Source organism: Methylophaga sp. F7 (assembly GCF_056863975.1).
In genome coordinates this window covers 2,776,274-2,832,960 of sequence record NZ_CM166511.1, presented here as the reverse complement: position 1 = coordinate 2,832,960, position 56,687 = coordinate 2,776,274, and the positions used below count along the sequence as shown (strand labels likewise).

At 46.1% G+C, this 56,687-nt stretch carries 58 protein-coding genes, 1 tRNA gene and 2 pseudogenes (2 of these 61 running past the window's edge); 31 read left to right on the top strand and 30 right to left on the bottom strand.

Annotated elements, in window-relative coordinates; all coding sequences use genetic code 11:
* From AC08OG_RS14240 to AC08OG_RS14230, 3 genes and pseudogenes are all read left to right on the top strand, one after another.
* Positions 1–822 carry the 3' portion of an HAD-IIA family hydrolase gene (locus AC08OG_RS14240; protein WP_300495760.1) on the top strand. The gene continues 12 nt to the left of window position 1, outside the view, so 822 of the gene's 834 nt are visible here — the last part of the coding sequence; its start codon lies off the left edge, out of view; it ends in the stop codon at positions 820–822.
* An 18-nt stretch (positions 823–840) separates the two neighbouring features.
* On the top strand, positions 841–1,830 hold the full coding sequence (gene dhaK, locus AC08OG_RS14235; protein WP_482929785.1) for a dihydroxyacetone kinase subunit DhaK: 990 nt from the start codon (positions 841–843) through the stop codon (positions 1,828–1,830).
* A gap of 19 nt (positions 1,831–1,849) precedes the next feature.
* Positions 1,850–2,292 (top strand): annotated as a pseudogene (locus tag AC08OG_RS14230) (GxxExxY protein).
* Between the two features lie 33 nt (positions 2,293–2,325).
* Here the strand turns inward: AC08OG_RS14230 and dhaL are convergent.
* From dhaL to AC08OG_RS14215, 3 genes are all read right to left on the bottom strand, one after another.
* On the bottom strand, positions 2,326–2,961 hold the full coding sequence (dhaL, locus tag AC08OG_RS14225; RefSeq protein ID WP_482929784.1) for a dihydroxyacetone kinase subunit DhaL: 636 nt from the start codon (positions 2,959–2,961) through the stop codon (positions 2,326–2,328).
* 159 nt (positions 2,962–3,120) lie between these two features.
* A complete protein-coding gene (locus tag AC08OG_RS14220; RefSeq protein WP_482929783.1) occupies positions 3,121–4,314 on the bottom strand; it encodes a porin in 1,194 nt (397 codons plus the stop codon).
* Positions 4,315–4,993: 679 nt separating this feature from the next.
* Positions 4,994–5,069: transfer RNA gene (locus AC08OG_RS14215), tRNA-Phe, on the bottom strand.
* Between the two features lie 73 nt (positions 5,070–5,142).
* On the opposite strand from AC08OG_RS14215, the gene AC08OG_RS14210 reads away from it, so the two are divergent.
* Both AC08OG_RS14210 and AC08OG_RS14205 read left to right on the top strand, forming a co-directional pair.
* Positions 5,143–6,276, top strand: a complete 1,134-nt coding sequence (locus AC08OG_RS14210; RefSeq protein WP_482929782.1) for an efflux RND transporter periplasmic adaptor subunit — start codon at positions 5,143–5,145, stop codon at positions 6,274–6,276.
* 45 nt (positions 6,277–6,321) lie between these two features.
* Positions 6,322–9,444: an efflux RND transporter permease subunit gene (locus tag AC08OG_RS14205; RefSeq protein WP_439503990.1), complete on the top strand. Its 3,123-nt coding sequence runs from the start codon at positions 6,322–6,324 to the stop codon at positions 9,442–9,444.
* Between the two features lie 39 nt (positions 9,445–9,483).
* Here the strand turns inward: AC08OG_RS14205 and AC08OG_RS14200 are convergent, their stop codons facing one another.
* The 5 genes from AC08OG_RS14200 to AC08OG_RS14180 form a co-directional block, all read right to left on the bottom strand.
* Entirely contained in the window at positions 9,484–10,599 is a 1,116-nt protein-coding gene (locus tag AC08OG_RS14200) for a hypothetical protein (protein WP_439503991.1), read from the bottom strand.
* A 27-nt stretch (positions 10,600–10,626) separates the two neighbouring features.
* On the bottom strand, positions 10,627–12,303 hold the full coding sequence (gene mutL / locus AC08OG_RS14195; RefSeq protein ID WP_482929781.1) for a DNA mismatch repair endonuclease MutL: 1,677 nt from the start codon (positions 12,301–12,303) through the stop codon (positions 10,627–10,629).
* A 47-nt stretch (positions 12,304–12,350) separates the two neighbouring features.
* A complete protein-coding gene (locus AC08OG_RS14190) occupies positions 12,351–13,736 on the bottom strand; it encodes an N-acetylmuramoyl-L-alanine amidase (protein ID WP_292356615.1) in 1,386 nt (461 codons plus the stop codon).
* Positions 13,737–13,836: 100 nt separating this feature from the next.
* On the bottom strand, positions 13,837–14,289 hold the full coding sequence (tsaE, locus tag AC08OG_RS14185; protein ID WP_482929780.1) for a tRNA (adenosine(37)-N6)-threonylcarbamoyltransferase complex ATPase subunit type 1 TsaE: 453 nt from the start codon (positions 14,287–14,289) through the stop codon (positions 13,837–13,839).
* On the bottom strand, positions 14,289–15,779 hold the full coding sequence (locus AC08OG_RS14180; RefSeq protein ID WP_292356612.1) for an NAD(P)H-hydrate dehydratase: 1,491 nt from the start codon (positions 15,777–15,779) through the stop codon (positions 14,289–14,291). Before AC08OG_RS14180 ends, tsaE begins: the two co-directional genes overlap by 1 nt.
* A 46-nt stretch (positions 15,780–15,825) precedes the next feature.
* Here AC08OG_RS14180 and queG point away from each other — a divergent pair, with 46 nt between their 5' ends.
* From queG to AC08OG_RS14140, 8 genes are all read left to right on the top strand, one after another.
* Positions 15,826–16,899 (top strand): tRNA epoxyqueuosine(34) reductase QueG, encoded by a 1,074-nt coding sequence (gene queG / locus AC08OG_RS14175; RefSeq protein ID WP_482929779.1) that lies wholly within the window; start codon positions 15,826–15,828, stop codon positions 16,897–16,899.
* A 36-nt stretch (positions 16,900–16,935) separates the two neighbouring features.
* Positions 16,936–18,897, top strand: a complete 1,962-nt coding sequence (locus AC08OG_RS14170) for a methyl-accepting chemotaxis protein (protein WP_482929778.1) — start codon at positions 16,936–16,938, stop codon at positions 18,895–18,897.
* A gap of 30 nt (positions 18,898–18,927) precedes the next feature.
* Positions 18,928–20,808 carry a PhoX family protein gene (locus tag AC08OG_RS14165; protein WP_482929777.1) on the top strand — a complete coding sequence of 627 codons (1,881 nt, stop codon included), beginning with the start codon at positions 18,928–18,930 and terminating at the stop codon, positions 20,806–20,808.
* 431 nt (positions 20,809–21,239) lie between these two features.
* On the top strand, positions 21,240–21,956 hold the full coding sequence (locus AC08OG_RS14160) for a sodium:calcium antiporter (protein ID WP_482929776.1): 717 nt from the start codon (positions 21,240–21,242) through the stop codon (positions 21,954–21,956).
* Positions 21,953–22,258 carry a hypothetical protein gene (locus AC08OG_RS14155; RefSeq protein WP_482929775.1) on the top strand — a complete coding sequence of 102 codons (306 nt, stop codon included), beginning with the start codon at positions 21,953–21,955 and terminating at the stop codon, positions 22,256–22,258. Before AC08OG_RS14160 ends, AC08OG_RS14155 begins: the two co-directional genes overlap by 4 nt.
* 475 nt (positions 22,259–22,733) lie before the next feature.
* A complete protein-coding gene (locus AC08OG_RS14150) occupies positions 22,734–24,233 on the top strand; it encodes an alkaline phosphatase D family protein (RefSeq protein ID WP_439503998.1) in 1,500 nt (499 codons plus the stop codon).
* A 145-nt stretch (positions 24,234–24,378) separates the two neighbouring features.
* Positions 24,379–24,621, top strand: coding sequence for a type II toxin-antitoxin system Phd/YefM family antitoxin (locus AC08OG_RS14145; RefSeq protein ID WP_439503999.1), 243 nt, complete (start codon positions 24,379–24,381; stop codon positions 24,619–24,621).
* Positions 24,618–24,881, top strand: coding sequence for a Txe/YoeB family addiction module toxin (locus AC08OG_RS14140; RefSeq protein WP_292401292.1), 264 nt, complete (start codon positions 24,618–24,620; stop codon positions 24,879–24,881). The genes AC08OG_RS14145 and AC08OG_RS14140 overlap by 4 nt, the downstream gene beginning before the upstream one ends.
* A gap of 22 nt (positions 24,882–24,903) precedes the next feature.
* Here the strand turns inward: AC08OG_RS14140 and AC08OG_RS14135 are convergent, their stop codons facing one another.
* The 7 genes from AC08OG_RS14135 to orn form a co-directional block, all read right to left on the bottom strand.
* Positions 24,904–26,301: a cryptochrome/photolyase family protein gene (locus AC08OG_RS14135; protein ID WP_292401289.1), complete on the bottom strand. Its 1,398-nt coding sequence runs from the start codon at positions 26,299–26,301 to the stop codon at positions 24,904–24,906.
* A 9-nt stretch (positions 26,302–26,310) separates the two neighbouring features.
* Positions 26,311–27,843 (bottom strand): cryptochrome/photolyase family protein, encoded by a 1,533-nt coding sequence (locus AC08OG_RS14130; RefSeq protein WP_482929774.1) that lies wholly within the window; start codon positions 27,841–27,843, stop codon positions 26,311–26,313.
* Positions 27,836–28,249, bottom strand: coding sequence for a DUF3429 domain-containing protein (locus AC08OG_RS14125; RefSeq protein WP_292356589.1), 414 nt, complete (start codon positions 28,247–28,249; stop codon positions 27,836–27,838). The genes AC08OG_RS14130 and AC08OG_RS14125 overlap by 8 nt, the downstream gene beginning before the upstream one ends.
* Entirely contained in the window at positions 28,246–28,644 is a 399-nt protein-coding gene (locus AC08OG_RS14120) for a hypothetical protein (protein ID WP_482929773.1), read from the bottom strand. The genes AC08OG_RS14125 and AC08OG_RS14120 overlap by 4 nt, the downstream gene beginning before the upstream one ends.
* A gap of 35 nt (positions 28,645–28,679) precedes the next feature.
* Positions 28,680–29,693 (bottom strand): exonuclease domain-containing protein, encoded by a 1,014-nt coding sequence (locus AC08OG_RS14115; RefSeq protein ID WP_482929772.1) that lies wholly within the window; start codon positions 29,691–29,693, stop codon positions 28,680–28,682.
* Complete coding sequence (locus AC08OG_RS14110) at positions 29,690–29,842, bottom strand: DUF2256 domain-containing protein (RefSeq protein ID WP_292356585.1); 153 nt, start codon at positions 29,840–29,842, stop codon at positions 29,690–29,692. Before AC08OG_RS14110 ends, AC08OG_RS14115 begins: the two co-directional genes overlap by 4 nt.
* A gap of 85 nt (positions 29,843–29,927) precedes the next feature.
* Positions 29,928–30,479, bottom strand: coding sequence for an oligoribonuclease (gene orn, locus AC08OG_RS14105; protein WP_292356583.1), 552 nt, complete (start codon positions 30,477–30,479; stop codon positions 29,928–29,930).
* A gap of 109 nt (positions 30,480–30,588) precedes the next feature.
* Between orn and AC08OG_RS14100 the strand changes: the two genes are divergently transcribed.
* Together AC08OG_RS14100 and AC08OG_RS14095 are read left to right on the top strand one after the other, a co-directional pair.
* Complete coding sequence (locus AC08OG_RS14100) at positions 30,589–31,836, top strand: M48 family metallopeptidase (RefSeq protein WP_439504002.1); 1,248 nt, start codon at positions 30,589–30,591, stop codon at positions 31,834–31,836.
* Positions 31,837–31,839: 3 nt separating this feature from the next.
* Complete coding sequence (locus AC08OG_RS14095; protein WP_439504003.1) at positions 31,840–32,115, top strand: hypothetical protein; 276 nt, start codon at positions 31,840–31,842, stop codon at positions 32,113–32,115.
* On the opposite strand, the gene AC08OG_RS14090 is transcribed toward AC08OG_RS14095, so the two are convergent.
* Genes AC08OG_RS14090 through trxB form a run of 4 tightly spaced genes read right to left on the bottom strand, consistent with a single transcriptional unit; the run spans position 32,116 to position 35,878 of the window.
* A complete protein-coding gene (locus AC08OG_RS14090; protein WP_482929771.1) occupies positions 32,116–33,153 on the bottom strand; it encodes a GGDEF domain-containing protein in 1,038 nt (345 codons plus the stop codon).
* A 26-nt stretch (positions 33,154–33,179) separates the two neighbouring features.
* A complete protein-coding gene (locus AC08OG_RS14085; protein ID WP_482929770.1) occupies positions 33,180–34,433 on the bottom strand; it encodes an MFS transporter in 1,254 nt (417 codons plus the stop codon).
* 7 nt (positions 34,434–34,440) lie between these two features.
* Complete coding sequence (locus AC08OG_RS14080; protein ID WP_292356574.1) at positions 34,441–34,887, bottom strand: universal stress protein; 447 nt, start codon at positions 34,885–34,887, stop codon at positions 34,441–34,443.
* 52 nt (positions 34,888–34,939) lie between these two features.
* Positions 34,940–35,878, bottom strand: coding sequence for a thioredoxin-disulfide reductase (gene trxB, locus AC08OG_RS14075; RefSeq protein WP_292356572.1), 939 nt, complete (start codon positions 35,876–35,878; stop codon positions 34,940–34,942).
* 134 nt (positions 35,879–36,012) lie between these two features.
* On the opposite strand from trxB, the gene AC08OG_RS14070 reads away from it, so the two are divergent.
* The 3 genes from AC08OG_RS14070 to AC08OG_RS14060 are packed head-to-tail and all read left to right on the top strand — an operon-like array spanning position 36,013 to position 40,331.
* Positions 36,013–38,316: a DNA translocase FtsK gene (locus AC08OG_RS14070; RefSeq protein WP_482929769.1), complete on the top strand. Its 2,304-nt coding sequence runs from the start codon at positions 36,013–36,015 to the stop codon at positions 38,314–38,316.
* 60 nt (positions 38,317–38,376) lie between these two features.
* Positions 38,377–39,009, top strand: a complete 633-nt coding sequence (lolA, locus tag AC08OG_RS14065) for an outer membrane lipoprotein periplasmic chaperone LolA (protein WP_482929768.1) — start codon at positions 38,377–38,379, stop codon at positions 39,007–39,009.
* Complete coding sequence (locus tag AC08OG_RS14060; protein ID WP_292401264.1) at positions 39,009–40,331, top strand: replication-associated recombination protein A; 1,323 nt, start codon at positions 39,009–39,011, stop codon at positions 40,329–40,331. Before lolA ends, AC08OG_RS14060 begins: the two co-directional genes overlap by 1 nt.
* A 6-nt stretch (positions 40,332–40,337) precedes the next feature.
* Here AC08OG_RS14060 and AC08OG_RS14055 read toward each other — a convergent pair whose 3' ends face one another.
* From AC08OG_RS14055 to AC08OG_RS14040, 4 genes are read right to left on the bottom strand one after another with little or no spacing between them, the layout of a single operon-like run.
* Entirely contained in the window at positions 40,338–40,916 is a 579-nt protein-coding gene (locus tag AC08OG_RS14055) for a class I SAM-dependent methyltransferase (protein ID WP_482930557.1), read from the bottom strand.
* The gene (locus AC08OG_RS14050) at positions 40,838–41,092 is read right to left on the bottom strand and encodes a hypothetical protein (RefSeq protein ID WP_482929767.1); all 255 of its coding nucleotides are present in this window, start codon (positions 41,090–41,092) and stop codon (positions 40,838–40,840) included. Before AC08OG_RS14050 ends, AC08OG_RS14055 begins: the two co-directional genes overlap by 79 nt.
* 6 nt (positions 41,093–41,098) lie before the next feature.
* The gene (locus AC08OG_RS14045) at positions 41,099–42,091 is read right to left on the bottom strand and encodes a YVTN family beta-propeller repeat protein (protein WP_482929766.1); all 993 of its coding nucleotides are present in this window, start codon (positions 42,089–42,091) and stop codon (positions 41,099–41,101) included.
* The gene (locus AC08OG_RS14040; protein ID WP_292356559.1) at positions 42,091–42,654 is read right to left on the bottom strand and encodes an SRPBCC family protein; all 564 of its coding nucleotides are present in this window, start codon (positions 42,652–42,654) and stop codon (positions 42,091–42,093) included. Before AC08OG_RS14040 ends, AC08OG_RS14045 begins: the two co-directional genes overlap by 1 nt.
* Before the next feature lie 202 nt (positions 42,655–42,856).
* Here AC08OG_RS14040 and AC08OG_RS14035 point away from each other — a divergent pair, with 202 nt between their 5' ends.
* Genes AC08OG_RS14035 through hisC form a run of 11 tightly spaced genes read left to right on the top strand, consistent with a single transcriptional unit; the run spans position 42,857 to position 50,381 of the window.
* Positions 42,857–43,663 (top strand): ABC transporter ATP-binding protein, encoded by an 807-nt coding sequence (locus AC08OG_RS14035; RefSeq protein ID WP_014705893.1) that lies wholly within the window; start codon positions 42,857–42,859, stop codon positions 43,661–43,663.
* Positions 43,660–44,442, top strand: coding sequence for a lipid asymmetry maintenance ABC transporter permease subunit MlaE (gene mlaE / locus AC08OG_RS14030; protein WP_292356556.1), 783 nt, complete (start codon positions 43,660–43,662; stop codon positions 44,440–44,442). The genes AC08OG_RS14035 and mlaE overlap by 4 nt, the downstream gene beginning before the upstream one ends.
* The gene (gene mlaD / locus AC08OG_RS14025) at positions 44,443–44,907 is read left to right on the top strand and encodes an outer membrane lipid asymmetry maintenance protein MlaD (protein ID WP_292356554.1); all 465 of its coding nucleotides are present in this window, start codon (positions 44,443–44,445) and stop codon (positions 44,905–44,907) included.
* A gap of 1 nt (position 44,908) precedes the next feature.
* Positions 44,909–45,175, top strand: coding sequence for an ABC transporter substrate-binding protein (locus AC08OG_RS14020; RefSeq protein ID WP_482929765.1), 267 nt, complete (start codon positions 44,909–44,911; stop codon positions 45,173–45,175).
* A gap of 43 nt (positions 45,176–45,218) precedes the next feature.
* Complete coding sequence (locus AC08OG_RS14015; RefSeq protein WP_482929764.1) at positions 45,219–45,536, top strand: MlaC/ttg2D family ABC transporter substrate-binding protein; 318 nt, start codon at positions 45,219–45,221, stop codon at positions 45,534–45,536.
* Positions 45,533–45,829, top strand: a complete 297-nt coding sequence (locus AC08OG_RS14010; RefSeq protein WP_292401258.1) for an STAS domain-containing protein — start codon at positions 45,533–45,535, stop codon at positions 45,827–45,829. The genes AC08OG_RS14015 and AC08OG_RS14010 overlap by 4 nt, the downstream gene beginning before the upstream one ends.
* Before the next feature lie 21 nt (positions 45,830–45,850).
* On the top strand, positions 45,851–46,075 hold the full coding sequence (locus AC08OG_RS14005) for a BolA family protein (protein ID WP_226071530.1): 225 nt from the start codon (positions 45,851–45,853) through the stop codon (positions 46,073–46,075).
* Between the two features lie 30 nt (positions 46,076–46,105).
* Entirely contained in the window at positions 46,106–47,392 is a 1,287-nt protein-coding gene (gene murA, locus AC08OG_RS14000; protein WP_292356545.1) for a UDP-N-acetylglucosamine 1-carboxyvinyltransferase, read from the top strand.
* On the top strand, positions 47,385–48,029 hold the full coding sequence (gene hisG, locus AC08OG_RS13995; RefSeq protein ID WP_292356543.1) for an ATP phosphoribosyltransferase: 645 nt from the start codon (positions 47,385–47,387) through the stop codon (positions 48,027–48,029). Before murA ends, hisG begins: the two co-directional genes overlap by 8 nt.
* On the top strand, positions 48,022–49,326 hold the full coding sequence (hisD, locus tag AC08OG_RS13990) for a histidinol dehydrogenase (RefSeq protein ID WP_482929763.1): 1,305 nt from the start codon (positions 48,022–48,024) through the stop codon (positions 49,324–49,326). The genes hisG and hisD overlap by 8 nt, the downstream gene beginning before the upstream one ends.
* Positions 49,326–50,381: a histidinol-phosphate transaminase gene (hisC, locus tag AC08OG_RS13985; protein WP_292356539.1), complete on the top strand. Its 1,056-nt coding sequence runs from the start codon at positions 49,326–49,328 to the stop codon at positions 50,379–50,381. Before hisD ends, hisC begins: the two co-directional genes overlap by 1 nt.
* Here the strand turns inward: hisC and AC08OG_RS13980 are convergent.
* A complete protein-coding gene (locus tag AC08OG_RS13980) occupies positions 50,378–51,046 on the bottom strand; it encodes a DUF4124 domain-containing protein (protein ID WP_482929762.1) in 669 nt (222 codons plus the stop codon). The two genes, hisC and AC08OG_RS13980, sit on opposite strands and share 4 nt — an antisense overlap.
* Before the next feature lie 27 nt (positions 51,047–51,073).
* On the opposite strand from AC08OG_RS13980, the gene AC08OG_RS13975 reads away from it, so the two are divergent.
* On the top strand, positions 51,074–51,832 hold the full coding sequence (locus tag AC08OG_RS13975) for a sulfite exporter TauE/SafE family protein (RefSeq protein WP_292356535.1): 759 nt from the start codon (positions 51,074–51,076) through the stop codon (positions 51,830–51,832).
* A 55-nt stretch (positions 51,833–51,887) separates the two neighbouring features.
* On the opposite strand, the gene pyrE is transcribed toward AC08OG_RS13975, so the two are convergent.
* From pyrE to AC08OG_RS13945, 6 genes are read right to left on the bottom strand one after another with little or no spacing between them, the layout of a single operon-like run.
* Complete coding sequence (gene pyrE / locus AC08OG_RS13970) at positions 51,888–52,529, bottom strand: orotate phosphoribosyltransferase (RefSeq protein WP_439504012.1); 642 nt, start codon at positions 52,527–52,529, stop codon at positions 51,888–51,890.
* Positions 52,526–53,128 carry a methionine biosynthesis protein MetW gene (gene metW / locus AC08OG_RS13965; protein WP_292356531.1) on the bottom strand — a complete coding sequence of 201 codons (603 nt, stop codon included), beginning with the start codon at positions 53,126–53,128 and terminating at the stop codon, positions 52,526–52,528. Before metW ends, pyrE begins: the two co-directional genes overlap by 4 nt.
* Positions 53,128–54,276, bottom strand: a complete 1,149-nt coding sequence (gene metX / locus AC08OG_RS13960) for a homoserine O-succinyltransferase MetX (protein ID WP_292356529.1) — start codon at positions 54,274–54,276, stop codon at positions 53,128–53,130. Before metX ends, metW begins: the two co-directional genes overlap by 1 nt.
* A 21-nt stretch (positions 54,277–54,297) precedes the next feature.
* Positions 54,298–54,873 (bottom strand): YggT family protein, encoded by a 576-nt coding sequence (locus AC08OG_RS13955; protein WP_292356527.1) that lies wholly within the window; start codon positions 54,871–54,873, stop codon positions 54,298–54,300.
* Positions 54,866–55,699: a pyrroline-5-carboxylate reductase gene (gene proC, locus AC08OG_RS13950; RefSeq protein ID WP_292356525.1), complete on the bottom strand. Its 834-nt coding sequence runs from the start codon at positions 55,697–55,699 to the stop codon at positions 54,866–54,868. The genes AC08OG_RS13955 and proC overlap by 8 nt, the downstream gene beginning before the upstream one ends.
* 48 nt (positions 55,700–55,747) lie before the next feature.
* Positions 55,748–56,446 carry a YggS family pyridoxal phosphate-dependent enzyme gene (locus AC08OG_RS13945; RefSeq protein ID WP_292356523.1) on the bottom strand — a complete coding sequence of 233 codons (699 nt, stop codon included), beginning with the start codon at positions 56,444–56,446 and terminating at the stop codon, positions 55,748–55,750.
* 91 nt (positions 56,447–56,537) lie between these two features.
* Here AC08OG_RS13945 and AC08OG_RS13940 point away from each other — a divergent pair.
* A pseudogene (locus tag AC08OG_RS13940) lies at positions 56,538–56,687 on the top strand (type IV pilus twitching motility protein PilT) (it continues 887 nt past the right edge of the window).

Here is a 56,687-nt window from a genome sequence, read left to right as displayed (position 1 = left end):
AACGACCTGGGTGCATTCATCATCGATATGGATGGTGTCTTATGGCAGGGTAGTAAACCGTTGCCAGGATTAACAGAGTTTTTTTCTACATTGCGCGCCAAAAAAATTCCATTTGTACTTGCGACAAATAATGCCAGTTTGACGCAACAGCAATATCTAAAAAAACTCGCGGACATGGGGGTTGAGGTATCAGCCAACGAGATTCTCACCTCCAGTATGGCGACTGCCCGCTATCTGGTGGATACATTGCCTGCAGCGAAACGGAGAGTATTTGTCATTGGTGAGTCCGGTCTTATCGAACCTTTGCAACAGCAGGGGTTTACCGTGACCTCAACCTATTATCCTGCTGATCCTGATGCAGAAACAGATGATATCTGGGCGGATATTGTGGTTTCTGGTCTGGATAGACAACTTAACTGGAACAAATTGGCCACAGCAACCTTAAATCTCCGGGCTGGTGCAGAATTCTATGCGACTAATGCCGATACGACCTTACCCACTGAATTGGGTGAAGTGATGGGGAATGGTGGTGTGCTGGCTGCATTAACCGCTGTGACGGGGATTGAGCCCATTGTCATTGGTAAACCTGAACCTATTTTGTATCAACAGGCTTTTGAGATTCTGGGTACTGATAAACATAATACAATCGCCATCGGTGACAGGTTGAACACAGATATTTTAGGGGCCGTAAATGCCGGTATGCGCAGCATTATGGTGTTAACTGGCGTGTCATCTGAAGCTGATCTGGCGGAGATTGATTACAAACCTGATTGGATTTTCCAGGATATTCAGGAAATAACAGCGTTATTAAAACAGCTCTAAAGAAAGGGGAGTGAGAGAATGAAAAAAATAATTAATCACGTTGATAATCTGCTTGATGAGAGTCTGAATGGCTTCGTCAAGGCTCATCAAGATATTGTTTCACTGCAACAGCAACCTGCCTTTGTGCGGCGTGCAAGCATTTCAACAGAACCAAAAGTTGCACTTATCTCTGGTGGTGGTTCGGGGCATGAGCCACTGCATACCGGACTGGTAGGTAAAGGCATGCTGGATGCCGCCTGCCCCGGACAAATCTTTACCTCGCCGACACCGGATCAAATGTTAGCAGCGGCAGAATCAGTTGAAAATGGCGCTGGCGTGTTGTTTATCGTTAAAAATTACGCTGGCGATGTGATGAACTTTGAAATTGCTGCTGAAATGCTGGAATGTCAGCACGAAACAATATTAGTTAAAGATGATGTTTCGTTACCTGAAGCACATAGCACGGGTCGTCGCGGGGTCGCAGGAACATTGATTGTTGAGAAAATGGTCGGTGCTGCGGCTGAGCAAGGTAAAGATCTAAACCAGTGTAAAAATCTTGGCGATCGTGTCGCCAGTAACACCGCATCAATGGGCTTTGCTTTAACCAGCTGTACCGTTCCTGCCGCGGGCCGTCCGACATTTGAACTCAGTGAAAACGAAATTGAAATGGGCGTGGGTATTCACGGCGAAAGAGGGCGCGAACCGATGACCATGAGCTCCGCCGAAGAGTTGGTGCAACATGTTACTGCGGCTATTGATAAAGAATTAAATCCTCAATCAGGACAGCAGGTTCTTCTGCACGTAAATGGGTTTGGTGCGACGCCATTGATGGAGCTTTATCTGGTGTTCGATCTGGCCGCTAAATTCTGGGAAGAAAAGGGTGTTGAAATCAAACGCTCGTTAGTGGGTAACTACACAACCTCACTCGATATGGCTGGTTGCTCAGTGACATTGACCTTACTGGATGAAGAAATGACTGCCTTATGGGATGCCCCCGTGCATACCGCAGCACTTCGTTGGGGCTGTTAGTTTTTATTAATCGACATGGATGTCGCTGTGGTTTGAGCTTTTATTCTTGATCCGCAGATTACGCAGATGGACGCAGATTATGCAAAAGGATATGCAAACATACGAAATTATTGGTGCGGCAATGAGAGTACATAAGTCACTTGGCCCAGGTTTTCTCGAACCTGTATATCAAGAAGCACTGGAGATTGAGTTTCAGGGAAGAAGCATTCCCTATGAACGAGAAAAATGTCTACCAATAATCTACAACGAGAGACCACTTAAAACATTTTATAAAGCTGATTTTGTATGTTTGGGGCTATTATCGTTGAATTAAAAGCATTGCAAAAATTATCAGGGCATGAAGAAGCTCAAGTCATCAACTATCTAAAAGCCTCGCAATTAAACAAGGCATTACTATTGAATTTTGGTGCAAGAAGTTTGCAGTACCAAAGGTTGGTCTTGAATCTGCGCTCATCTGCGTAATCTGCGGATAAATATCTACTAATTGACTCGAGGTTAATGATTTTCAATAATCACATCAGCAATAGCACACAACATTAGCTGACTGGTACGAGCTCCGGCATCGATATGTCCTCGGGCACGTTCACCGAGAAATGAGGCTCGTCCTTTGGTGGCAAGCAGATCCTTAGTCGATTCCATTCCTTGAACCGCAGCTTTTTTCATATTTTCTAATACATTTTTTAGCTCAGCATCTTGGTCACTGTTTTGTTGCAGAATGGTTGAGGCAGGAATTAATGCATCCAGCATGGTTTTTTCACCAATGTCTGCTTTACCCCGAGCTTTGATGGATTCAACCCCAGCGGTAAATATTTCAGCCATACTCGTTAAATCTAAGGTTTTATCTTTCGCCGTTTTGCCCATCGTCACAAACATTGAGCCAAATAAAGACCCCGATGCGCCGCCCATAGTAGACATTAAGGTCATACCAATCTTGCTCAACGCGGCCGAAAACTCGAGTTGCTCCAACTCTTCACTGTTTTTTAACAGAGCCTCAATTCCACGCTGCAGATTAATCAGATGATCTCCATCGCCAATCGCCTGATCCAATTGAGCAATTTCGTCAGCATGTGCATCTATGGTGTTTTTGCTAGCATGGATGAAGGGTAAAAGAGAAATATTGCCGTGGGACATAAATACCTCAAAACGTAATTACAACAGCCCTCTACTTTAGCGTAAATAATCTGCAGTTTTTCAGGAAAACGTGAAATTGAATGCAAAAAAAGCCCCAACCCGAAGGTTGAGGCTTTTTATCAGTTTTAAACTAAACCCGTGGGTTTAGAAAATAACTTTTTACCAGCTGATGAAACCACCGATAGCCAAAACATCAACTTCATCTTCATCAGATTGAATGTGATATTCAGTTTCCATGCGTGAGTATTCAGCAACCAGTTTCAGGTTAGCTGTAACGTCATGGTAGATACCGATTGTAGCCATTTTGTTGGCATCTAAATCTGCGAAACCACCGGTAGCAGCATTGCTGCTGTCACGGTCAAGAGTAGATTCACCGTAAGAACCAGCTACAAATGTTTGGCCACCAAAACGGTAACCTAACTGTGCATAGTAACCATCGCCATCGCGTTCGTCACCATCAACACCAAATGCACCCAGACCCAGACCACCAATACCTTGGCCTTTACCATCATACCAAGCAGCAACAGCTTCAAAACCACCCAGGATTAACTGACCACCAACGGTATAAGCATTAGTTTTAGCGCTATCGATATTGTTATAGCTAACTTTTTGAGTCATGCCATCTAACCACAATTTAGCTGAACCGCCATCAAATGCAGTACCGTAGCTTAAAGAAGCTTCATAACGTGCATCTTTCTCATAACCAGTCGCATCACGAGCTTCTAAAAAGTCATCGCCATCAGCAACAGCTAAAGCAAGTTTGAAACCAGCCATATCGACTGAAGTCCAGCGAATTTGTGAACGCCAGTTAGCATATTCATAACCCCAACCAATACGACCTAAAGAGGTAGTACCTGTGTTTTGGTCACCAGAAGAAATAACGCTGGTTGCACCAACACCGTATAAGGTTTGATCTAACAAGATGTTGTTAGCTGCATAAAGACCTAAGCCTTTACCAATCATGATTTGACCAAAAGCACCGTCTACTGTCGCAAACGCTTCACGTTGCTCCATGCTGCCTGCGCTGCCGCCATCGACGCTAGTGAAATAGCTGCCGTTATTTGTAGATGGAGAGATAGAGACGCGAGCTGCTACTGTCAAACCATTAATTTCAGGGGCTTTAACGTTAAAGCCAAAGAACGTTGGTAATAAGCCGTTCGCTACGCCTTGGTTGTTTTGGTCGTAACCGCCGTTAGCGCTGTCTTGATCTGAAGCGATAAAGAATTGGTTGATGTTACCGTCAACGCTGAATTCATATCCGTTTTCGCCGCCAACAACGATTGTCGCGTTAGCTGCGCCGGCTGCTGCGAATGCCGCTGCGCCGATTAATGTAGCAAGTGTAGTTTTTTTCATGTCTGTTCACCTTCTAGTTGTTAACAGATTACTTTAAGTTTCTCTCGTAACCGGAATGTTTCGCGGTTAAGAGTGTATTTTCCACATCTACAAAACCTTTGCAACACTTTTACAACAAAAAAATGTGAATTTGGTCATTTAGATACGAATGTGTGTGTTTTTTACAACAACTTAGGTTTTTCTATCTATATATGTAGGGCAAAATTAAATTAACCACAGAGGCACAGAGGACACAGAAATTAAGTTTTTATGGATAAAGCCGCTGGACCTTGGAATAGCCGTGGGAAAAATGTCATCCGCAGATTTCGCAGATGAACGCAGATTAAACTTTGAAAACTTAATTGATATGCACTTTGGCCTATCAACAGACTATAGCTCGATTTTGATTAATTTAGCGCTGTAGAAAATATTTATACTGCGCCAATTATTTAACTAGAGCTTCGTGGTTTCTGTTTGTCCATGGTTAATATTCATGTCCAAACATAGAAGCTGCATAACAACTTCCATGAAAGCATCTTTAAATACCATCTGCGAAAATCTGCGTAATCTGCGGATAAATTTCTATTAAAACTCCGTGCCCTCTGTGTCTCTGTGGTTAATCATCAAAGAAGATATAGATGTCAGAATTAAAGGCAATAAAAAAGCCCGGGTTGCAATGCAAACCGGGCTTTGAATTCGATGGTGGCTCGACCTGGAATCGAACCAGGGACACAGGGATTTTCAATCCCTTGCTCTACCAACTGAGCTATCGAGCCAACAAGGTGCGGTATTAAACCTGCACGCGTGCTTGCTGTCAAGTCATGTTCAGTATCCTGGGAAGTTCTCCTTGTGGCATTTAGACAGCCATGCTGTAATGGCGGGCAGTTTTGCATCGGGGCAGCAAATAAAAATGAATTCCAGTCAGCGTGTTTTATTGTGGATCGTCAGTGTTTTAGCGATAGTTGCAGCACTTTATTTTTTTCGCCATTATTGGATTCACTTGCCCCAGCAGATAAACATCTTGTAGACGCTGATGATGACGATGACGGTGATGACGAGAAGCAGAATCATCAGTTTGCGCTGTCAGTTGAGTTAACCGAAGCTGCACAAAAAATGGCGTCCATTGAAAGTCAGACATTGATGGAAAGTTTCTATACCCCCGAAATACGAGCTATGGCAGTGGTTATACCGACTCGGGAGCTGCAATTAGCCCACTCGCGCTGTTCTGAGGCAAAAATGAACCTTCGTATGGCTAAGGTTAATGAACAGGGGATGAGCAAAGAGTTATCGCGTTTAAAAACACTTCAGCAAGCGACCGGTAGTGTGGCATCAAAAGAGGTGGACTTTGCGCAAACCAATTTATCGATTGCTCAGGCGCAAGCTGAGTTAAAACAGCAATTAGTAGAAAACTGTCACGCTGAAGTACGCCAACAATGGCCTCAACCCGTTGCCGACTGGGTTATTAACGGTGGGGAACAATTCGAACTGCTGATGTCGCGGGAACAGTCGATTCTTAAAGTCACTTTGCCTCCCAAACAAAGCCTGAATCCAAACGTTGATACTGTGCGGTGGCAACAACCCCATCAACAAAATGATGTTGGTGAGGCGCAACGGCTTGCCGCTGCCATCAGTGTCGATCCGGTGTTAAGTGGCGAGACCTGGTTTTTTCTGAACAAATCATCCTCTTTGCAGGAAGGTGCAAAGTTACATGTGTGGGTGCCTACTGAGCAGGGTGCATTTTCAGCGGTGCTGATTCCGTATCAGTCAGTGGTCTGGTACGCGGGCCAGCCATGGGCCTATTTGCGCATGGATGAGCAGCGTTTTCAGCGTATTTCGTTGCTTAATGGTCATGACTCGGTGGAAGGTATTTATCTGCAACAGGGATTCCATCCGGGCGATGCCGTTGTGACCTCAGGTGCTCAGACATTGTTATCAGAAGAGTTCAAATGGCAAATTCATGATGAAGACGATGATGATGACTAGCCAAATCATCAGCACCCCCTCATTCGATAATTAACAGGAACACGGATGCTTTCTCATTTGGTTGCTTTTTCGGTTCGTGCCCGCGGTGTGGTACTGGCATTAGCGTTATTAATGTTGGGCTATGGTTCCTATCAGCTCTACAAAGCCAGTCTGGATGTGTTTCCAGAGTTTGCTCCAAAGCAGGTCATTATTCAGACCGAAGCGTCTGGATTTACTGCCGAGCAGGTGGAAACCCTGGTGACCCAACCAATTGAAAACGCACTGGGTGGTCTTCCGGATGTCATGTTTGTACGTTCAGCTTCGACGCCCGGATTGTCCGTTGTAATCATTACCTTTGAAGATCGAAGCGATATTTATCTTAATCGCCAGTTGGTCTCTGAACGGTTGATGCCTGCACAGGGACAATTACCGCAGGGCGTTGGTCCCGCTTTAATGGTGCCCCTGGAATCTTCTTCCGGCACCATCATGACCATCGGGTTGACCTCTGATCAGCAGAGCCTGATGAGACTGCGGGAAATGGTGGACTGGACATTAACGCCCAGATTGCTTGCCGTTGATGGTGTAGCTGATATCAATGTGTTCGGTGGTGCAGAGAAACAAATGCAAATCCAGCTCGATCCTCAAAAACTGGCTTTATACCAGTTGTCCCCCATGGATATCGTTACAGCCGCTCGTGAAGCTACGGTATTGCAAGGCAGCGGATTTATTGAAAACAGCAATCAGCGCATGATGCTGCAAGTGGTCGGTTTTCCGGTGAGCGCTGACACAATGGCGAAAGTAGTGATTCGCCAGCAGGGTCAGTCTGTGCTGCATCTCGGTGATGTGGCAACCATAGAATATGGTCCTGCACCCGCTATCGGTGGCGCCGCAATCAGTGGTGAGCCTGGCATAGTATTGATGGTGATCGGTCAATATAAAGCCAATACTCTGGCAGTAACCCAAGGCATTGAAACTGCGTTGAATGAGTTTCGTGATGGGTTTGAAGTTGATGGTATTGAGTTACACGCCGATTTATTCCGCCCGGCCAATTATATTCAAACCTCGCTGGCGAACATCCAACATCATCTGCTGGTTGGTGGTGGTCTAGTGCTTTTAGTGCTGTTTTTATTCCTGTTCAATTTACGCACGGCGATTATTTCGATGACCGCCATACCACTATCATTATTTGCCGCGTTGATAGTGCTGCTGGAGTTCGGGGTTAACATCAATATTATGGTGCTGGGCGGTTTGGCTATCGCGCTAGGTGAGGTGGTTGATGATGCGATTATTGATACCGAGAATATTTTCCGTCGTTTACGTGAAAATGCCGCATTAAAAGAACCCCGTCCGGTTATTCAGATTGTTTATGAAGCATCGATGGAAGTTCGTGGTTCGGTTGTTTATGCCAGCTTAATTGTGATGCTGGTGTTTGTGCCTTTATTAACTCTGGGCGGAGTGGCTGGAAGAATGTTTGAGCCATTAGGTGAGGCTTATATTCTGGCGATTCTGGCTTCGTTGTTTGTGGCGTTGACGGTCACACCGGCGTTATGTCATACGTTACTCAGTCGGATTGGGGTTACCCGAACCTCTGAGCCACCACTGATCCACTGGCTGCAAATCCTCTATGGGCGCGTTTTAAAAGTAACCTGTCAATTCCCCAAACTGATGATAATCAGCGTATTGGTGTTGTGTATCGCTGGAGCCAGTCTGCTGCCATATTTCGGTGGACGTTTCCTGCCAGAGCTGCGTGAGGGGCATTACATTATTCACACGGCTAGTGTGCCCGGTACCTCGCTGGAGGAATCCTTGCGAATTGGAGGGTTGATTGAACAGCAGGTAGCGGCAATACCTGGGGTGCGAGCCACATCACAATGGGCCGGTCGTGCAGAGCGTGGCGCTGATACATTTGGCACCCATTACAGTGAATATGAGGTGGACCTGGAGCCACTTTCGGGCCCTGAGCAACAAGTTGTTCTGGATGAAATTCGTGAAATTCTGGAAGCGTTCCCGGGCATCAGTTCTGAGGTGAACACGTTCCTGACCGAGCGGATTGATGAAACCATTTCAGGTTATACCTCGCCGGTCGTAGTCAATATCTATGGTTATGATTTGGATGCACTTGATTATAAAGCGCGCGAAGTGGCTGAGGTGATGGCCGATATCGAGGGAGCCACAGATATACAGCTACGCGCTCCGCCGGGTGAACCCCAACTGCAATTACGCATTAAACTCGAAGAATTACCCCAATGGGGCCTGCAGCCGGCGACGGTGATGCAGAATATCAAAGCGGCATTTGATGGTATTCAGGTTGGACAGATATCCGAGGGGAACCGTTTGTTTGATATTCGTGTGGTGTTGCCACCCGACCTGCGTGAACAACCGCATCAAATTCTGAGTATGCCATTACGTACTCTAGATAACAGGATGTTGACACTGGGAGATGTCGTTGAGTTACAGCAGGTTTCCGGCAGACATGCGATTCTGCATCACGGTGCTCAGCGATTGCAAACTATTACCTGTAATGTCACCGGACGCGATTTGCGTTCATTTTTTCAGGAACTGCAACAACGGATCCATGAGGATGTGCAGTTCGATGCTGATACTTACCCCGAGTTTACCGGCACTGCTGTGGCTGAAGCCGAGTCACGTAAGGATCTGATGATTCATTCCATTCTGGTTGGACTTATCGTGCTCATTTTATTGTATATGGCACTGCGCAGCGTGCGTAACACGTGGCTTGTGTTACTGAATTTACCCTTCTCGTTATTGGGTGGTGTGGTGGCAGCGTGGTTAACCGGAGGCGTGCTATCTATTGGTTCGCTGGTGGGGTTTGTCACGCTGTTTGGTATTACCCTGCGAAATGCCATTATGCTGGTCTCACATTATCAGCATCTGATTGAACATGAGGGTAAGGCCTGGGTGATGGAAACGGCTATTCAGGGAGCGCTGGAGCGTCTGCCATCGATTTTAATTACTGCATTGGTCACTGCGTTGGCGATGTTGCCAATAGCAATTAACGCTGACAGCCCGGGTCGTGAAATTATGGGGCCAATGGCGGCCATTATTATCGGCGGGCTGATTTCGTCGACATTGCTGACTTTACTGGTATTACCCAGTGTGATGTTGCGTTATGGCGAGTTTAACAAGCAACGACTCACTCAAACGGAAACCACCATGCAAAGGCAATGATGCCAAGAACAATCAGGATCAAAATAATTTCAACAATCATCAGCGACCGATAGCGAAAGTTTCTGTTGTATTGTTGCGTTGCTCAGCAAAGAATTGGTAAATCTGTTTTATTTCATCACTGGAAAAGCGGATTAAAATCAGTTCCTGTCCGGGACGGATCAGGTCGGGATCATAGCCCATGGTGTGAGTATTGAAGTTATAAACGTAACTGGTCGATACTTTATCATGCAGAATCTTGCCTAAAAATGAACTTAGCCCGGTGGGTAATGGTTCATCTGCATCCGCTGGAATCAGCACACTGACTTTTTGCTCTGAGCCATCTCGTTGCAGGCGGATTCCCTGTCGAAAATTGCGAATCAAACCAGTCTGAATAATGCCCCAGAGACCTTGAATATCCTCTTCCGTTACCCGGTGCAGATAAAACAGGCTGTCCTGCATTTCTTCTGAATCACTATCAATTAACTCGGCGATATCCAGTTTTTGTACACCCCGACTGATGGTGACAGAAATTTCCTGATTCTCTGGAATACCTGACTCGGCCAGCTCGCCTGCTTTAAGCTGTTTGACCTGTTTCTGCTTGCGGATTTGAGTCACAGGCGCCTGTTGATCAATATCTTCACGTTTTAACAACTCCACCAATGGGGCGGTAATTGTCTCGCCTTGTTCAGTCACAATGGTAATCGGCGCGATATGATCCTCTTCCTGAGTTTCCAATTCCTGCAAGGTGGTCTTTTCACGGGTTTCTTCGGTATAGCGAATGGTCACCGGAGTATCATCGCTAAGCGATGTGTCATCCATCAGACTTTTTAATGTGGTGACGCGTTGTTCAAGTTCTGGCAAGGCAATAATGCTGTCCGGGCGGACAAACATATCGTTATATTCATTAATAATAATCGTATCTGTATCAGAATTCGCCAGATTATCCACAAACGCTTCTGCTTCCTGTTCACGAATGGTTTCACTATCCGGCACTTCATCAGCGGAGCGAATAATTTCCAGCGGTAATTCTGGTTCGATTACTTCTATCGGCGGGTCGACTGTTAATTCACTGCGGTTTGGCGGCGCGTCACTCCATAACAAATAGCCAAACAGTAATAACACGATAACAGCGAGTATCGCCGCGATGATTGTGGAACCTGTACGGGCTCGATCCATTTGAAAACCGCCTCAGTGCATGTTTAATCAGTCCGAGAATAAGCTACCAAGTGTCGCCAGATCAAGTTCTCGACACCATGGCTTTTCAATACATTCCGACAGAGTGACCGATTTCAGCCATTCCTCTGCCTGCTGGGGCAGAATCGTATCTGAGGTTTGCAATAACTCAGAAAGATAAAGACCAAGACTCTCTGCATCAATATTATCTTTAGTGACAGCTGTGATGACTGCATACACCACTGACTTCAGATCCAGCTGTGCCAGTGCAATGGGGATTTTTTTGATGATTACAGCATTTTCCATCGGTTGTAACTCAAAGCCGAATGAGTTTAGTAATGTCTGTTGTTTTTCAACACTGTTTAACTGGGCGTCACTGCACGGCTGGCTGAGCGGCACCAGAATCGGCCGGCTTTTCAAGGGCAACTGTTTTAGAAGCTTGCCGAATTGTTGCCGGCGCGAACTGGAGAGGGCTTTTGGAAGATCAATCAGATAATGCTGTTGCTGAAAATGTATCCAGACATATCGTTGGTGCAAAATCTGCATTAACTGAATAGCATTATTTGAGTCAGTCTGGTTAATGGATAGCGGCCTATGGACAGCATACTCTGGAGGAGCTGTGGCAAGGTCATGTCTTTGATAGAGCGAAGCCTTTTCTGCAATTCGTGGCATATTTGTCGTAGAGGGACTTTGAACAGGGCCAGTAATTATTTGTTGCTGTAACTGATCTTTTACCGCTCGATGGATCAATCCATGAATCAGCCGGGTTTCCCGAAAGCGAACCTCATGTTTGGTTGGATGTACATTCACATCCACCCGATCCAGTGGAATGGTCATATAAAGAACATAGGCTGGATGACGGCCAGCCGGAATCAAATCGGCATAGGCCTGACGCACTATCTGACTGATCAGACGATCCCGTATTACCCGGCCATTAATAAAAAAGTATTGTTGATCAGCCTGAGGACGATGCGCCTCCACATGCCCCAACCAGCCTTTTATCGTAATGATATCAAACGCTTGATCAATCGCTATGGCCTGCTTTACAAATGCTTGACCACAGATTTTGCCAATTCTTGCCAATTGCTGAGACTCAGACTGGGCAATGGGCAGGTTGAGCTTTTGCTGGCCATTTAATTGACACTGAAAGCGCACATCGAAGCGGCTTAATGCCAGTCGCTGCATGGTGGTAAGGATTTGTTGCTGTTCGGTACGCGCACTGCGCAGAAACCGGCGGCGGGCTGGCAGATTAAAAAACAAATCTCGCACGGCCACAGTGGTGCCTTCTGGGTGGACAACGGGCTCTGGTTCATCTTCCTCATGATGAATCTGCCAGCCACATTCACTGTTCTGCTGCCGGGAAATCAAACTCAAATTGGAGACCGAGCTGATACTGGGTAAGGCTTCACCACGGAATCCCAGACTGGATATCTGGCTCAGCTGATCACTGGAGGAAATTTTGCTGGTGGCATGCCGGCTTAGCGCCAGACAGAGATCTTCAGGATGAATACCTGAACCATTATCCCGAACCTGAATCAGCTGACTGCCTGAACCTTCAATGGTCACATCAATTTCTGTTGCTGATGCATCCAGACTGTTTTCCACTAGTTCCTTGATGACAGATGCCGGGCGTTCGATAACTTCGCCAGCCGCAATTTGGTTGGCAAGTTGTAGGGGCAGTGCAAGGATACGTTTCGGCGTCAGCATCGATACAGTTTAACAGCTGCGAACAGCAAATCCGCAGTCAAAATCACTCAAGGAATTTTTAAAACGTCACCGACCATCAGTTTGCTGGTTTGCAGATTATTGGTGGATTTCAATTCAGACATATTGACCCGATAGCGTTGTGCAATGGTGCTTAAGGTATCCCCGCTGCTAACAATATGTTGTTGCGGTTTAACCTGCTGGGTTATCGGGTTTCTCTGGAAATAACTACGAATACCAGCCAGCATTGCCTGCGCCAGTTTGTTCTGATGATTGACATCATTAAGCTTGCGCTCTTCTTCCGGGTTGGAAATAAACGCTGTTTCTACCAGTACCGAGGGAATGTCTGGTGATTTGAGTACTACGAAAGCGGCTGATTCAACCTGTTTTTTATGTACCGGGCCAACGCGTTTCAATCCCCCCAGAACACTGTTACCCACTTCAAGACTGGCTTCAAGACTGGCGGTCTGTGATAAATCGAGTAATACCGAGGCCAGCAGGTCGTCTTTATCCTCCAGACTAATACCACCAGCCAGATCAGCAGCATTCTCACGGTCTGCCAGAATCTGAGCCGCCTCACTACTCGCTCCGCGTTGCGATAGCACATAGACCGAAGAGCCTTTGGCGCTGCTACGTTGGAAGGCATCAGCATGGATGGAAATAAACATATCCGCACCATTTTGTTTGGCTCGCTGAATACGTTGTCTCAGGGTAATGAACTCATCGCGTTCACGTGTCATAAAGGCACGCATTCCCGGTTCGTTATCCACCAGCTTTGCCAGCCGACGGGAAATAGCGAGTACCACATCTTTTTCACGTGTACCTTTTCTGCCAATCGCCCCCGGATCACGGCCCCCATGTCCCGGATCGATTGCTATCACGATATCGCGACGGGGTAGCATCGGTCTATTGCGTACCGTGGTCGTAGTGGCTGTTTGCTGCGGTGGTGGGGTGTAATCAACTTTTGTAATTTGAGTGGAAGCTTTTTCTTCCTCTTTAACAGCCGCTTTTTCTGGTGATTTTGATGATTTGTTAGTGGCCAGAGCCGTGGCTGGTCCATGTTTTAAATCGACCAGAAGACGATGCGAGTATTCACCTTCAGGCGCCAGAGTCTGAATCTCATAGTCCGTTTGCTGTTTAAGATCGAAAACCAGGCGATATGTTTCTTGATCATGCTGGGCATGACGGATTTTTTCGACTACTGCACTGTTAAATGTCGGGGCAATTAATTTTTTGTTTACCTTTGCGGCTTTAAGATCAACAACTAACCGATGCGGATTTGTCAGTGTAAAGCTGGAATATTCCAGTGCTGTATCAAGATCCAGTACCACCCGGGTCAGGTTGGTATTTTGGGATATACGGATATTCTCAACCGAGGCGGCAAGCGCATCGACTGTAAACATCAATAATATCAATCCCAATAACAAACGAGACATAGCAAGTTCCAACAAATTACACAGTGCTAGTTTGTGATTGAAGTAATAAAAAATCAAGACTTTTTTCTATATTTTTAATGAGATAGCGAATAAAGCTGAATTAGTTGTGAAGTTTGTCGCAGATATCAGAAGCAACTTCGGAATAAGCCCTAAAAATAACTTCACGGCCGGAAGTCTGATATTTCAAAGAGATAAGCAGGTCGGGCTCAGGTAAAACGCCTGTGCCTTGTTCCGGCCATTCGATTAACGAGAGGGCGTTGGCAGAAAAATAATCTTCTATACCCAGATAGAGCAGTTCTTCCGGATCAGCGAGACGGTATAAGTCAAAATGGTAAATATCCCGCGCATTGAGCTGATAATGCTCGACCAGAGTGTAAGTCGGGCTTTTAACTTTACCTGAATGGCCAAGAGCTTTGAGCAATCCCCGAACAAAAGTCGTTTTCCCCGCTCCAAGGTCACCTTTGAGGTGGATGCAGAATGCTGAATCAGGCAGCAAGGCCGCCAGTTTAGCCGCTAATTCCAGAGTAGCATGTTCGTCTTTGAGCCAGAACATTAATAGATAAGATTTGCTAGTCGACGCAGATGTGGCATCAAATCCATGGCCAGTGTGCCGCGTTCACCATCAAGTTCGGCTGCTTTATCCGCCGCCATGCCGTGAAGCGTGACGCCCACACAGGCGGCATCCATGATTGGAAAATGCTGCGCCAGCAGTCCCCCAATGACCCCGGCCAGTACATCACCCATACCACCACTGCCCATTCCGGGATTACCCCATGTGGAAAGACGGGTCGGTGCTTCACCGTTGGAAATCAGTGTTCCTGATCCTTTCAGAACTACCACGCCACCATAACGTCTTTGCAGTTCATAAACTGCAGCAAAACGATCTGCCTGGATTTCTTCTGAGCTACAACCCAATAAACGGGCTGCTTCACCAGGATGCGGGGTGAGCACCCAGTTATCATGATGTTGTGGGTTTTTACTCAGCAGATTTAGCGCATCTGCATCAACGACCATCGGCAGGTTGGTTTCAATGGCTTTCTGGAATAACGCAATGGCCCATTCACTCTGGCCAAGACCAGGGCCAACTGAAAGTGCATTTGCAGGACGCAGCAATTCCTCAAGCTCACTGGCACTTTCAACGCCATAACACATCAATTCAGGTCGGGCCAGATTCAGGATGGGACCGTGTGCACTTCGGGTTGCAATACTGGTTAAACCGGAACCTACGCGCGCTCCTGCCTCAGCTGCAACGCGTGCTGCGCCAGGCATACCATGATCGCCGCCAATGATAAACAAATGGCCATATAAACCTTTATGACCTGTACGCTCGCGAGGGGCTAGTCCTGCCGCATCGTTTTCCAGACTGACCCGACGCGCAATGGGGGTAAAAGCTTTATAGATGGCAGAAGGGACTTTTAATGAATCAAAGCAGACCTGGCCACAGTAATTGGGGCCTTCGCCGGTAAATAACCCTTTGTTCAAACCTAGAAAGCTTAATGTGATTGTGGCATGGACGGCGGTTCCTAATGCGCGGCCGGTGTTAGCATGAAGACCGGAAGGAATGTCCAGCGCTAAAACCGGTATTCGTTTTGTATGTTCATTGATAGCGTTAACCGCTAAGGCATGGTAACCACTTACTTCACGACTGAGCCCTATACCCAGAAGCGCATCAACAATAACGTCTGTGGTGGGTAATTTATCTTCAAACCGATGAATTTCAACACCGCTGGCAAGAATTGCTTCACGGGCTGCAAAGGTTTCCTCGCTCATTTCTTTTTCATCGCCCACCTGAAAAATGCTGACGCGATACTCTTCCGCGATTGCCTGTCTGGCCAGTTCGAAGCCATCCCCACCATTATTTCCAGTACCGCAAACCACTAATATACGTTCAGCTTGGGGCCAATGACATTTAATACAATCCAGCGCAGCCCCGCCTGCACGTGCCATTAATGTTGCTGACGAAATATTATGTTGCCCTGTGACAATACGTTCCAGTTCACGGGTCTGTTCTGCAGTGTAAAGTTCATGTGGCAAGGTCGACATAAAATAATATCCCGATGAAAAAATTCAGTTCTTTATAATAGCCCGCATGGCCGATTCAAATACAGTGCAGTTATCCCGAACGCTTTTAAAAGATATGCAGATCTGGGCGCGTTCACTGGGCTTTCAGCAGCTTGGGGTCAGTGATATTGACCTTTCTGCAGCTGAAGATCAATTGCAACAATGGTTAGCGCGCGGTTTTCATGGTGAGATGGAGTTTATGCAACGCCATGGCAGTTTGCGAACCCATCCCGAAGAGTTAATGCCCGGAACTATTCGCGTAATAACCGCCAGAATGGACTACTGGCCTGAAACCGCTTCCGATGCATGGCAAGTGATGGGCGAGAGTGAATTGGGTTTTATCTCCCGTTATGCGCTGGGTCGGGATTATCACAAATTGATACGTAAGCGTTTACTTCGGCTTTCGAAACGAATTGAGGAGGCCGTTGGTGTAATGGGATATCGGGTTTTTACCGATAGCGCACCCGTGATGGAAAAAGCCCTGGCACAAAAATCCGGACTGGGCTGGATTGGCAAACATACCAATGTGTTAAACCGGCAAAACGGTTCATATTTCTTTTTGGGTGAAATTTATACTGATCTGCCTTTACCACTGACAGAGCCTGTATCTGATCATTGTGGTTCCTGCACGGCCTGTATCGATATCTGCCCGACTCAGGCGATTGTCGCACCTTACGAACTGGATGCCCGGCGTTGTATTTCGTATCTGACCATTGAGCTTCGCGGCAGTATCCCTGTCGAATTCCGACCTATGATGGGCAATAGGATATATGGCTGTGATGACTGCCAGTTGGTATGTCCCTGGAACAAATTTGCTCAGATGACAACAGAATCGGCTTATTTGCCACGCGAAGGTCTTGATGCCCCTCAGCTGGTGGATTTATTTGCCTGGACCGAATCTGAATTTCTGCAACGCCTTGAAGGTAGCCCAATACGCCGCATTGGTTATGAATGTTGGTTGCGGAATATTGCTATTGCTCTGGGGAATGCCAAAACTTCAAAAACAGTTTTGGCGGTATTAAAGGACCGGCTTGAACATCCCTCAGAACTTGTACGTGAACATGTACAGTGGGCTTTGGAACAACACAATACCCCGTCATAAAGCTGTCATTAACACCCTATAGAGTCTCGTGCCTGTATGTCTATTTATACTGGAGCAGGTGTGAGATTAAGTGTGGTATCAAGATGGCTGGCAATATTTATGGCTGCTGGATTAATGATAGGAGTGCTGGCGGGTATTTGGGGTTGGCAACAATTAGATAAGCCCTATCAGATCGCCCAGCAGTTCCAGCAATTTAAATCCCGGTTTGATATTGAGGTTCGGGTGTTGTTGGCCCGTTATCTGGCTTCCGGTGATGCTGACCTGCTGCAACAGGCGGAAACACAGCTTGTTGAATTATCTACCGTAGAACAGACCTGGCTCACTGAACAGGATAATCAGACGATTCAATCTGCCATTGCCTTGCTTCAGGAAAAAGTACTTGAAGTGCGTGAGGCTGGAAAACTGGCTGGTAATCCACAAGCGCTGCTGATTCAGAATGAACGTGAACGAGATGGTGAAATTGGCCTTTTGATCGACTACGCTCAAAATAGAGAAGCGCAGGGGCATCCCTATCAGCAATCCTTTACAGCACTACTGGCAGAATTAAGTCGTCAGCTGAATGATATTGGTCGCCTGCGGCAGCGTTATATCGAATTGCAAACCAGCGAGATTCAAACAGCATTAGTTTCTGCGAACAATGCGTTTATCGATAAGTTGGAACAATTAAATACTCTGCCAAAATTTGGTGTTTATTCAGAAGTGAATACCGAAGCATTAATTCCCCAGGAGCCGGAAGAACTTGGGCAACGTGGCATTGACTCATTATTCTCATTGAGCAGACGCTATGAAAAAGAATTAAGCAATACATTAGAGTTTGATCAGCAGCTACAACAAAAACGCACGGCCTTAGGTGGCGAGATTTCTACATTTGCCGATAAGCTGGATCAGTTTCAGTTAAAAATAGAAGACATCAAACAGTCTATCAGTCAGCAGGTACAGTGGATCATGATGGGGGTTGTTACCATTATTATCCTGACTATTTTGCTGTTCTATTTTTTACAGAAACGAATCATCCGTTTTCTAATTCAGTTAGAGCATTATTTCAGCCAGATGATTAAAGGTAACTTTCAACAGACGCTGGTTTCACAGCTACCGTTTGTCGAATCACGATCCGTTGAGCAATCGGCCCTGCAGCTACAAAGTTATTTTGCTCAGTTGATTGATAAGCTGAATCAGCAATCTCAAAATGTATTGGCTGCCAGTACTGATTTACAAACTGCCTCAATGCAGGCGGTATCGGTCAATCAACAACAGATTGCCGCCACCGAGGAAGTTTCGGCTGCGGTCACCGAGTTATCGTATTCCTTTAAAGAGGTTGCCCAAAGTGCCTCAAATGCGGCTGAATCAACAGAACAGGCTACTCAGGCAACTCAGCAGGCCAGTCAACAATTAACCAGTGCTGCCAATGCCAGTCATCAACTCGCTGAGGATTTGTTAGCATTTGAGAGCACGATGAATACATTGGAACAACGTGGCAAGGATATCAGTCAGGTGCTGGTGGTGATTCAAAGTGTGGCTGAGCAAACAAATCTGTTGGCCCTGAATGCGGCAATTGAGGCCGCAAGAGCCGGTGAACATGGCAGAGGTTTCAGTGTGGTAGCCGATGAAGTTCGACAATTGGCGACCCGCACTAAACAATCAACGGAAGAAATTCAGGCCATTATTGTCGATCTGCTGAACAGCAGCGGTGAAGCTGCTGCAACGGTTCGATCCCAGAGTCAGTTTGCTGAACAATGTGCTGAACAAGGTTTTAAAGCTAAAACAGCGATGACTCCGGTAATAAACGCGGTGCAGAATATTCATCAGGTCAATGCTTCCATCGCTACAGCAACCCAGCAACAGACAGCGGTAGTGGATGATATCGCCAGAAGTACCGAACAGATCAAACAGCGCTCAGAGACCGTGAATCAGCAAATAACTGAAATTGAACAGGCTGGGCACAGTCTCAATCAAGTCAGCCAGAGTTTGAATAAACTGGTGGGGCAACTAAAACAATAAACCGAGTGATAATTTGTAGTTGGAATTTTTATGAACAACCATTTTGATCCACTCCTGCAAAAGCAGTTGAGTCGACGCTCAGTGCTGCAATTCAGTTTAGGTGCGATGCTGGCATCTGCAATGCCATTATCCTCGGCCGCTACAATGCTTCGCAATCAAGCTCAATTGCTTGGCTTTACACCGATTCCGACCGCTGATTTACTCGATGAAGTGGTGGTGCCGGAAGGCTACCGGGCTGAAGTGTTTTACCGCTGGGGGGATCCTATTTCGGATGGTCCGGCATTTAACATGGATGCCAGCAACAGTGCCGCTGATCAAATGCAACAGGCCGGTATGCACCATGATGCCTTGCAGTATTTTCCACTGCCTACAGGTTCAGAGAATAATGATCATGGCCTGTTGGTAATGAATCATGAATATCTGGATCTGGATGTCATTCATACCGATGGCAGCCATAAGCATTCACCGGAAACCTACACTGCCGACAAAGTCGCCAAAGAGCAAAATGCTCATGGTGTATCGCTGATTGAAGTCAGACAGGAAAATGGTGAGTGGCAAATTGTCCGTCCATCGACCTATGCCCGCCGTTTAACGGCTAACACACCAATGCAGATCAGCGGCCCGGCTGCAGGACATGAGTTGATGAAAACCCAAGCTGATCCAGAAGGCAAAAACGTGCTGGGGACTTTAAATAACTGCGCCAATGGTAAAACTCCCTGGGGAACGTATCTGACCTGCGAAGAGAATTTTCATTATTACTTTGTCGCTGATCCCAAACACTCAAGAGATGCGGAAACCGAACGCCGCTGGCAACGCTATAAGCTGGGGTTCAGTTATTACGGCTGGCAGCAGTTTGACGCGCGGTTTGATTTGGATAAAGAGCCTAATGAAGCCAATCGCTTTGGCTGGGTGGTTGAATTTGATCCATATAACCCACAAAGCATTCCGGTAAAACGGACCGCGCTGGGACGTTTTGCCCATGAAAATGTGGCGCACAAAATAGGCAGGGACGGCCGTTTGGCATTTTATTCAGGTGATGATTCCAAATTTGAATACATCTATAAATTTATTACCCGCGATGCCTGGGATGGCAGTCTGGGCGCACATCATGGTCGGTTGCTGGATGATGGCATTCTCTATGTAGCACGCTTTGAAGAGGATGGCAGCGCCCGTTGGTTGCCGCTGCTGTTTGGTGAAAATGGGTTAACGACGGAAAACGGGTTTGTCGATCAGGCCGATGTTTTGGTTCATGCCCGTGCAGCAGCAGATATCGTTGGCGCCACCAAAATGGACCGCCCGGAATGGATCACGGTGCATCCGCATAACGATGAGGTGTTTGTCTCACTGACCAATAACAGTGATCGGGGCCAACAAGATAATGTCGGTAAAGATGCCGCTAATCCGCGTAACCAGAACCTTTTCGGTCATATCATTAAATTCAGTGAAGCCGACGCCACTGCCACTGAGTTTAGTTGGCAGGTTTTTGTTTTTGCTGGCGAAGGAAAGGGTGAGCAGTTCGCCAATCCCGATGGCTTATATATAGATGATCGCGGTGTGTTGTGGATTCAAACTGATGTCAGTTCCAGCGTGATGAATGACGGGCAGTTTAAAGAGTTTGGCAATAACCAGATGCTGGCAGCTGATCCGGCAACCGGCGACATCCGCCGTTTTCTCACCGGCCCAGTCGGTTGTGAAGTCACTGGCGTGATCATGACGCCGGATATGAAAACCATGTGGGTGAATATTCAGCACCCGGGTGAAATGTTAGATGTTCTGCAAAGACGTGGCATCAATAAGTCCCCCCAAAACCCTAACGCGGCCAGTAACTGGCCCGATCATCATCCAAATGGCCGTCCTCGTTCCGCCACGGTGCTTATTAGTAAAGAGGATGGTGGGGTGATTGGGACGTGATGCCGAGTCATTAACCACAGAGACACAGAGATTTATATAGTCGTTAATCCGCAGATTTCGCAGATGGACGCAGATTATTTGAGAAGTAATATGGATATTACCGTGCCTTACAAACCATAAATGTTGATGGATAAATTTTTTTCGTAGGTTGGCGCTTAGTCTGCGAAGCCCAACACTATATTTATGTCGGGTTACGCTTGGCTAACCTGAACTGCTTCATTTATCAACCTCTGTGCCCTCCGTGTCTCTGTGGTTAATTCAAAAAAATCTGCGTCCATCTGCGTAATCTGCGGATCAAATAATATTAGTTTTGATTGGGTTTGCGAAACCCAAGATTTATTCTGAAAAATACAACGGATTAGCTGTTAGTCTTGGCTGAGACTAAGTTTTGATTACTATTGCAGGTAGTTCATCGCCATTTGAGGCCCTAAATGTTTTCATCCTTGACGTTCAACGTGATCGCTTTTGGTATCGCTGCTCTGATCATCATTCTCGCTGGCAGTCGGTTGGCAAAACTGGCAGATGAACTGGCTGATCGGACTGGCATGGGGGAAGCACTGTTTGGAGTGTTACTGCTGGCGGGAGTGACTTCGCTACCGGACTTTGCTGCGACATTAAGTGCCGCAATGGATTCACGCCCCGATCTGGCCATGAGTAATGTTATGGGTAGCATGGCGGTGAATCTGGTGTTTCTTGGTATTGCGGACATCGTATATCGCAAAGCCAATCTGGAGCATGCAGCCGCTTCCCCTGTGAACCTGATACTCGCAGGCTTGTTGATTGTATTACTGACACTGCCATTACTGGCGACCGTCTCGCCCTCAGTTTCCTTTTGGGGTGTACATCCGGTTACGCCAGTGATCGTTTTTAGCTATCTATTTGGATTGCGCTTGGTTCACCGCGCGCAATCACGACCAATGTGGTTTCCACGGCCAACACAACAGACAGTTCCGGATAAACCCCAAAAACAACATCATGGTAGCCTGGCGGCAACATGGCTTGGTTTTATTGCACTGGCTTTCGTGACCTGCATCGCGGGTTGGATGGTAATGGAATCAGCCAAAGGTATTGCCGATCACACCGGCCTTTCGGACACTCTGGTGGGGGGCTGTTTACTGCCCTGGCGACTTCTACACCCGAATTGGTGACCACTATAGCCGCGATACGTTATGGCGCGCTGACCCTGGCAGTTAGTAATATCTTCGGTACCAACTGTTTTAATATTCTTGTAGTAGCCGCAGCCGATGCGGGCTATCCGCATAATTCCATCTATCACGATATGTCACCCGTCCAGATGACATGGGGATTGGTCAGTATCCTGATGACTGCCATTTTGTTGCTGGGCATGGTGCGGCGCGAGACATACGGCATTGGCCGAATTGGTTTCGAAAGTGCCTTAATTCTCTCCGTTTACGTCATCGCCTTGGGCATTATTTTGTTAAATGGCTGAGACCTTTCAGATTATTAACCACAGAGGCACGAAGCGCACAGAGGTTTATATGGATATTTATCCGCAGATTACGCAGATTAATTTAGAGGCAATGGTGTGATTTAACCATGCCCCCTAAACACCAATATTGGTAATGTAAAAACTTCGTAGGTTAGCGCTGAGGCACGAAGCCCAAAAATCACGTTTGCTTTGTCGGGTTACACTGCGCTAAACCAACCTACATTATTTATTCATATTTATGCCCTCCGTGCCTTGGTGGTTAATCCAAAAAATCTGCGTCCATCTATGTAATCTGCGGATCGAACTCATTAAATTGCTAGTCATTTAATAATGTGAAATATTATTTTTTCAACGTTTCAATGCACCATGCATTATGGAAAGACAGAACGGAGAAAACAGAAAGTAGTTTTGTTTTCTTAAATAAATAGAACAGGGCGCGAAGGTCCTGATAAAGCAAAATCTAGGGAGGGAAAAAATGTCTTCTTCATTAATGATCGGCCCCTTACTCGGTGTCGAGTCGGACACTGATTACACAGTGTGTTTTTTGACCGATAAAACGGTGAGCTCCGCTACGGTGATCATGGATGACATTTCTGTTCAGGCAACGCAAATTCAGACAACACCAAAAGGCTACTTCTGGCGAGTTGAAGCAGAAATACCAGCAAACAGTTCAGGTAAGTTTGTCAGCTACACTATTAATCTGAATAACAACAAAGCCAATGACAAGCATGGTCGTGACCGCTGGACGTTTTATGTGCCAGGTTTAGATGAAAAGCCGATATTTGCTTATACCTCCTGTAATGGTTTTTCCAGTGCAGATATTCTCACCAAAACCGAAAACCCATACGCCTTATGGGAGGACATGCAGCGCAAGCATTATCAACAACCCTTTTCCATACTAATGATGGGCGGTGATCAACTCTATGCGGATGAAATATGGTCGGCTGTCCCGGAATTAGAGAAATGGTTACAACTCACTAAAGTAGAAAAAACGTCGCGTACCTTTAACGCCACAATGCGCGATCAGGTCAATCGTTTTTATGAAAAACTCTATTGCCAACGATGGGATAACCCGTCCATGTCATTGATGATGGCATCAATACCGACGGTGATGATGTGGGATGACCACGATATATTTGATGGGTGGGGCAGCTATCCAGAGGAAATGCAGCAATGCGATGTCTATCAGGGTGTTTATGATATTGCTAAACGCTATTTTGAATTATTCCAAATCCGTAGCAGCAAAAATATCAGTTTGCTGGATAATCAGGCAAAACATTATGCTTTTGCTTTTTTATTCCGGGACTATCATATCCTGGCACTCGACAACCGAGCCGAGCGCACGCTTGAACAGGTAATGAGTTTCAGCCAGTGGCAGATGGTTAATGATTATCTTGATAATAAGGTGAACAATGGCGACCTGTTAGTCATGTCAGCTGTACCGGTTGTGTATCGTGACTTTTCATTTACCGAAGCCAGTTTTGATGTCACCCCCTGGGAAGAAGAACTGACTGATGATTTGAAAGATCACTGGCGTTCCAAAGAGCATCAGGGAGAGCGTGCTCGTTTAATTATGCGTTTGCTGCAAAATGCTGAAAAACGCTACAACATTAAATCACAGCATCAGAAAACGGTGATTCTGTCTGGTGATGTGCATCTGGGATGTCTTGGGGTGATTAATGATTCACGCAAACACGATCGACCACTGAAAATTCATCAGGTTGTTTCCTCTGGCATATTGCATCCGTCTCCAAGTCGCATTGCCTGGTTGGGTATTATGGCCGTGACCAATGATCGAGATGAGTTTCTCAATGAAGACGAAACCATCAAAATCTCCATGTTGAAACCCTTTGGCTCCGACCAATATATCCGAGCACGAAATTATTTGACCCTTGAAGAAGGCACCGATGACAAACTTTGGGTTAACTGGATATGTGATCAAAGTACCCAAAAACCGAGTTATCCACTCGAATAAGCGATTTCTAAAAATCCACTGGAAACCAAATTGATTAATATCTTTTTCCTCTCTAAATTTAATAACCGTAGCAAAACGTACGGATTGACGAACGTACATTAAGGCGTACAATTTCCATAGTTTTAAAAATTAGTTGAGGTTTATCATGAGCGGAATTACTGCCACTGAAGCACGAAGTAATCTTTATCGGCTTATTGATGAAACGGCCGAGTCTCATCAGCCGGTGGTGATTATGGGCAAGCGTAATAAGGCTGTGTTGATTTCGGAAGAAGACTGGAACGCTATTCAGGAGACATTATTTTTATTGTCTGTTCCTGGGATGCGCGAGTCGATTCGTGAGGGTATGGATACGCCTGTTGAAGAATGTGATAAGGAGCTTGAGTGGTGACATGGAAGTTGGTTTACACCAAGCAAGCACAAAAAGATGCAAAAAAATTGGCCTCAAGTGGGCTTAAACCAAAAGCCCAGGAACTGCTGACGTTAGTCTCAGAAGATCCTTATCGAAAACCACCGCCATTTGAAAAGCTGGTTGGTGATCTTTCCGGAGCCTATTCACGCAGGATTAACATTCAACATCGTCTGGTTTATCAGGTCCTGGAAAACGAGGGTGTAATAAAAGTTCTCCGGCTTTGGAGTCATTATGAATAATGGTTTGAATGGTCTCTAACATCTAATCTTTCGGCAAATCCTTAAACGCGGCAATGGCATCTTTTCTGGCCTGTTTATAATCCACTACCGGTTGTGGGTAACCGTATTGTTCGCGTAAATCTGCTGGTGGATTATGCAGTTGCTTGATTGGTACGTCTTTTAACTCCGGTACAAAGCGTTTGATAAATAATCCTTGTGGATCGTAACGTTCGGATTGCAGGGTGGGGTTAAAGACCCGAAAGTATGGCGCTGAATCGACGCCAGTTGATGCACTCCATTGCCAGCCGCCGTTATTGGCGGCGAATTCACCATCAATTAATGTCTGCAGAAAATACTGTTCCCCACGTCGCCAGTCGAGTAACAGCAGTTTGCTGAGAAAGCTGGCGGTAATCATTCTGAGACGATTATGCATCCAGCCTGTTTGGTTGAGTTGACGCATGGCGGCATCGACAATCGGAAAGCCGGTTTTGCCTTCGCACCAGGCTTTGAAACCGGCTTCATCATCGCGCCAGATAACTTTTTCAGTTTCTGGTTTGAATGCTTTACCCATGCTGATGCGTGGAAAATACAGCAATAATTGTTTGTAAAAATCCCGCCAGGCGAGTTCGCGAAGCCAGTCATCATGACGCCAGTCACGATTGGCTTCACCGCAATAAAACTGAATGGTCGCCAGTAATCTTCTGGGACCTAACTGGCCGTTGGCCAGATATGGTGACAGCGTGCTGGTGGCCGGTTTGCTGGGAAAATCACGTTGACTTTTATAATCATCCAGTTTGATTTCACAAAATGCCGAAAGCCGTTCCAACGCTTTTTGTTCATTGCCGGGCCATAAATCATCACGAAATTCTCCGGCCCAATCACATTTCAATAGCTCTGGTTTTAAGGCTTTACCCTGTGGTTTTGGCTTTGCATAAGGTGCTTGCTGAATATCTTCGAGGATTTGCAACCAGCGACGGTAATAAGGCGTGAACACTTTAAAAGGGTCATCCTGCTGGGTTTTTACCGGTAAGGCGACCAATAGGTCTTCGGCGAGCAGATGCACCTTGAAATTGGCTTTGCTTAATACATCTTTAACAGATTGATCGCGACGTTGCTCATCCAACGGTGTTTCGGCCTGAAACCAGATATCACTGATGTTTTGTTGCTTACAGAGTTTGAGTATTTCAGCAGGTACATCGGCAAAATAATCGACTTCGAGTAAATGAAACGGTATTCCAAGCTGGGCAAGTCGATCAGCGATATCCTGTAATACCGCTGCGCGAAGCCCTAATCTTGCCGGGGATTCATCATGTTGCTGCCATTGTTCGGGTGTGGCGCAGAATACTACCTGGATTGGCCCTTGTTCGGCTGCTAATGCCAATGCGGGATGATCATCGAGGCGTAAATCATTGCGTAACCAGACCAGTTGCGTTGCTTGCATGGAGTTTCCTTACGGTAAATTTCTGAACAGGTATTCAGCATGCTGGCTGATGGCCTGTTGTTCATCTTGAGATTTGTTGTGCCAGTTTTTGACCTGCATACCGAGACGAGGGTTTTTACTCAACAGTTCCTGATGCCGGTCTACAAAAAGCCAGTACAGCGTGGTAAATGGACATGCGGTTTCGCCACTGGCCTGTTTTGGATTAAATGGGCAGGACTGGCAATAATTGGACATGCGGTTAATATAGGCGCCGCTGGCAATATACGGTTTGGAGCCGACAATGCCGCCATCGGCGTATTGACTCATACCCAATGTATTCGGGATCTCCACCCAGGCAACGGCATCGACATACATCGCCAGATACCACTCATGAATAGCCTTGGGTTTAACACCCCATAACAAGGCAAACAAACCGGTGACCATCAGTCGTTGAATATGATGGCCGTATCCATGATCCAGCACCTGTTTGACACTGTGATGCAGGCAAGTCATTTCGGTTTCAGCATTCCAGTATAACGCTGGCAGCTTGCGTCGGGCATTCAGAGCATTCATCTGCAACCAGTCATCACGATAGCTCCAGTAAAGCCCCCGCACATATTCACGCCAGCCGAGAATTTGCCGGATAAAACCTTCTACCGCATTTAAAGGTGCTTTATTGTCGGTGTAAGCTTTTTCAGCCGCTGCAATCACCTCTGCGGGGGAGAGTAGTTTGAGATTCAGACAGGTCGATAAGCGTGAGTGATAAAGCCAGGGTTCGTCAGTCCACATCGCATCCTGATAATCGCCGAAATGTGGCAGTCGATGCTGGATAAAATCATTTAATGCTGCCAAAGATTGTTCACGGCTGACCGGCCAGTTAAAGGTTTCAATATTGCCGTAGAGATCCGGCAGAAATTTTTCAACATCGGTTATGACTTGTTTAGTGATGTCATTCGCTTCAAACAATAAAGGCTCAGGCAATTTGGATGGACCTTTTTTGCCAAAGCTTTTGCGGTTGTCCTTATCAAAATTCCATTGACCGCCAAGCGGCTGGTCATCTTCCATCAGGATTTGTCGGCTTTTACGCAGTTGGCGATACCAGAATTCCATTCGCGGTTGTTTGCGATCGGCAAGCCAGGCTTTGAATTCACCTTTTTCACTGATGAAATGCTGATCGGCCAGCCATTCAATCTCAATATCAACATCATTGGCGCACTGCTGTATTTCATTCATAACCCGGACATCACCAGGCAATACGCAACGGATTTTTTTAAATGAATCGTGTTTTAACGTGGCAGATAAAGCGTCTGGGAAACTGGATTTTTTGTCACTCAAAGTCCAGTAAATCAGCGGATAGTTATCGGTTTTGAGTTTTTCAGAAAAGTGCCGCATCGCCGATAAAAATAAAACAGTGCGCTGTTTACTTGATAAATACTCTGTGGACTCAGCTGACATTTCAGCCATCCACAGTCGATCATGCTGAGGATCAAAGTTATCGAATAATTGACTCTCTGCATCAAGTTGATCACCAAGGATCAGATTGAGATAACGCAGCCTAGACATTTAATGTCGACATTGCTGCCAGCCACAAAAAAAACGCAGCGCCATAAGATAGATGAGCACGCAGACGCATCAACTCGGCAGAGTAGATTTCATGGAGTTGCTGCCGTTCGTATAAGTGCAAGCCAATAAATGATAATGCAGCCAGCCATAACCAGTAATGTGTTGGAGATAACAACCAGCACCAGGCCCATAACATGGTGGAGATGCTGACTATCAGCACATGACGGGGAAGCTTTTCAACGCTGCTGACATACCAGATTAGACCACCCAGAAAACTGAAAATAAGTGCCGCATAACTCAACAACCAGTCGATAGCATATAAATAGCCCAGCCAGCTCATAACTGCCAATCCTAAGAAAGGCAGCAGTCCGGCATAGCCTAAAATTCTATGACTTTTAGTGATCATGAAGCCTCCTGTGCAGGTAAACGTAATGTCTCAATCAATAATTGTTTAGGGCGAAGTTTTAATAGAAAGCGTAGCTGGATTTTGTAGGCATCCAGATCAAAATATTGGGGTTCAGCATATCGCTGTTGCAGCTTTTCATAAGCATCATGATGATTTTTAATGGTGCCAAGATAAAGCCATTGATCGACCAGATGAAAATGCGCCGCCTCGTAATCGCCATCTGCCGGCAGTTCAGTAATTACAATGGGCCCTGACCATGGCCAGGCTTGATTTTTAATACCGGATAATGCAGTTTGCAATCGCAGGTTGTACCGTATTGCCGGTTCTTCGCCACAGCAGCCACCCAGACATTTTTTTAACTGATAACCAAAACAGCCGTTTTTAGTTTTTTCCATGCCGCAAAGTTTTTGACACAGCTGATGTTCATTAATCAGATCGAGTAGTTTTTTTCCGCTTGTTTTTGGCTACGGAATAATCCATAACGTTGACTGATATCCGGCGGCTGATGCAAGTCAGCCATTTCAATTGTGGTGCGGTGGTATCCCTTCTCATCAACGGTTAAAGCGATTTGATAAAGTCGCTTGGCTTTGGTTTGACGCCGGTTGTAGCGCGGTGTTTTGCTTTTGATTAATTGGTTTTCCAGCAGCTGGGCACCAAAATCGGAAGGCGTTTCGATAAAATCGATATGCTGTAGTTGTTGCTGCATTTCCGAGTTGCGTAGTTTGCCATTCTGTACAAAATGACTGAGCACACGTTGTTTGATATTGACCGATTTGCCGATATAAAGCAGCGAGCCTTGCTCATCAAAAAACTGATAAATCCCAGGGCGTTCTGGCAGTTTATTAATTTCAGCACTATCCAGATGACTGGGCAATCGGGTTTGTTGTGATAATTGTTTACAGGCTTGCTGGAGAGTGAATTCATCAAAATCGCGTTGAGTCTGCTGGAATAACTCAAGAATGACCTGGGCATCATCCATCGCCCGATGCCGTTGATTAATGGTCAGGCCCAGCCGGGCAACAATCGCATCAATTCCATGACGGCGGTGCTCAGGGTATAACAAACGACTGATTTTGACCGAACATAGCGTTTTGGCAGAAAAGTTTATACCAATGCGACGAAACGATTCGCGGATAAAACCATAATCAAAGCGCACATGATGGGCAACAAATACTTTGTCGGCTAGACGTTGCTGCAATTCTTCAGCAATGTCGACAAAGGAAGGTTGGTTTGCCACCATTGAATCGGTAATGCCGGTTAATTTGCTGATCCATGGGGGAATGCTGATACCCGGATTAATCAATGTCTGCCACCGGTCTGTTTCAACGCCATCGGTGATTTCGATTAAAGCAATCTCGGTGAGACGATCACGAATGGCATTACCACCCGTGGTCTCACAATCGAGTAATACCATTTTTTCCGGGAACCCCACTAAGGGCTTCATATGCGATTGACCTGCTTACGCTGACGACGGCACCGCTCTGAACAGTAAAGCACCTGCTCCCAGCACTCACGCCATTTTTTTCGCCAACTGAATGGTCGGTTGCAGATCAGGCACTGCTTTGACGGTAAGTTTGGTTTAAGGTGCGCCATTACAATCACAATTTAATTGAGTGTAATGATCATCCTGCGGTTGTCGTGAAATTACCGTGAATTGTAGTTACTACAAATGGTGACTTTACTCAGGCACTTTAATCATATGCTCGCGATAGTGCTGCAGTTCGCGGATGGAATCTTTAATATCGTCCATCGCCAGATGTGATGATTTTTTCTTGAAAGATTTTTCGACTTTGGGTGCCCAGCGCCGCGCAATTTCCTTGAAGCTGCTGACATCAAGATTACGATAATGAAAATAGGCTTCCAGTTCCGGCATCAACCGCGCCATAAAGCGACGATCCTGACAAATACTGTTGCCACACATAGGAGAAATGCCTGCAGGGACGTGCTTTTTCAAAAAATCCAGAGTTTCCTGTTCGGCTTGTTCGACGGTGACAATGCTGTTACGAACGCGTTCAGCCAGACCAGAGCCGCCATGCTGTTTGGTATTCCATTCATCCATACCCGCCAGAATAGCGTCCGATTGATGAATCGCAATGATCGGGCCTTCTGCCAAAATATTCAGGTCGCTGTCAGTGACAATTGTGGCGATTTCGATAATATAGTCGTTATTGGTATCGAGACCGGTCATTTCCAGGTCAATCCAGATCAGGTTATGTTTGCTTTTGGCCATGAGCTCCGTCTTTTTATTACTACAGATTTAGGTGAACTATGTTGCCATTGATTGTATCAAAGGCTAATGTACACGACACCTTATACGATTCTAACTGGTTTAAAAAATTATGAATGAATTTAGCTGGATATTTTTAATTGCCCTCGCCCTGATGACGGGGATTGAGATCTGGTTGTCATTGCGTCAACGTCGCCATGTGCTGGCGAATCGCGATGAAGTGCCTGCCGCATTTCGTGAGCAGATTGGTCTGGCCGCACATCAGAAAGCAGCTGATTACACTGCCGCAAAAGGGGCTCAAATGCGCCGCGAGAGTCTGTTTGGGGCGGTCGTGTTAATTCTCTGGACCCTGGGCGGTGGTTTGGCAATGTTGTCCGGTGCCTGGGAAGGTTTTGGCTGGTCAGCTATGACAACCGGGGTGGTTTTGATTCTGAGTTTTCTGGTGATTGGGGCACTGCTGGAATTACCGTTGTCCTGGTATCGCACTTTTGTAATGGAAGAAAAATTTGGCTTTAACCGAAATACACCCGCCTTATTTCTAGGTGACTTTGGCAAGCAAATGTTGCTGATGTTGGTGCTCGGCGCACCGATTGCCTGGGTGACCTTGTGGTTGATGAACAGCACAGGTGAATTCTGGTGGTTATATTTATGGGCAGCCTGGATGGTTTTTGCTGTGGTGATGATGTGGGCTTATCCGGCATTTATCGCACCGCTATTTAATAAATTTACGCCCCTGGATGATGCCAACCTGAAACAGAAGGTCGAAAGTTTATTACAGCGCTGTGGTTTCAAGAGTCAGGGAATTTATGTGATGGATGGTTCACGCCGCAGTGGACACGGCAATGCCTATTTCACTGGCTTGGGTAATAACAAACGCATCGTATTTTTTGATACATTGCTTAATACCTTGAATGAAGATCAGATTGAAGCGGTTCTGGCACATGAATTAGGTCATTTCCGTCGCAAGCATGTCGTCAAGAATATGCTGATGATGGCCGTTATGAGTCTGGTTGGACTGGCAATATTAGGCTGGGCATCAACACAGACCTGGTTTTACACCGGTCTGGGTGTAGAGACCCAAAATAATGCGATTGCACTGATTCTGTTTATGCTGGTGATCCCGGTATTCAGCTTCTTTCTGCATCCATTAATGACATCGATGTCACGCAAATACGAGTTTGAAGCAGATGCCTATGCGGCTTCGGTTTCCAATGCCGACGATTTGATAACTGCGCTGGTGGCTTTGTATAAAGAAAATGCCAGTACACTGACACCGGATCCTTTAGTGTCGGCTATCTATGACTCGCATCCTCCAGCTTCATTACGCATTGCTGCCTTGCAAACACGGGCAGTTGTCTGAGCGATGCATTATTTAGTGATTATGGTTTTCCTCAGTGTCAGCGCGACAGCGCTGGCACAGGGAAAACAATTGCACGATGCCAATTGCATGCAATGTCATGCTTCACTGACCGATGGAAAAGCTAATTCGCTATACACACGTGATAAACGAGGAGTTAAAAGCCTGGAAGGTCTGAATAAGCGCGTCGCTAATTGTGCGATTGCCGCTGACGTTAACTGGACACCTGATCAGCAAAAACAGGTGGTCGAGTATCTCAATAGCGAGTTTTACAAGTTCTGATTAACGTAACGTAATGCAATTTCGACCAGCTGCTTTTGATTCATATAAAGCAACATCGGCCCGTTCAATAATATTCAATGAAGTATCGCCTGGCTGATACTGACTCAGTCCAACCGAAACCGTTACCGTTCCGATGGTTTCTTCACTGTCTTTTTTCTTCAGATTACTCCCCGCCAGCTGCTGACGGATAGTATCTGCCATTTGCACGGCAACGTTTGATGGAGTGTTAATAAAAATCAATGCCATTTCTTCCCCACCAAAACGGGCTGCAATATTTGGTTGATGCTCACATTGTTTTTTCAGCAGACTGGCAAAAAATTGCAAGACGCGATCCCCCAGTAAATGACCAAATCTGTCATTTACCTGTTTAAAGTGATCGAGATCAAACAGGGCTAATGTGAACACGTTTTTACCATGATGGCACAATTCGGCAAGTTCTTTATTGAGGCCGCTGCGATTTAACAAGCCTGTTAAACCATCGGTTTTAGCTTCCTGTTTTACGGCTTCCAATTCAGATCTGAGTTTCAGAATTTCCTGTGTGGTTTCGGCCAGTTCCTGCTTGAGTTCGCTACCGGACTGTCCAAGTCGACGAGTATTTTCCAGTATTTCTGACAACACACCCTTGATTGCTGAAATATCCTCGGATTGTTCCAGTTTGGTTTGCTGAACAGCTAAATCTTCTGAAAAGTCATCTGCAGCCAGTTCAACCTTATTGATTTGATTCATCGTGTTGTCGACGACCAGTCTAAGGCCATTATTTGTTGCTTCAAGCCTTTCCGGCATGCCCATTAATACGTATTTTTCATAAAGCTGCTGGGTGATTTCCGCTGTGATTTTCTGCTTCTGCTGTAATCGACGGTCAATCGCTTGTTTTAATGCCTGATTGGTGCCTGAGACATATTCGTACCAGACGGCATAATTTACCGGATTAATAGGGGTCTGATGTTGATTTATAAAGGGTAATGCTCGGCGCAGATTTTCGGAGGCCTGATGAAAAGGTTCAGTGTAAACGGGCGGGAATGATGATTGCGTTGACACAAAATATCCTTCTTAGTGAGTTTTTATCAGACAAATTTGCGTTTTAATTTAATGAGAATTGGGATAATCAATAGTACAGCTAACCAAGGTAAATATTGTAAAAATAATGCACTGGGTGTATCTGCTTTGGCCACCAGATATGTCAGGATTAAAAAACTTATCATCGCCAGATTCTGCACCCAATTATTCGCAGCCAGCACACTGCCTAATTGGGTAATGTCAGCATGCATTTGAATTAATGCATTGAGTGGAATAATAAACAAACCACCAAAAAAACCAAAGCTAATTATTGCTAAAGCGAATGGAATGACAGCATTAAGGTAGGGGATTACAAACAGCATGCTGATTAATCCAATGGCCCCTACCAAAATAACAGGGAAATGAATTTGTTGACGACAAAGCTTTCCGGCCAGAAGAGAACCGCTGATGATGCCCAGACCCGAGCAGGCTAATAAACCCTGAATGATGATCGTATTGTCTTCATTCAGCACGATTTTGGCAAAAGCTGGAAAGACTGCCAGCATGGTTTGAGATAATGCCCAGAATAATGATAAACCCAATATCGAAAACCAGATTATCGGTTTGGTAGTCACCAGTTTTACATTGGTTTTTAGTTGTTTACCTTGGGTATATGCTGCCCAGTTAAAACGATGCTCTTTCTGGCTGGGAAGCAATACTGGCAGACGCCATGCAAGCCATAATTCTAATAATGACAATCCCACTAAACACCAGCCTAATGGGGCAATCAGTCGAATAATATCGGCTTCGTTTTGATAAACCTGATCGCTTAACAGGCTTTCAAACAAGATGGTAAAGACAAATATCCCACTTAAAATTGCCACGATGGTAGTGGCTTGCAGAAAACCATTGGCAGGGGCAATTTCAGTTTTACCGGCCAGCTCGCGGATATAGCCATATTTAGCGGGAGAGTAGATCGCACTTTGTGCAGCTAAAACAAAGGTTAAAGCAAAGGCAAAAATGAACCAGCCTTGATAATAGGAGAGTGTAATCAACAAGGTAACGATGACGGCAGAGAAAGCCGACCAGCGCATAATACCGGGTTTGGCAAATCTATCTGAAAGATAACCTGCCGGGGTAAACAATAAAATAAAGGGTAATAAAATTAACGCATTAACAACGGCTGTCAGGCCGACTTGCGCTGCATCATCATAAATTTTGAAGATGGTATTTTGCACGATAATTTTGTGGCCCAGATCCACCATGGCATTGATAAACGCCACAGCAAGAAAAGGTCCTAAAGCCGATAGGCGTAAAGTCATCTTTGGTTTAACTTTCGCCCTTTAACCTGACGGCTAAAACGTCACACCCAGCATGATGCAGTACAGCATTGGCGGTGGAACCCAGTAGCATTTTAATGCCTTTACGACCGTGAGAGCCCACGACGATCAAATCAACATTGTTTTCTTCGGCAATACGCACAATGTCGCGACCTGGACTGCCAAATTCTATCCATTGATTGTTTGGCTCAATATCAAATTTTTGCCCTAAAGCGGTTAGTTGTTTTTTGCCTGCATCGAGTAAAGCCTCACGCATATCAGCATCAACACTAATCATTGGCTCATAAGCAAAATCTGTAAGTGGAAAATCCTCTACGATATGACATAAACTCAAACGTGTATTGTTAGCCGATGCTAATGCTTTAGCTCGGTGAATCACCATATCCGTATGGTTGGAAAAATCCGCTGCAATCAGAATATGTTGATAAAGCGCCATTGGTATTTCTCCTAAGGATAGATAAGGCAGGGAGGCCCTGCCTTATGAGTTTTTATTTTTCACTTTCCAGAAAACGTTCAGCATCCAGCGCTGCCATACAACCAGCTCCTGCTGAGGTAATCGCCTGACGGTAAATCGGATCAGACACATCACCCGCAGCAAATACACCAGGAATACTGGTTTGGGTACCTTTCTTGAGGATAATGTAGTCATGCTGCATTTCCAGCTGACCTTTAAACATCGACGTATTAGGTTGATGGCCGATGGCGATAAAGACACCTTGAACGGCAATTTCCTGAGTATTATCCGTTTCTGTACTCTTTACACGAATACCTGTAACGCCAGCATCATCACCCAGAACTTCATCAAGAGTATGATTCCAGAGAATTTCCACATTTCCGGTTTCGGCTTTTTTCAGTAACTGATTACTGAGAATTTTCTCACTACGGAAGCTATCACGGCGATGAATTACGGTAACTTTGGAAGCGATATTAGATAAATATAATGCTTCTTCTACGGCTGTGTTACCGCCACCGATGACGGCAACAGGTTGATTCTTATAGAAGAAACCATCGCAGGTGGCACAGGCTGAAACCCCACGCCCCTTAAAAGCTTCTTCAGAATCCATGCCCAGATATTTTGCTGATGCACCGGTAGCAATGATTAAGGCATCAGCTGTGTACTCTCCGGCATCGCCGGTTAATTTGAACGGCCGCTGGGTTAAATCCGCAGTATGGATATGATCAAAGATAATGTCGGTACCAAAACGTTCTGCATGTTTTTGCATACGCTGCATTAATTCCGGACCTTGCACACCATCGGCATCACCAGGCCAGTTATCGACATCGGTGGTGGTGGTTAACTGACCACCTTGTTCAATACCAGTAATTAAAACAGGTTCCAAAGCAGCACGAGCAGCATAAACCGCGGCCGTATAGCCCGCCGGACCAGAGCCTAAAATCAGTAGTCGGCAGTGTTTGCTGTCCGCCATAAGAGTGTCTCCCAGTATCGAATAAAAAACGAATCGATTAGAGTACCCATTGCTTTGCTTTTGGACAAGCATCAGCTGTTAAAACCTGTGTTAGAATTTGCGCTTAATCAATTGGCTTCATTGGAATTATCACATTGGCACAAGCGACAAAGGCAAACGACAAAAATAAACCGGATGCCACCGCTGGCGCAGTCGGATTCAGACTTCGGGAAGCTGCACTGATTCTGGCGCTGGCACTGGCGGCTTATTTACTTCTGTCTTTATTAACCTACGAACCGACGGATCCTGGGTGGTCAACTACCGGTACTGATGATCTGATCGCGAACCGGGGCGGTATTGTCGGAGCCTGGTTGGCAGATGCTTTGTTGTACGGCTTTGGTTTCCCAGCTTATCTTGCGCCATTTATGGTGGGTTTCAGTGGCTGGCTTTTATTCAGTTGGGGCAAACGTGCCGATGGCGACGATGCGTTACATTTCTGGGTATTGAAATCAGTTGGATTAGTGATGGCCCTGGCTGCAGCCAGTGGCTTGTCTTCCTTGAGTTTAATGGACTATGCCGATTTGTTGCCATTAGGTGCTGGTGGGGTGCTGGGTGAAGTCGTCGGTCATGGATTTGAATCGGTTTTTGGTGCTTCCGGAACCAGTTTATTGCTATTGGCGCTGCTATTGACCGGGGTAACGTTGTTTACCGGTTTATCCTGGCTGATGGTTATTGATCGTCTCGGTGCGATAGCCATGGTGGTGTTAATTCATGTAGCTCGCTGGAGTCGTGAGCTAAAGGAAAATTTGCAGGTTAGACGCACCCGTCAGCAACGCGAAGAAACGTTTATTGCTCAGAAAGAGAAAATGCAGCACAAGGCCAAAGTCCGAGTTGAGCCAAAGTTGCAGGTAAAAGAACCCAGCAAACGCGAAGAAAAGGAACGTCAGCAACCTTTATTTGAGACACCTGACGCACCAGGTATGCCGACTCTGTCGTTACTGGATATGCCAAAAGCTGTTACAGCGGGTTACAGCGAAGATGTATTACAAGCGCTATCACGGCTGGTGGAGTTGAAGTTAAAAGACTTCGGCGTGGAAGTGCAGGTGGTCGAAGTTCAGCCCGGTCCGGTAGTCACCCGCTTTGAATTACAGCCTGCAGCTGGTATCAAGGTCAGTCGCATCAGCGGTCTGGCTAAAGATTTGGCCAGAGCCTTATCGATAACCAGTGTGCGTATTGTTGAGATTATTCCGGGTAAACCCTATGTTGGTTTAGAAATTCCCAACGAAATACGTGAAGTAGTTCGGTTACGTGAAATTCTCGCCTGTAGTGATTATGAAAACAGTAAATCACCGTTGGTTATGGCCTTGGGTAAAGATATTGCCGGCCGGCCAGTGGTGGCAAACCTTGAAAAAATGCCGCATTTACTGGTGGCGGGCACAACGGGGTCAGGTAAGTCTGTTGCAGTAAATGCCATGATTTTAAGTCTGCTGTATAAAGCCACTCCGAAAGAGGTCCGGCTAATTATGGTAGACCCCAAAATGCTGGAATTATCAATTTATGAAGATATTCCACATTTATTGACGCCGGTCGTCACCGACATGAAAGAAGCCGCCAATGCATTGCGCTGGTGTGTTGCCGAAATGGAACGACGTTATCCGCTGATGGCGGCATTAGGCGTGCGAAATATCGCTGGGTTTAATAAAAAAGTACAGGATGCGATTGATAGTGGTGAACCCATTCCGGATCCAATGGCTGAAGTGTTACCCGGGGAACCGATTCCAACACTGGAAACTTTGCCATTTATCGTGGTGATTATCGACGAACTGGCCGATATGATGATGGTGGTCGGCAAGCAAGTCGAAGAACTGATCGCCCGGCTGGCCCAGAAAGCTCGTGCTGCCGGTATTCATTTGATTCTGGCAACCCAAAGACCATCGGTCGATGTCATTACCGGTTTGATTAAGGCCAATATACCCACACGAATGGCGTTTCAGGTGTCGTCGCGAATTGATTCACGCACTATCCTTGATCAGATGGGAGCAGAGCAGCTATTAGGGCAGGGCGATATGTTATATCTGCCTCCAGGCAGTGGATTGCCAGAACGGGTGCATGGCGCCTTTGTCGATGATCATGAAGTGCATGCTGTGGTGAATTTCCTGAAAACCCAGGGCGGCCCAAATTATCTGGAAGAAATTACTCAGGATAATGCGGATGATGATAGCGAGGGGGGCAGCGGCATCGGTGATGCCAGTGATGGAGAATCTGATCCCCTCTATGATCAAGCGGTGCAGATTGTGACGGAAAGCCGCCGCGCTTCTGTTTCCGGAGTGCAGCGTCGCCTGAAAATCGGCTATAACCGCGCGGCTCGCATTGTAGAAGCGATGGAAGCTGCAGGTGTGGTTTCAGCAATGCAAACCAATGGTAGCCGTGAAGTATTAGCACCCCCTCCGCGTAATTAATGCAATTAGTTAGTAACAGTTGATGTCTTAGTTGTTCCTGAAATGATTTGGAGTAAAGAAATGATAAAACGCTGTGCAATACAGTGGTTGATGCTTGGATGGTTAGTTCTGCCATCATTGGCATTTGCAGAATCGGCTGTTGATAGGCTCAATACATTTGTTCAGGAGGTCTCTCAGTTGGAAGCGGATTTCCAGCAAACTGTAATTGATACGGATGGACAGGTGGTTGAAGAAGCAACCGGTCAGTTTCTGTTATCCAGGCCCGGTAAATTCCGTTGGGATTATGAAACGCCTTTCCCGCAACAAATCGTGGCGGATGGCGAGCGTATCTGGTTTTACGATGTCGATTTGGAACAAATCACAGTCAAGTTACAGGATGAAGCCTTAGCCGAAACGCCAGCAGGTTTATTATCCGGCAATACCTTGCCAGAAGCGGAATACGATATTCAGGAACTGGAATCGGAAGACGATCTGCAATGGGTTCGACTGGTGCCAAAAGCGGATGACAACAATTACCAGACAGTCGCTTTGGCTTTTGATGAAAAGGGTATTCGTGAAATGCTGATGGTAGACAGTTTTGATCAGCGCACCCGACTGGTGTTTAAAAATCTAAAGATTAATCCTGATTTACCAGCATCAAGATTCGAATTCAAAGCGCCATCGGGTGTTGATGTGGTGGGCGACGTTCCCTAATGAGTCTGTTTGATAATCTGCATCCACAGGTCGGCCGTCCATTGGCTGATCGGATGCGGCCGCAGTCGCTGGATGAATATATCGGTCAGCAACATTTACTGGCCGAGGGGAAGCCCTTAAGACAGGCCATCGCCACAGGCCAGCCGCATTCAATGATCTTCTGGGGCCCTCCAGGAACTGGTAAGACAACGCTGGCACGATTGATCGCCGGTTATTGTGATGCGGAATTTATCAGTATTTCGGCGGTATTGGCCGGGGTTAAAGAAGTTCGTGAAGCTGTTGCCAGAGCCAAACAGTTGCAACAGGAACGTGGTCGACGCACCATGTTGTTTGTCGATGAGGTGCATCGGTTTAACAAGTCACAGCAGGATGCTTTTCTTCCTTATGTTGAGGACGGCACCTTTACCTTTATCGGTGCCACCACTGAAAACCCGTCATTCGAATTAAATAACGCATTGTTATCGCGGGCACGCGTCTACGTACTCAAATCGCTGGAAATTAATGATTTAAAACTGATCATTGAGCGGGCTATGCAGGATGGTATCCGTGGACTTGCTGGCCGTGATATCGCGATGAGCGATAAGTTACGTGAACAGTTGGCGCAAGCAGCCGATGGGGATGGCCGAAGGGTGCTGAACCTGTTGGAAATCGCCATTGATTTAGCAGACAGTAAACAGCAAACCGAAGTCGATGAGACTGATCTGGCCGAAGTATTATCAGGCACCTTACGGCGATTTGATAAAGGCGGAGAAGCTTTTTACGATCAGATATCGGCATTACATAAATCGGTCCGTGGCTCTTCACCTGATGGAGCTTTGTATTGGTTATGTCGGATGCTGGATGGTGGTTGTGATCCGGTTTATTTGATGCGGCGTATTGTGCGGATGGCGGTTGAGGATATCGGTAATGCTGATCCGCGGGGCTTGCGTATTGCGCTGGATGCCTGGGAAAGCTTTGATAAACTGGGTCGTCCTGAAGGCGAACTGGCGATTGCTCAAGCGGTGGTCTATCTGGCAAGTGCACCAAAAAGTAATGCTGTATATACCGCTTTTAAAGCGGCGATGCAGGATGCCAGGAACTTTGGTTCAGCCGAAGTGCCTTTGCATTTGCGTAATGCCCCGACCAAGCTAATGAAAGAGCTGGATTACGGTAAGGAATACCGTTACGCCCATGATGAGCCGGATGCATATGCGGCGGGAGAAAACTATTTTCCGGAAACGATGCCGCAGCGACACTATTATCAGCCGGTCAACCGTGGTCTGGAAATCAAAATTGCCGAAAAGCTGGCGCATTTGAGAGAATTGGATAAACAACGACGCTAACGGCAATCAACCAGTATAAATATCGTAACGGGTATTTTTACTTTCAATGCTGACGTGTGGTTTTTGATCTGCGAAAAATTCAGCACCTTTTGGTCGTTTAACGGTTACCCGTTTTAACGCAACTTTACGTGCAATATTGAGTAACTCGGCACTATTACTATCGGGGCCGACCAGCTGATGTAAAAGCTGCATTTCCTTTTTGACCAGAGCCGATTTTTCTCGTGCTGGATACATCGGATCCAGATAAACCACATCCGGTCTTTCTGCTTCGTTGAGGCTGGCTAAATACTTCGTAGCATCGCTTTGGTGTAACTGCATGCGCGAGATAATTTGTGCCGTCTCTGCATCCGTCTGTGCTCGTTGCATCGCATCGGCCAATAGGGCTGCTACAAGTGGTTGCTGTTCAATCATCGTCACCTGACAACCGAGGCTGGCAAATACAAAAGCATCCCTGCCAAAACCGGCAGTTGCATCGATGATAATTGGATTCGCGCCGTTTTTAAGGCCTACAGCTTTTGCCAGTGGCTGACCCCTACCACCACCAAATTGACGTCGGTGCTGATTTTTACCGCTAACAAAATCGATAAAAACCGGCCCCCCAGCTGAGGATAACGAATTTCCAGTCGGTTAGGCGTTAAAATCAGCTGGGCTTTTTCTGCATCAGGCAACATTAATTCAAGATTAAGTTGCTCAGCCAGTAAGGCCGCTATATTGCTTAACGTGGCGTCAGTTACAGCCAGGGAAGTTATCTGAATTGTCACAACAGATTATTGACTGATAATAAAATCACCAAAAGCACGGCTGCCTTTTCCAGTTTTAACATCAGTAATACGTTTGCCCGTAGTCGTGTCAATGATGGATACACTGTCACTACCCCAGTTGGAAACGTAGAGATGTTTACCATTGGCCGTTATATCAATACCTTCCGGACTGTCTTCTACATCAATGGTATTAATATTCTTCTGTGTAGCAATGTCTATCACGGATACGCTGTTTTCATCCTGATTGGTCACATAGAGAAACTTGCCATCAGGGCTAGCCACCGCACAATAGGGCCATTCACCAACCTCGATTGTGGACGTTGCTGTCAAGTTATCAGTATCAATCATCGTCACACTGTTATCTTGAACATTTACGCTGAAAAGCCGTTGTCCGTCCGTCGTTAATGCAAGACCAAACGGGGATTTGCCAACATTTACGGTTTCCAGAACCTGTTCAGTAATAGTGTCGATGATGCTGACAGTATTGTCATCACGGTTAGCAACATATAATCGGTTACGTGATTCATCGAGGATAATACCTGCAGGTGATTTCCCTACGTTGATACGATGACGGATTTGTTGTTCATCGACGTCGACGATACTGATTTTATGTTCGTACCAGTCAGCAACATAAGCAATGCTGCCATCATGGTTAGTGGCGATACCGACCGGTCCCTGACCGACTGGAATCTGGCTGATTTCAGTTAATTTACGTGCATCAATAACGGAAATATTCTGGCTGTCAGGATTGGTAATCAGTACTCGATTTCCGTTCTGACTTAATGCCACTCCCGCCGGCGCCTTGCCGGCCTTAATCGTGGTGACTACTTGCCGCTCATTTATATCAATCACCGTTATGTCATCACTGAGCTGATTGGTGATAAAGGCATAGTCAGTTTTTTCTGCACAGGCGCTTAACGAAATCGTTGCAAACATAAAAAAAGCGACCCGATTAAGGGCCGCTTTCAGAAAAGCATTTTTGTCGTTCGAAAAAAGCATTATTTTTCCATAATGTTTTTCAGGTTTTCCAAACCGCTTTTATACACAGCAGTTACAGCTTCAACCGCTTCAGCATCAGACTGACCTTCTGGTACTGGTGGGTTATCCATGAAAGAACGATAGAATTTACCGCGCCATCTTACTTCAGTTCCACCATCTACTTCATTAACATACATCCATGATTTGTAGGTAGAAACGGGCAAGGTGTAATAAGGTGTATCTTGACTGTTAAACGTAATGGTTTTAACGACGCTCATATCAGTGATCTTGTAAATCAAGGTCATTTTTTCGTCGTTAATTTTATCCAGCTCTTCGGTAATAGTCGGGTTGCCTTCGCTTTTCAATGTTAAAACACGAACCTTATCGTCCTTCATTTCAACACTTTCAACTGCTGGATGCCATTTATCAATGGCGCTAAAATCTTTGAGCATGCTCCAGACTTTTTCAGGTGAAGCATTAATCACTATTTTCTCATCAACTTCCTGACGAGTAGGGCCGTGCGCTGTGGCTACCAAAGGTAAGGCGATAACTGCGGCTGCAACGATTTGCAAAAATTTCTTCATTCTTAAATTTCTCCGTTTGATCGGTGGTTTACCAAAATATCTGCAGGAACTTTGAGTCAATACCCATGGAACTAGTTCCTCAAACTTAACATGGCGACAACACTTTAGCCGATACAGAATGGTTTTTCCACACAGCGATTTGACTTACCAACAGCGATTCAAGAAAATTACCGATCTTTATATCTAATATCGGCAGTAAAAAATGGCGCCACTGATAAAAATCAGGGATTTGTATTTTAACCGTGGAGACAAAGTTATCTTCAGCGGTGTGGATATTGATATCTACCAAGGTAAGGTAACCGCTATCATGGGGCCGAGTGGTACAGGTAAAACCACGCTGCTTAAACTGATTGGCGGTCAGCTTAAACCGGATCGCGGTACTGTTGAAGTTGATGGCCAAAATGTCCACAAGCTTTCTCATTCCAAGCTCTATGAATTGCGCAAGCGCATGGGAATGTTGTTTCAAAGTGGTGCCTTGCTGACCGATCTCAATGTTTTTGAAAATGTTGCTTTTCCATTACGTGAACATTCCAGGTTGCCCGAATCAATGATTCGTGATTTGGTATTGATGAAACTCCAGGCCGTGGGCTTAAGAAATGCCCGGGAAATGATGCCTGCTGAGTTATCTGGCGGTATGGCGCGCCGAGTTGCTCTGGCACGGGCCGTCACACTAGACCCAATGATGATTATGTACGATGAGCCATTTACCGGACAGGATCCCATTTCAATGGGTACACTGGTGAATCTAATACGCCGCATCAACGATGCAATGGGACTGACCAGTATTATCGTGTCACATGATGTCGCTGAAACCACCAAGATCGCTGATGAAATTTATCTGTTGTCCGGCGGAAAGGTCATTGAGAAAGGTAATCCCGAAACGCTGAAAACTTCTGGCTCGGAATGGGTGAAGCAATTTTTACAGGGTTTACCAGATGGACCTGTTCCGTTTCATTACCCGGGTAATGACTTTAAAAATGATCTGTTGAATTCAAAGGAAACACAATGATCGAGCTGCTGCGCAGCCTTGGTCGCTGGGGACTAGATACCTTTCAGCGACTTGGACGGGGCCATTTGTTCTTAGTGCAGATGCTGGCAGGGATTCCAAGCTCGGTATTCCGCTTTTCACTGGTTGTTCAGCAATTATTTTATGTCGGTGTTTTATCAATACTCATCATACTGATATCCGGCTTATTTGTGGGCATGGTTCTTGGTCTTCAGGGCTATAATACGCTGGTAGATTTTGGTGCTGAAGAATCTTTAGGTGTGCTTGTTTCATTATCATTAGTCAGAGAGCTTGGCCCGGTTGTCAGTGCGTTACTGTTTGCCGGTCGAGCTGGCTCGGCCCTGACGGCTGAAATTGGTTTGATGAAAAGTACAGAACAGTTATCAGGTATGGAAATGATGGCTGTTGACCCGATGCGCCGTATCGTTGCTCCAAGATTTTTAGCGGGTCTTATATCCATGCCATTACTGGCAGCTATATTCAGTGCTGTAGGAATATTTGGCGCTTTTTTAGTTGGACATGGCCTGCTCGGTGTCGATGATGGTGCTTTCTGGTCACAGATGCAGGCTAAAACTGACTGGTATGAAGATATACTGAACGGGGTAATAAAAAGTATTGTCTTTGGTTTTGTCGTGACATGGATTGCTCTGTTTGAAGGTTATGATGCCTCACCAACTTCGGAAGGTGTGGGGCGCGCCACAACGCGGACAGTTGTCCATTCCGCTTTCGCTATTCTCGGCCTGGACTTTGTTCTGACTGCGTTGATGTTTGGAGATGTGTAAATGAATTCGAAAAGAAGTACCGAAATTATGGTCGGCTTGTTTGTCGCAGCTGGCATGGCAGCCTTATTTGTGTTGGCGATGAAGGTCAGTAATCTTGGTGATATTACGGATGAAAAAGGCTATGAAGTCGTCGCCAATTTTCAGAATATTGGTGGATTGAAACCACGCTCTCCAGTGACGATGGCAGGCGTAAGAGTTGGTCGTGTAACATCAATATCTCTGGATCCTGACACCTATGATGCAAAAGTCACCATTAATATCTATCCACAATATGACAACATTCCGATAGATACCTCTGCCAGCATCTTTACTGCAGGTTTGCTGGGAGAGCAATACATCAGTTTGTCACCAGGTGCGGATGATTTCTTCCTGGAAGACGGTGATGTGATTGATTTGACTCAACCAGCGGTGGTATTGGAGCAGGTAATTGGACAATTCTTGTACAGTACAGCGGAAGGTGAATAAGATGATTAAATTTAAACAGGTGTCTCTCCAGTTAATGTCAGCATTTTTGCTGGGCATGCTGGCGTTCAGCGCATCCGCTCAGGCGATGCCGGAGCCACAGGCTTTAGTGAAAGAAGCCTCAGACAACATGCTGAAAGCTCTGAAGGATAATGAAGCTGAACTGGAAACCAATCCGCAGAAAATCTATACGCTGGTACAGGATATCCTGTTTCCACATTTCGATTTCGAGCGTATGGCCAAATTGGCATTAGGTCAGAAGCTGGCGTGATGCTTCAGCTGAACAACAGGCCCAATTTGTCGAAGAATTCCGTTTGTTACTGGTCAGAACCTACGCTACGGCAATGCTGGAATACACTAACGAAGAAATTCGCTTTCTGCCTTTTCGCGATGACTTGAAAAAGGGGCGGGTAGATGTACCAATGGAAGTGGTACAACCAAACGGTCCATCTGTTCCGATGGCATTATCACTTTATAAAAACAAGAACGATGAATGGAAAGTTTATGATGTCAAAATTGAAGGCATCAGTCTGGTGACGAATTACCGTTCATCATTTAACCGTGATATTAGAACCAGCGGAATGGATGCCTTGATTGAAAATCTTGCTAAACGCAATGATAAAGCCAGATGATGAAGCTCATTTTTGACGATGCTACCAAACGTATCCTGGTTTCCGGTGAGTTGACTTTTGATACCGCTGCCAGCGGTATCGATATGACGGATCAATTGTTTGCCGAAGTGGATCCGCTTGATGTTGATTTAAGTGAAGTCAGTCGTAGTGACAGTGCCGGCCTGGCTTTACTGATCGAATGGATGCGTCAGGCTGAAAAATTAGACAAGCCGATTCGTTATTTTAATATGCCGGCACAGATGCTGGCGATGGCAGAAGCAAGCGGATTGGAAGAACTTCTTCCTCTGCAATAACTATAATTTAAGTGGTGAAACATGAAAGCAGCAGATATCAAAGCAATGATTGAAGCAGGCTTACCTGATGCTGATGTTGAAGTGTTTGGTGAAGATGGCCAGCATTTTGATGCCCGGGTTTTTAGTCCGTCATTTTCTGGAAAAAGCCTGATAGAACAACACCGTATGGTCAAAGCAACTTTGGGTGACAGCTTCAGTAGTGGTGCTGTACACGCATTGTCACTGAAAACGGGTGTCTCTCGCTAATCCATTCCCTTATTCTTCCAGAGCAAATTCATGGACAAATTAATCATTAAAGGTGGTGTCGCGCTGGATGGCGAGATCCGTATTTCCGGTGCCAAAAATGCTGCGTTGCCGATTCTGATGGGCGCGTTGTTAGCTGATTCGCCAGTACGTATAGGCAATGTGCCACATTTACATGACATTACAACCACACTTGAGTTGTTAGGCCGTATGGGGGTAACACTCACCGTTGATGAACGTTCGGGAGTGTTAATTGACCCTTCGACGCTGACGATTACCGAAGCTGCTTATGACTTGGTCAAAACCATGCGGGCATCGATTCTGGTGCTGGGACCTTTACTGGCCCGTTTCGGTAAAGCGGATGTCTCTTTGCCGGGTGGTTGTGCGATTGGTTCGCGTCCTGTGGATTTGCATTTGCGTGGTCTGGAGCAAATGGGCGCAGAAATTAAAGTAGAAAACGGTTATATCCGAGCCACCAGTGGTCAAGGTCTCAAGGGTGCCCATATCTTTATGGATCAGGTCACGGTAACCGGTACTGAAAACCTGATGATGGCGGCAACGCTGGCAAAAGGTACAACCATAATTGAAAATGCGGCGCGAGAACCTGAAGTAGTTGACTTGGCCAAATACTTGAACCAAATGGGCGCGAAAATTACCGGTGCCGGTTCGACAACGATTCAGATTGAAGGGGTCGAAAAACTCAACGGTACTCATTATGCGATTCTTCCGGATCGTATTGAAACAGGTACTTATCTGGTGGCGGCAGCAATTACCCGTGGTCGTGTCAAACTGAAGGATACCGATGCCAATCAGTTGGAAGCGGTTTTGCTCAAGCTGGAAGAAGCTGGAGCAAAAATTGAAATTGGTGAGGATTGGATCACGTTGGATATGGAAGGCAGACGTCCTAAAGCAGTCAATATCCGAACCGCACCTTATCCAGCCTTCCCAACGGATATGCAGGCTCAGTTCACTGCGTTGAACAGTATTGCTGATGGGCAGGCCACTATTGTCGAAACCGTTTTTGAAAATCGCTTTATGCATGTGCAGGAAATGCAGCGTATGGGCGCAAATCTGCAAATTGAAGGCAACACAGTGGTATGCAAGGGACAGGAAAAGCTCACTGCAGCCCCGGTGATGGCAACTGATTTGCGGGCATCAGCCTGTCTGGTGTTGGCAGCTCTGGTGGCTGAAGGAGAAACCCAGGTCGAGCGAATTTATCACATTGATCGTGGTTATGAATGTATAGAAGAAAAACTGCAGCAATTAGGTGCTCGCATCCGCCGTATCCCAACCCAGGCAAGGGTGGCCTCTAATGGCTGAAATGATAACGCTGGCTCTGTCCAAGGGACGTATCTTTGAGGAAACCCTACCGCTTTTAAAGGCGGCTGGTATTGAGCCACTGGATGACCCTGAAAAAAGCCGTAAGCTGATTCTGGAAACCAATCTACCGGATGTCCGACTTATCATTGTGCGTGCCTCAGATGTTCCTACTTATGTTGAATATGGTGGTGCTGATCTGGGCGTGGCAGGTAAAGATGTCTTGATGGAACATCCGGAAGCCGAGCTTTACGAGCCGGTTGATTTGAATATCGCTCGCTGCAAACTGATGACGGCCGGTAAAAAAGATGCTGAAGAGCCACAGGGCCGTTTAAAAGTGGCAACCAAGTTTGTGGAAAGCACCAAGCGTTTTTATGCCGAGCAGGGCCAGCAAGTAGAGATTATCAAGCTTTATGGCTCCATGGAACTGGCACCGCTTGTGGGTATGGCGGATCGGATTGTCGATGTGGTGGATACGGGTAATACATTACGAGCTAATGGTTTGATACCAATGGAACATATCGCGGATATTAGTTCGCGATTGGTGGTCAATAAGGCATCCATGAAAACCAAACATGCGCGTATCCAGCAATTTATTGAGCAGATCCGCAAAGCAGTAAAAGAGCAGGCAAATGATTGAAATAAGTGAATTGAATTTCCAGCAGGCTGATTTCTGGCCAATGCTTTCCGAGTTGTTGGCCTGGGAAGGTGTTTCTGATGCGGCAATAGCCGACACAGTTAGAAATATTCTGGCAGATGTTAAACAGCGTGGTGATCAGGCAGTAGTTGAATACAGCCAACGATTTGATCGGGTTAAAGCCACTGCTATGGCGGAACTGGAAATTCCATTGGAACGGGCTGCAGCGGCATTGGAATCTATCCCTGCTGCACAACGTCAGGCGTTGGAAAAAGCTGCAGAACGTGTACGTCAGTACCATGAACACCAGAAACAGGAATCCTGGCATTACGTAGAGGCTGATGGCACCTTATTAGGTCAACAAGTCACGCCATTGGATCGGGCTGGGCTGTATGTGCCTGGTGGTAAAGCTGCCTATCCTTCATCTGTGTTGATGAATGCTATTCCAGCCAAAGTCGCAGGGGTTCAGGAATTAATCATGGTGGTGCCTACACCGGATGATGAAGTAAATGATCTGGTGTTAGCGGCTGCAGCGATTGCTGGTGTTGATCGCATTTTTGCAATTGGTGGTGCGCAGGCTGTTGCGGCATTGGCTTATGGCACAGAAACGATTCCGCAGGTCGATAAAATTGTCGGCCCGGGTAATATCTTTGTGGCGACAGCAAAAGGCATGGTGTTCGGTACTGTTGGCATCGATATGATTGCCGGACCATCAGAAATTCTGGTGATTTGTGATGGCAAGACCGATCCTGACTGGATTGCCATGGATCTGTTTTCTCAAGCTGAACATGACGAAGATGCTCAATCGATACTGATTTCTCCTGATGCAGCGTTTCTACAGAAGGTGAAAGAATCCATTGCACGTTTGCTACCTACCATGGAACGCAAGGCCATTATTGAAACGTCACTGAATAATCGTGGTGCAATGATTCTGGTCGAGGATATGCAGCAGGCGATAGAAGTCTGCAATTATATTGCGCCAGAACATTTGGAATTGTCTGTTGATGAACCGATGGAAATGGCCAAAAAAATACGTCATGCCGGTGCAATTTTTATGGGACGTTATACGCCTGAAGCATTAGGTGATTACTGTGCCGGACCAAACCATGTATTGCCGACATCCCGAACTGCCCGTTTCAGTTCTCCCCTGGGCGTCTATGACTTTCAAAAACGTTCCAGCCTGATTCAGGTCTCACCACAAGGCGCTCAAAGCCTGGGGCAAGTTGCATCGGTGCTGGCGCGCGGTGAAAGTCTGACAGCACATGCTCGCAGTGCTGAGTATCGGTTACAGGAAAAATAATGAGCCGTTTCTGGAGTGATTTTGTTCATTCATTAGAACCTTATGTGCCGGGTGAACAACCGCGCGGCCATAATCTGGTTAAGCTCAATACCAATGAAAACCCGTTTGGTCCTTCACCCAAAGTACTGGAAGCCATTCGCATGGCTACAACCGAGCGTTTACGTTTGTATCCTGTTCCTGATGGTGGCCCGTTAAAACAGGCAATTGCTGATTACCATAAGGTGCCAGCTGAAAGTGTGTTTGTTGGCAATGGTTCGGATGAAGTCTTGGCACATGTGTTTAATGCTTTTTTCAAGCATGGAAAGCCGATTTTATTTCCGGATATCACTTATAGTTTCTATCCGGTGTATTGTCAGTTATATGAGATTGATTCGGAGTTAGTGCCGTTGAATGCTGACTTTGCAATCGATATCACTGATTATGAACGAGATAACGGCGGTATTATACTGCCCAATCCCAATGCCCCGACCGGCTGTTTATTATCACTGGACGATATTCGTCGGCTGGTGGAAATGAACCGCGACACGGTGGTGGTCATTGATGAGGCGTACATCGATTTTGGTGGAGAAACAGCTATTCCGCTAACTCAGCGTTTCCCTAATCTGCTGGTCACACAAACTCTATCTAAGTCACGTTCCTTGGCAGGTATGCGTATTGGCTTTGCGGTAGGTCATCCAGAGTTGATTGAAGCACTGGTTAGGATAAAGGATAGCTTTAATTCCTATCCGCTAGATAGTCTGGCGATTGCAGCGGGCGTTGCAGCCTATCAGGATGAAACCTACTTTAAACAATGTCAGCAACAGGTTATTACCGAGCGAGAGTGGCTAACCCAGTCTATGACAGAATTGGGTTTTGAGGTTTTGCCTTCGGCAGCGAATTTTGTGTTTGCCAGACATCCACAACACGATGCTGCAACAGTAGCGGCGGGCTTGCGGGAAAAAGGGGTGATTGTTCGTCACTTTAACAAGCCGAGAATTGATCAGTTTTTACGGATCAGTATTGGCAATCACACTGAAAATCAATTATTGATGAGCCAACTGGATTTGCTGGTTTAATCTTCTGCCGCGGTTCCCAACAGTTCACCCAGGCGCTGACGATCCAGTTCATATTGCATATTAAGCGTATCAATTTCAGTTTGTAACTGTTGAATGCTGGACTGATTATTATCAAGTTCCTGTTGCGCAGCTTGCAGGCGACTTTGCAGATTGGCACTGAGACCAATACCACTTAATTCATTATTGGCAGCTTGCTGTTGCACCTGCTGTAATCGTTGCTGTAAACCCTTACGCTTCTTTTTTAATATTTCAATACGTTTTTCTCGGTATTGCAGGTCTTTGTTACGTTCATTAAGCAAATCCTGTTCGGATTGATAGGCAGAAAGCAGGTTATGATCATAAATAGCCTGTTTACGCCGTTTTTCGGCTTCTATTCTGGCGGCTTCTTCAGCCTGTTTTTGTTGCTCGAGCTCCAGTTTTTTCTGTATTTCCCGCTCAGCTATTTCCGCTTCAGTCGGTGCAGGGGGAACCCGTTCAATCACCCGCATCGTTTTCTCATCCAGAATATCGTAACCTTGTTGAGCAACTTCTGCCGGTAACGTTTTGCTTATTGTGGGGATACCGTTTTCGTCAGTAAAACGGTACAGTTGAGCCGCTGATACGGTTGTGGCAATTAATAATGTTGCGCTGAGCATCGAAGCCGCTACAAAGCGTATTGAAATCATTATGTTTTCCCAGAGAGCCTTATTAAATTGAGCTTTATTGAACATTTTATTCTGTTTGTCATTTCTTTGCTGGCAAATACTTTTTCGGCATTAAGTGGTGGCGGTGCAGGATTAATCCAGTTCCCGGTTTTGATATTCCTTGGCTTGACCTTTTCTGTGGCTTTAGCCACCCATAAAGTGGCCAGTGTAGCGTTAGGGGTAGGCGCAGCGTTGCGTTACATCTCTACCAGCCGACTTGAACGTCAGTTTGTGATATTGCTCTTGGTGGCCGGCCTGCCGGGGGTAGTGATCGGCGGCAGTGTGATATTAATGGTACCAGATCGAATCGCAGAGATTGCCCTGGGCGTATTAACCGGATCATTAGGCATATATTCTTTATTTAAACCGGCTTTAGGTCAGTTATATACGCCGTTAAATCGTGAGCGCCATGGTTACCTGATTGGTGCAGTTGTATTGTTTTTTCTGGGCATTCTCAATGGCTCGCTCACTTCGGGAACCGGGCTGTTTGTGACCATATGGCTGATATTATGGTTTGGCATGGATTACCAGCGGGCCGTTGCTTACACGCTGATTCTGGTTGGATTATTTTGGAATGGTGCAGGCGCGATTACATTGGGTATTCTAGGCGAAATACAATGGGACTGGCTTCCTGCGTTACTGTTAGGATCGTTATTGGGTGGTTATCTGGGATCCCATTTGGCGTTGCGTTGGGGCAACCGCTGGATAAAACGCAGCTTTGAAATTGTGACCTTATTAATTGCTATCAGATTAATTTGGGGGCCTTAGGGTCTGTTGATCTTTCATAGCCACAACAGAGGCGGCTATGAAAGATCAACAGACCCTAGACCCCATATCGTTCCCGATAGGCTTTTACCGCAGCTAAATGTTGTTGCAAGTCGGGATGATCCTGCAGATAGCTGAGTAAGTCATTGAGACAGATAATACTGACGACGGGGATCTTATGCGTTTGCTCTACCTGTTGAATAGCGGATAATTCGCCCTGACCACGTTCCTGACGATCGAGTGCAATAATGACACCTGCTGGTTCAGCGCCTGCTGCGCGAATGATATCGACAGATTCTCCTACGGAGGTCCCGGCGGAAATTACATCATCAATTATTAGTACCTTACCATTAAGAGCGGCGCCGACCAGCTGTCCGCCTTCACCATGATCTTTTTTCTCTTTGCGGTTAAATACATAAGGTACATCGCGATCATGCTGGTCGGCCAGTGCGATAACTGCAGTGGATGCTAATGGGATACCTTTATAGGCTGGGCCAAACAACACATCAAAATCAAGCGCGGATTCGGTTATCGCCTGTGCGTAAAAGCGTCCCAGCCGAGCCAGTGTTGCACCGCTGTTAAACAAGCCACTGTTAAAAAAATAAGGGCTGATGCGTCCGGATTTGAGGGTAAATTCACCAAAGCGTAAAACGCCGGTTGCTAAGGCGAATTCGATAAAGTCGCGTTGATAATCTTTCATGAGTTTCCGTTATGAATCAAATAAACAGCTATCTGGCCGAACAGGTTAGGTAATAAGCGAATACCAAGCGTATCTTTATGTTCGTGATTAACGACACTGCGGCTCACCACACTAAAACCATATTGGTCACAGAGCTTTTCAAAATCTTTCAACGTACATAAATGAATATTGGGTGTATCAAACCAGGCATTTGGCAGGTTTTTGGATACCGGCATTTTACCTCGTAACCCTAGTTGAAAACGGCATTGCCAATGTCCGAAATTAGGAAAACCGATAATTCCCTGCTTGCCAACCCGCATGATTTCTCTCAGTAAAAAGTCGGGACGTTTAACGGCCTGAAGGGTTTGTGACAAAATAACAAAATCAAAGCTCTGATCACCGAACTGACTGAGACCTTCATCCAAGTCTGCTTGTATAACGTTGACACCACCGGCAATACATTCGGAAAATTTGCTGTTATCTATTTCCAGCCCATAACCGGTAACATTGCGTTGCTGCAGATGTTTTAACAAAGATCCATTGCCGCAACCCAGATCGAGCACGTGGGCATTGTCTGGGATCCAGTCACTGATAATTTGTAAATCAACCCGTAAAGTCATCAGCTATTCACCTCTTTTGCAACTTGCTGCATATAGCTGGCAAAGATTTCCATATAGCGGGGGATCGGCATTAAAAAAGCATCATGACCCTGCGTGGCTTCAATTTCGGCATAACTTACTGACTTGCCAGCACTGAGCAGGGCATCAACAATTTCCAGAGAGCGTAAAGGTGAAAACCGCCAATCACTGGTAAACGAAATAATCAACGATTTGGCCTGAATGGCTTTGACTGCTTGAGTCAGATCGTCATCAAACTCCTTGGCCGGATCAAAATAATCCAGTGCTTTGGTCATTAATAAATAAGTATTGGCATCAAAGCGTTCTACAAAGCTGGAGCTTTGATAACGTAAATAACTCTCGATCTGGAACTCAACATCATAGCCATACTGAATTTTGCCACTGCGCAGTTCACGACCGAATTTTTCGCCCATGGCTTCATCGGAAAGATAGGTGATATGGCCCAACATTCTGGCCAGTCCCAGCCCCTGTCGTGGAACAGTATCGAATTCCTGATAGCGGCCCTCATGAAATTCAGGATCAGACTTAATGGCAGTTCGGGCCACTTCATTAAACGCAATATTCTGTGCAGATAACTTTGGCGCTGCGGCGATGACCAGTGCATGACCGACCCTCTCGGGCAACGTAATTGCCCAATCCAGGGCTTGCATACCACCCAGACTTCCGCCCACCACCGCAGCCCATTTATGAATACCTAATGAGTCTGCCAGGATCGCCTGACTTTTTACCCAGTCAGCTACCGTCACAATGGGAAAGTCCGGACCATATAATTTGCCGGTTTCAGGATTAATAGTATTAGGACCTGTGGAACCTTTACAACCGCCAAGATTATTCGGACAAACGACAAAAAAATGATTGGTATCAATGGCTTTTCCTGGACCTATCGCCGTATCCCACCAGCCGGGTTTACGTTCTTCCAGAGAATTAAACCCTGCAGCATGATGATCGCCAGACAAAGCGTGGCAGATAAGAACAGCGTTGCTCTTATCGGCATTTAATGTGCCGTAGGTTTCATAAATCAAATCGAACTGTGGCAGCATCCGCCCACAATCCAGCGCCAGCGGCGTATCAATATGCAAATGTGAAGGTGTTACCAATCCGACTGAGTCAGCTGGCAGGGAGTCCGACATAATGTACTGTGTCCTATAAAATTAATACTGGGGGTACGCTGAACCGAGCAGTAAAGGCATCACCAGCATCGACAGAACCTGCAGCCCTAATATGACGACTAATGGCGATAAATCAATGCCACCCATTAACGGCATTCTTTTACGTACTGGATCCAGCAAAGGGGCATTTATTGCCTGAATCAGACTGGCGACCGGATTATATCCTTGAGGAGCCAGCCAGCTAAGCAGTACTTCGATAATAATCGTCACTGTAAACAGGCTGATAAACAGGGAAAATAATTCTGCAGCCGTCAGTAGAACCAGGCCAATAAGGGCGGGCCATGCCCCAGCCAGACTCAGTAGCAACGTCAGTTTGACTAAAGTGACCAGAATCAATAGCAGCAAAACGGCAGAATCAAATTTTCGAGTGCTAGGCATAAAACTGCGTAACGGAGCACAAAGTGGCTCGGTAATTCGGATAATGGTCTGAATCAAAGGATGGGTAAATGAAGTCCTTATCAGCGGTAACAATAACCGTATGGCAACGATATACATATAAAGCTGAAAAAGTGTTTCAATCAGAAACATCAATGGATTTGAAAAATAGCTATTAGGCATGGTCTTGTCCCAGTTCATTGGCCAGCTCTCTTGCGCGCAAAGCCGCCGCCACTAATGCGTTTTCAAATAAGCCATGTAAACCACCATCTTCCAGTTCATGAATAGCTCTTTCAGTCGTGCCGCCGGGAGAGGTGACCTGTTTACGCAAAGTGCTGGCAGATTCGCCACTTTCAAGGGCCATTTTAGCGGCTCCGAATGCGGTTTCCAAACATAACAGTCGCGCGGTTTCCTGGGGTAAGCCAAGTTCAATAGCCGCATTTTCCATCGCTTCCATCACCAGAAAGAAATAGGCCGGGCCGCTGCCGGAAACGGCAGTAACAGCATCCATGTGTTTTTCTTCTTTCAGCCAGATTGCCAAACCACAGGCACGCAAGATGGATTCCGCCAATTCATGCTGCTGGTGGCTAACATATTCATTTGCAAACAGCGCGGTAGCGCCGGCTTCCACCAACGCTGGCGTATTGGGCATTGCACGCACAATCGCAGCCTGTGGTTTATCCAGCCAACGGCTAATATCTTCAATACGGATGCCGGCGGCAATTGAAATCAGTAATTGCTTTTCTTGCCAGGAAGAATGAAGCGCTTTAACAACCTCTTGCAGTTGCTGAGGTTTGACAGCAATAATAATGACATCAGCACCTTCGATAGCATGTTGGTTGCTGGTAAACGTCTGCACAGGATATTGACGGTTAAGTGACTCAAGTGTTGCGGCATTTTTATCAGCAACGTGGATATCTTCAGCTGACATGCCATTGGCGATTAAGCCACCAATTAAACTGCGCGCCATATTTCCACCGCCGATAAAGGCGAGCTTGCAAGGTATCATTTAAACTTTCTCCATTGGGACGGACTCTTCAACACTGTAGTGTACTGGTTATTGTTTATTGGGTGTATGTCTCTCACCAAACAGCGCCGTCCCAATCCGGACCATGGTGCTGCCTTGCGAGATAGCTGGCTGCATATCAGCTGACATCCCCATTGATAAAGTATCAACGGTAGCGTGGTTGGTTTTAAGTTGAGAAAAAAGTTGCTGCGCCCGGGCAAAGGCATCGAGCTGTTGTTCAACCGTTTCTGCAATTGCCGGAATGATCATTAAACCCCGCAACCGAATATTTTTCAGTTGGCTTACTGCAGCAGCGAGTTCCATTAAACCGTCGGCATGAACACCTGCCTTGCTGGCTTCATCATCAATATTGACTTGCAGACAAATATTCAAAGGCGGTTTTTCAGTAGGTCGCTGGTCAGATAACCGTTGCGCAATTTTAAGCCTGTCCACACTCTCGACCCAATCAAAGTTGGCAGCAATGTCACGGGTTTTGTTGGATTGAACTGGGCCGATAAAATGCCATTCCAGTTGTAAATCTGCTAATTCTGCGATTTTTTGTAAGGCTTCCTGCAGGTAGTTTTCACCAAAGCGTATCTGTCCTGCTTCAGCTAGCTCACGTAGCCGGGATGCCGGCCAGGTTTTGCTTACAGCAAGCAATTTCACTGAGCCTGGGGAGCGATTAGCCTGTTGTTCTGCCAATTTGATGAAGTTCATCACAGATTGCAGACGTGTTTTTGAATTTGTCATGTTGCAAGCCAGTCTGGAGCGCGCTACCTTTAACAGTATTCGCTATGTTGTCATCGACATGTAGCCATCATTATCGAATTAAGGAATGTGCATGGATATTACTGAATTGCTGACCTTTAGTGCAAAAAACAATGCATCCGATTTGCACATCTCTTCTGGTGAGCCGCCAATGATTCGGGTTGATGGCGATATAAAACGCATCAATTTGCCTGCTATGGAACACAAAGAAGTGCATGCCATG

What these genes read in the sequence shown, in the direction of transcription:
- AC08OG_RS14160 (WP_482929776.1), top strand. Translation starts at nt 21,240, where the DNA reads ATGTTTTCATCCTTGACGTTCAACGTGATCGCTTTTGGTATCGCTGCT.
- AC08OG_RS14060 (WP_292401264.1), top strand. Translation starts at nt 39,009, where the DNA reads ATGAGTCTGTTTGATAATCTGCATCCACAGGTCGGCCGTCCATTGGCT.
- AC08OG_RS14130 (WP_482929774.1), bottom strand. Translation starts at nt 27,843, where the DNA reads ATGTCTAGGCTGCGTTATCTCAATCTGATCCTTGGTGATCAACTTGAT.
- AC08OG_RS14115 (WP_482929772.1), bottom strand. Translation starts at nt 29,693, where the DNA reads ATGAAGCCCTTAGTGGGGTTCCCGGAAAAAATGGTATTACTCGATTGT.
- AC08OG_RS14100 (WP_439504002.1), top strand. Translation starts at nt 30,589, where the DNA reads ATGAATGAATTTAGCTGGATATTTTTAATTGCCCTCGCCCTGATGACG.
- AC08OG_RS14120 (WP_482929773.1), bottom strand. Translation starts at nt 28,644, where the DNA reads ATGGAAAAAACTAAAAACGGCTGTTTTGGTTATCAGTTAAAAAAATGT.
- mutL (WP_482929781.1), bottom strand. Translation starts at nt 12,303, where the DNA reads ATGCTGACGCCGAAACGTATCCTTGCACTGCCCCTACAACTTGCCAAC.
- AC08OG_RS14200 (WP_439503991.1), bottom strand. Translation starts at nt 10,599, where the DNA reads ATGGATCGAGCCCGTACAGGTTCCACAATCATCGCGGCGATACTCGCT.
- AC08OG_RS14085 (WP_482929770.1), bottom strand. Translation starts at nt 34,433, where the DNA reads ATGACTTTACGCCTATCGGCTTTAGGACCTTTTCTTGCTGTGGCGTTT.
- proC (WP_292356525.1), bottom strand. Translation starts at nt 55,699, where the DNA reads ATGATACCTTGCAAGCTCGCCTTTATCGGCGGTGGAAATATGGCGCGC.
- AC08OG_RS14040 (WP_292356559.1), bottom strand. Translation starts at nt 42,654, where the DNA reads ATGAAGAAATTTTTGCAAATCGTTGCAGCCGCAGTTATCGCCTTACCT.
- trxB (WP_292356572.1), bottom strand. Translation starts at nt 35,878, where the DNA reads ATGGCGGACAGCAAACACTGCCGACTACTGATTTTAGGCTCTGGTCCG.
- AC08OG_RS14010 (WP_292401258.1), top strand. Translation starts at nt 45,533, where the DNA reads ATGATGAAGCTCATTTTTGACGATGCTACCAAACGTATCCTGGTTTCC.
- AC08OG_RS13945 (WP_292356523.1), bottom strand. Translation starts at nt 56,446, where the DNA reads ATGACAAATTCAAAAACACGTCTGCAATCTGTGATGAACTTCATCAAA.
- AC08OG_RS14045 (WP_482929766.1), bottom strand. Translation starts at nt 42,091, where the DNA reads ATGCTTTTTTCGAACGACAAAAATGCTTTTCTGAAAGCGGCCCTTAAT.
- mlaE (WP_292356556.1), top strand. Translation starts at nt 43,660, where the DNA reads ATGATCGAGCTGCTGCGCAGCCTTGGTCGCTGGGGACTAGATACCTTT.
- AC08OG_RS14125 (WP_292356589.1), bottom strand. Translation starts at nt 28,249, where the DNA reads ATGATCACTAAAAGTCATAGAATTTTAGGCTATGCCGGACTGCTGCCT.
- tsaE (WP_482929780.1), bottom strand. Translation starts at nt 14,289, where the DNA reads ATGTTCTGGCTCAAAGACGAACATGCTACTCTGGAATTAGCGGCTAAA.
- AC08OG_RS13955 (WP_292356527.1), bottom strand. Translation starts at nt 54,873, where the DNA reads ATGCCTAATAGCTATTTTTCAAATCCATTGATGTTTCTGATTGAAACA.
- AC08OG_RS14020 (WP_482929765.1), top strand. Translation starts at nt 44,909, where the DNA reads ATGATTAAATTTAAACAGGTGTCTCTCCAGTTAATGTCAGCATTTTTG.
- AC08OG_RS14205 (WP_439503990.1), top strand. Translation starts at nt 6,322, where the DNA reads ATGCTTTCTCATTTGGTTGCTTTTTCGGTTCGTGCCCGCGGTGTGGTA.
- AC08OG_RS14135 (WP_292401289.1), bottom strand. Translation starts at nt 26,301, where the DNA reads ATGCAAGCAACGCAACTGGTCTGGTTACGCAATGATTTACGCCTCGAT.
- dhaL (WP_482929784.1), bottom strand. Translation starts at nt 2,961, where the DNA reads ATGTCCCACGGCAATATTTCTCTTTTACCCTTCATCCATGCTAGCAAA.
- AC08OG_RS14190 (WP_292356615.1), bottom strand. Translation starts at nt 13,736, where the DNA reads ATGTCTCGTTTGTTATTGGGATTGATATTATTGATGTTTACAGTCGAT.
- queG (WP_482929779.1), top strand. Translation starts at nt 15,826, where the DNA reads ATGGCCGATTCAAATACAGTGCAGTTATCCCGAACGCTTTTAAAAGAT.
- AC08OG_RS14145 (WP_439503999.1), top strand. Translation starts at nt 24,379, where the DNA reads ATGAGCGGAATTACTGCCACTGAAGCACGAAGTAATCTTTATCGGCTT.
- metX (WP_292356529.1), bottom strand. Translation starts at nt 54,276, where the DNA reads ATGTCGGACTCCCTGCCAGCTGACTCAGTCGGATTGGTAACACCTTCA.
- dhaK (WP_482929785.1), top strand. Translation starts at nt 841, where the DNA reads ATGAAAAAAATAATTAATCACGTTGATAATCTGCTTGATGAGAGTCTG.
- AC08OG_RS14110 (WP_292356585.1), bottom strand. Translation starts at nt 29,842, where the DNA reads ATGGCGCACCTTAAACCAAACTTACCGTCAAAGCAGTGCCTGATCTGC.
- hisG (WP_292356543.1), top strand. Translation starts at nt 47,385, where the DNA reads ATGGCTGAAATGATAACGCTGGCTCTGTCCAAGGGACGTATCTTTGAG.
- AC08OG_RS14005 (WP_226071530.1), top strand. Translation starts at nt 45,851, where the DNA reads ATGAAAGCAGCAGATATCAAAGCAATGATTGAAGCAGGCTTACCTGAT.
- AC08OG_RS14180 (WP_292356612.1), bottom strand. Translation starts at nt 15,779, where the DNA reads ATGTCGACCTTGCCACATGAACTTTACACTGCAGAACAGACCCGTGAA.
- AC08OG_RS14035 (WP_014705893.1), top strand. Translation starts at nt 42,857, where the DNA reads ATGGCGCCACTGATAAAAATCAGGGATTTGTATTTTAACCGTGGAGAC.
- murA (WP_292356545.1), top strand. Translation starts at nt 46,106, where the DNA reads ATGGACAAATTAATCATTAAAGGTGGTGTCGCGCTGGATGGCGAGATC.
- orn (WP_292356583.1), bottom strand. Translation starts at nt 30,479, where the DNA reads ATGGCCAAAAGCAAACATAACCTGATCTGGATTGACCTGGAAATGACC.
- AC08OG_RS14095 (WP_439504003.1), top strand. Translation starts at nt 31,840, where the DNA reads ATGCATTATTTAGTGATTATGGTTTTCCTCAGTGTCAGCGCGACAGCG.
- AC08OG_RS13980 (WP_482929762.1), bottom strand. Translation starts at nt 51,046, where the DNA reads ATGATTTCAATACGCTTTGTAGCGGCTTCGATGCTCAGCGCAACATTA.
- AC08OG_RS14080 (WP_292356574.1), bottom strand. Translation starts at nt 34,887, where the DNA reads ATGGCGCTTTATCAACATATTCTGATTGCAGCGGATTTTTCCAACCAT.
- mlaD (WP_292356554.1), top strand. Translation starts at nt 44,443, where the DNA reads ATGAATTCGAAAAGAAGTACCGAAATTATGGTCGGCTTGTTTGTCGCA.
- AC08OG_RS14165 (WP_482929777.1), top strand. Translation starts at nt 18,928, where the DNA reads ATGAACAACCATTTTGATCCACTCCTGCAAAAGCAGTTGAGTCGACGC.
- hisD (WP_482929763.1), top strand. Translation starts at nt 48,022, where the DNA reads ATGATTGAAATAAGTGAATTGAATTTCCAGCAGGCTGATTTCTGGCCA.
- metW (WP_292356531.1), bottom strand. Translation starts at nt 53,128, where the DNA reads ATGACTTTACGGGTTGATTTACAAATTATCAGTGACTGGATCCCAGAC.
- lolA (WP_482929768.1), top strand. Translation starts at nt 38,377, where the DNA reads ATGATAAAACGCTGTGCAATACAGTGGTTGATGCTTGGATGGTTAGTT.
- AC08OG_RS14220 (WP_482929783.1), bottom strand. Translation starts at nt 4,314, where the DNA reads ATGAAAAAAACTACACTTGCTACATTAATCGGCGCAGCGGCATTCGCA.
- AC08OG_RS14150 (WP_439503998.1), top strand. Translation starts at nt 22,734, where the DNA reads ATGTCTTCTTCATTAATGATCGGCCCCTTACTCGGTGTCGAGTCGGAC.
- AC08OG_RS14170 (WP_482929778.1), top strand. Translation starts at nt 16,936, where the DNA reads ATGTCTATTTATACTGGAGCAGGTGTGAGATTAAGTGTGGTATCAAGA.
- hisC (WP_292356539.1), top strand. Translation starts at nt 49,326, where the DNA reads ATGAGCCGTTTCTGGAGTGATTTTGTTCATTCATTAGAACCTTATGTG.
- pyrE (WP_439504012.1), bottom strand. Translation starts at nt 52,529, where the DNA reads ATGAAAGATTATCAACGCGACTTTATCGAATTCGCCTTAGCAACCGGC.